This window comes from Pseudomonas sp. DF11, assembly GCF_058148565.1.
The window spans coordinates 114,337-172,007 of the sequence record NZ_JBYVYN010000005.1 but is presented as its reverse complement, the minus strand read 5'-3'; the positions used below and the strand labels follow the sequence as shown (position 1 = coordinate 172,007).

Annotated in this window: 49 protein-coding genes (1 of these 49 running past the window's edge); 15 read left to right on the top strand and 34 right to left on the bottom strand. The window is 56.4% G+C overall.

Translation table 11 applies throughout. From position 1 onward, the window contains the following. A protein-coding gene (locus tag AC30D9_RS16850) for a hypothetical protein (RefSeq protein WP_134923365.1) crosses the window boundary here: on the bottom strand, positions 1-31 show its 5' end (the start). Its footprint begins 260 nt before the window's first position; 31 of the gene's 291 nt are visible here — the first part of the coding sequence; it begins with the start codon at positions 29-31; its stop codon lies off the left edge, out of view. A gap of 207 nt (positions 32-238) precedes the next feature. Here AC30D9_RS16850 and AC30D9_RS16845 point away from each other — a divergent pair, with 207 nt between their 5' ends. Beyond that, complete coding sequence (locus AC30D9_RS16845; protein ID WP_109751426.1) at positions 239-1,276, top strand: patatin-like phospholipase family protein; 1,038 nt, start codon at positions 239-241, stop codon at positions 1,274-1,276. A gap of 194 nt (positions 1,277-1,470) precedes the next feature. Here AC30D9_RS16845 and AC30D9_RS16840 read toward each other — a convergent pair whose 3' ends face one another. From AC30D9_RS16840 to kdpF, 6 genes are all read right to left on the bottom strand, one after another. After that, positions 1,471-2,169 (bottom strand): response regulator, encoded by a 699-nt coding sequence (locus AC30D9_RS16840; protein ID WP_134923364.1) that lies wholly within the window; start codon positions 2,167-2,169, stop codon positions 1,471-1,473. Positions 2,170-2,233: 64 nt separating this feature from the next. After that, positions 2,234-4,885: a DUF4118 domain-containing protein gene (locus tag AC30D9_RS16835; protein WP_490144426.1), complete on the bottom strand. Its 2,652-nt coding sequence runs from the start codon at positions 4,883-4,885 to the stop codon at positions 2,234-2,236. Positions 4,886-5,063: 178 nt separating this feature from the next. After that, positions 5,064-5,609, bottom strand: a complete 546-nt coding sequence (kdpC, locus tag AC30D9_RS16830) for a potassium-transporting ATPase subunit KdpC (protein ID WP_134923362.1) — start codon at positions 5,607-5,609, stop codon at positions 5,064-5,066. A 43-nt stretch (positions 5,610-5,652) separates the two neighbouring features. Beyond that, the gene (gene kdpB / locus AC30D9_RS16825; RefSeq protein WP_134923361.1) at positions 5,653-7,707 is read right to left on the bottom strand and encodes a potassium-transporting ATPase subunit KdpB; all 2,055 of its coding nucleotides are present in this window, start codon (positions 7,705-7,707) and stop codon (positions 5,653-5,655) included. 10 nt (positions 7,708-7,717) lie between these two features. After that, positions 7,718-9,412 (bottom strand): potassium-transporting ATPase subunit KdpA, encoded by a 1,695-nt coding sequence (gene kdpA, locus AC30D9_RS16820; RefSeq protein WP_307571472.1) that lies wholly within the window; start codon positions 9,410-9,412, stop codon positions 7,718-7,720. An 8-nt stretch (positions 9,413-9,420) separates the two neighbouring features. After that, a complete protein-coding gene (kdpF, locus tag AC30D9_RS16815; RefSeq protein ID WP_033033323.1) occupies positions 9,421-9,510 on the bottom strand; it encodes a K(+)-transporting ATPase subunit F in 90 nt (29 codons plus the stop codon). Positions 9,511-9,929: 419 nt separating this feature from the next. Here kdpF and eat point away from each other — a divergent pair, with 419 nt between their 5' ends. Next, positions 9,930-11,294, top strand: coding sequence for an ethanolamine permease (gene eat, locus AC30D9_RS16810; protein WP_134923360.1), 1,365 nt, complete (start codon positions 9,930-9,932; stop codon positions 11,292-11,294). A gap of 120 nt (positions 11,295-11,414) precedes the next feature. Beyond that, positions 11,415-11,582: a DUF2897 family protein gene (locus AC30D9_RS16805; RefSeq protein WP_003183831.1), complete on the top strand. Its 168-nt coding sequence runs from the start codon at positions 11,415-11,417 to the stop codon at positions 11,580-11,582. A gap of 135 nt (positions 11,583-11,717) precedes the next feature. Here the strand turns inward: AC30D9_RS16805 and AC30D9_RS16800 are convergent, their stop codons facing one another. The 3 genes from AC30D9_RS16800 to AC30D9_RS16790 form a co-directional block, all read right to left on the bottom strand. After that, positions 11,718-12,569 carry an urea carboxylase-associated family protein gene (locus AC30D9_RS16800; protein ID WP_307571473.1) on the bottom strand — a complete coding sequence of 284 codons (852 nt, stop codon included), beginning with the start codon at positions 12,567-12,569 and terminating at the stop codon, positions 11,718-11,720. 15 nt (positions 12,570-12,584) lie between these two features. After that, complete coding sequence (locus tag AC30D9_RS16795) at positions 12,585-13,238, bottom strand: GntR family transcriptional regulator (RefSeq protein WP_490144425.1); 654 nt, start codon at positions 13,236-13,238, stop codon at positions 12,585-12,587. Between the two features lie 204 nt (positions 13,239-13,442). Further along, on the bottom strand, positions 13,443-15,086 hold the full coding sequence (locus tag AC30D9_RS16790) for a hypothetical protein (RefSeq protein WP_490144424.1): 1,644 nt from the start codon (positions 15,084-15,086) through the stop codon (positions 13,443-13,445). Between the two features lie 454 nt (positions 15,087-15,540). On the opposite strand from AC30D9_RS16790, the gene AC30D9_RS16785 reads away from it, so the two are divergent. From AC30D9_RS16785 to rffA, 7 genes are all read left to right on the top strand, one after another. After that, a complete protein-coding gene (locus AC30D9_RS16785; RefSeq protein WP_490144423.1) occupies positions 15,541-16,491 on the top strand; it encodes a glycosyltransferase family 2 protein in 951 nt (316 codons plus the stop codon). Positions 16,492-16,493: 2 nt separating this feature from the next. Beyond that, positions 16,494-17,390, top strand: coding sequence for a DapH/DapD/GlmU-related protein (locus AC30D9_RS16780; RefSeq protein ID WP_307571477.1), 897 nt, complete (start codon positions 16,494-16,496; stop codon positions 17,388-17,390). Then, positions 17,387-18,016, top strand: coding sequence for a hypothetical protein (locus AC30D9_RS16775; RefSeq protein WP_307571478.1), 630 nt, complete (start codon positions 17,387-17,389; stop codon positions 18,014-18,016). Before AC30D9_RS16780 ends, AC30D9_RS16775 begins: the two co-directional genes overlap by 4 nt. Before the next feature lie 177 nt (positions 18,017-18,193). Beyond that, on the top strand, positions 18,194-18,427 hold the full coding sequence (locus AC30D9_RS16770) for an acyl carrier protein (RefSeq protein WP_490144422.1): 234 nt from the start codon (positions 18,194-18,196) through the stop codon (positions 18,425-18,427). A 110-nt stretch (positions 18,428-18,537) separates the two neighbouring features. Beyond that, the gene (locus AC30D9_RS16765) at positions 18,538-19,500 is read left to right on the top strand and encodes a lysylphosphatidylglycerol synthase transmembrane domain-containing protein (protein WP_307571480.1); all 963 of its coding nucleotides are present in this window, start codon (positions 18,538-18,540) and stop codon (positions 19,498-19,500) included. 16 nt (positions 19,501-19,516) lie between these two features. After that, positions 19,517-20,269 carry a class I SAM-dependent methyltransferase gene (locus tag AC30D9_RS16760; RefSeq protein WP_307571481.1) on the top strand — a complete coding sequence of 251 codons (753 nt, stop codon included), beginning with the start codon at positions 19,517-19,519 and terminating at the stop codon, positions 20,267-20,269. Positions 20,270-20,283: 14 nt separating this feature from the next. Further along, complete coding sequence (gene rffA / locus AC30D9_RS16755; RefSeq protein WP_307571482.1) at positions 20,284-21,423, top strand: dTDP-4-amino-4,6-dideoxygalactose transaminase; 1,140 nt, start codon at positions 20,284-20,286, stop codon at positions 21,421-21,423. Between the two features lie 110 nt (positions 21,424-21,533). On the opposite strand, the gene AC30D9_RS16750 is transcribed toward rffA, so the two are convergent. The 24 genes from AC30D9_RS16750 to mtnA form a co-directional block, all read right to left on the bottom strand. Beyond that, entirely contained in the window at positions 21,534-21,866 is a 333-nt protein-coding gene (locus tag AC30D9_RS16750) for a ComEA family DNA-binding protein (protein WP_490144421.1), read from the bottom strand. Positions 21,867-21,980: 114 nt separating this feature from the next. Next, a complete protein-coding gene (locus tag AC30D9_RS16745; RefSeq protein WP_307571633.1) occupies positions 21,981-23,975 on the bottom strand; it encodes a polysaccharide biosynthesis protein in 1,995 nt (664 codons plus the stop codon). 658 nt (positions 23,976-24,633) lie between these two features. Next, a complete protein-coding gene (locus AC30D9_RS16740) occupies positions 24,634-26,643 on the bottom strand; it encodes a polysaccharide biosynthesis protein (protein ID WP_307571484.1) in 2,010 nt (669 codons plus the stop codon). Between the two features lie 97 nt (positions 26,644-26,740). After that, positions 26,741-27,757 carry an MraY family glycosyltransferase gene (locus AC30D9_RS16735; protein WP_307571485.1) on the bottom strand — a complete coding sequence of 339 codons (1,017 nt, stop codon included), beginning with the start codon at positions 27,755-27,757 and terminating at the stop codon, positions 26,741-26,743. After that, positions 27,754-28,719: a UDP-glucose 4-epimerase family protein gene (locus tag AC30D9_RS16730; RefSeq protein ID WP_490144420.1), complete on the bottom strand. Its 966-nt coding sequence runs from the start codon at positions 28,717-28,719 to the stop codon at positions 27,754-27,756. The genes AC30D9_RS16735 and AC30D9_RS16730 overlap by 4 nt, the downstream gene beginning before the upstream one ends. After that, the gene (locus tag AC30D9_RS16725; protein ID WP_307571487.1) at positions 28,719-29,972 is read right to left on the bottom strand and encodes a glycosyltransferase family 4 protein; all 1,254 of its coding nucleotides are present in this window, start codon (positions 29,970-29,972) and stop codon (positions 28,719-28,721) included. The genes AC30D9_RS16730 and AC30D9_RS16725 overlap by 1 nt, the downstream gene beginning before the upstream one ends. A 14-nt stretch (positions 29,973-29,986) precedes the next feature. Continuing rightward, positions 29,987-31,117 carry a non-hydrolyzing UDP-N-acetylglucosamine 2-epimerase gene (gene wecB / locus AC30D9_RS16720; protein WP_307571488.1) on the bottom strand — a complete coding sequence of 377 codons (1,131 nt, stop codon included), beginning with the start codon at positions 31,115-31,117 and terminating at the stop codon, positions 29,987-29,989. 163 nt (positions 31,118-31,280) lie between these two features. Beyond that, positions 31,281-32,396, bottom strand: coding sequence for a UDP-2-acetamido-2,6-beta-L-arabino-hexul-4-ose reductase (gene wbjC, locus AC30D9_RS16715; RefSeq protein WP_307571489.1), 1,116 nt, complete (start codon positions 32,394-32,396; stop codon positions 31,281-31,283). A gap of 3 nt (positions 32,397-32,399) precedes the next feature. Further along, positions 32,400-33,437 carry a polysaccharide biosynthesis protein gene (locus AC30D9_RS16710; RefSeq protein ID WP_307571490.1) on the bottom strand — a complete coding sequence of 346 codons (1,038 nt, stop codon included), beginning with the start codon at positions 33,435-33,437 and terminating at the stop codon, positions 32,400-32,402. Between the two features lie 11 nt (positions 33,438-33,448). Beyond that, on the bottom strand, positions 33,449-34,651 hold the full coding sequence (locus AC30D9_RS16705) for a glycosyltransferase family 4 protein (protein ID WP_307571491.1): 1,203 nt from the start codon (positions 34,649-34,651) through the stop codon (positions 33,449-33,451). Further along, complete coding sequence (locus tag AC30D9_RS16700; protein WP_307571492.1) at positions 34,651-35,817, bottom strand: EpsG family protein; 1,167 nt, start codon at positions 35,815-35,817, stop codon at positions 34,651-34,653. The genes AC30D9_RS16705 and AC30D9_RS16700 overlap by 1 nt, the downstream gene beginning before the upstream one ends. Beyond that, positions 35,814-37,097 (bottom strand): oligosaccharide flippase family protein, encoded by a 1,284-nt coding sequence (locus AC30D9_RS16695; RefSeq protein WP_307571493.1) that lies wholly within the window; start codon positions 37,095-37,097, stop codon positions 35,814-35,816. Before AC30D9_RS16695 ends, AC30D9_RS16700 begins: the two co-directional genes overlap by 4 nt. A 304-nt stretch (positions 37,098-37,401) precedes the next feature. After that, complete coding sequence (locus AC30D9_RS16690; protein WP_307571494.1) at positions 37,402-38,445, bottom strand: LPS O-antigen chain length determinant protein WzzB; 1,044 nt, start codon at positions 38,443-38,445, stop codon at positions 37,402-37,404. A 192-nt stretch (positions 38,446-38,637) separates the two neighbouring features. Continuing rightward, complete coding sequence (locus AC30D9_RS16685) at positions 38,638-38,862, bottom strand: lipopolysaccharide assembly protein LapA domain-containing protein (protein WP_307571495.1); 225 nt, start codon at positions 38,860-38,862, stop codon at positions 38,638-38,640. A gap of 27 nt (positions 38,863-38,889) precedes the next feature. Continuing rightward, positions 38,890-39,186: an integration host factor subunit beta gene (gene ihfB / locus AC30D9_RS16680; RefSeq protein WP_003199243.1), complete on the bottom strand. Its 297-nt coding sequence runs from the start codon at positions 39,184-39,186 to the stop codon at positions 38,890-38,892. A gap of 144 nt (positions 39,187-39,330) precedes the next feature. Beyond that, complete coding sequence (locus AC30D9_RS16675; RefSeq protein WP_307571496.1) at positions 39,331-39,609, bottom strand: hypothetical protein; 279 nt, start codon at positions 39,607-39,609, stop codon at positions 39,331-39,333. A gap of 231 nt (positions 39,610-39,840) precedes the next feature. Then, entirely contained in the window at positions 39,841-41,532 is a 1,692-nt protein-coding gene (gene rpsA, locus AC30D9_RS16670) for a 30S ribosomal protein S1 (protein ID WP_134923343.1), read from the bottom strand. Positions 41,533-41,651: 119 nt separating this feature from the next. Continuing rightward, the gene (gene cmk / locus AC30D9_RS16665) at positions 41,652-42,341 is read right to left on the bottom strand and encodes a (d)CMP kinase (RefSeq protein WP_014337227.1); all 690 of its coding nucleotides are present in this window, start codon (positions 42,339-42,341) and stop codon (positions 41,652-41,654) included. Further along, positions 42,338-44,545: a bifunctional prephenate dehydrogenase/3-phosphoshikimate 1-carboxyvinyltransferase gene (locus AC30D9_RS16660; protein WP_307571634.1), complete on the bottom strand. Its 2,208-nt coding sequence runs from the start codon at positions 44,543-44,545 to the stop codon at positions 42,338-42,340. The genes cmk and AC30D9_RS16660 overlap by 4 nt, the downstream gene beginning before the upstream one ends. A gap of 28 nt (positions 44,546-44,573) precedes the next feature. Beyond that, positions 44,574-45,686 carry a histidinol-phosphate transaminase gene (hisC, locus tag AC30D9_RS16655; protein ID WP_490144419.1) on the bottom strand — a complete coding sequence of 371 codons (1,113 nt, stop codon included), beginning with the start codon at positions 45,684-45,686 and terminating at the stop codon, positions 44,574-44,576. 13 nt (positions 45,687-45,699) lie between these two features. Next, positions 45,700-46,794: a prephenate dehydratase gene (pheA, locus tag AC30D9_RS16650; protein ID WP_033055815.1), complete on the bottom strand. Its 1,095-nt coding sequence runs from the start codon at positions 46,792-46,794 to the stop codon at positions 45,700-45,702. Then, positions 46,794-47,879, bottom strand: coding sequence for a 3-phosphoserine/phosphohydroxythreonine transaminase (gene serC / locus AC30D9_RS16645; protein WP_134923339.1), 1,086 nt, complete (start codon positions 47,877-47,879; stop codon positions 46,794-46,796). The genes pheA and serC overlap by 1 nt, the downstream gene beginning before the upstream one ends. Before the next feature lie 230 nt (positions 47,880-48,109). Continuing rightward, positions 48,110-50,773: a DNA gyrase subunit A gene (gene gyrA, locus AC30D9_RS16640; RefSeq protein ID WP_307571499.1), complete on the bottom strand. Its 2,664-nt coding sequence runs from the start codon at positions 50,771-50,773 to the stop codon at positions 48,110-48,112. Positions 50,774-51,218: 445 nt separating this feature from the next. Further along, a complete protein-coding gene (gene mtnA, locus AC30D9_RS16635; protein ID WP_134923337.1) occupies positions 51,219-52,295 on the bottom strand; it encodes an S-methyl-5-thioribose-1-phosphate isomerase in 1,077 nt (358 codons plus the stop codon). 106 nt (positions 52,296-52,401) lie between these two features. On the opposite strand from mtnA, the gene AC30D9_RS16630 reads away from it, so the two are divergent. The 5 genes from AC30D9_RS16630 to AC30D9_RS16610 all read left to right on the top strand — a co-directional run bounded on the left by AC30D9_RS16630 (position 52,402) and on the right by AC30D9_RS16610 (position 57,428). Next, positions 52,402-53,733, top strand: coding sequence for a TRZ/ATZ family hydrolase (locus AC30D9_RS16630; RefSeq protein ID WP_490144418.1), 1,332 nt, complete (start codon positions 52,402-52,404; stop codon positions 53,731-53,733). A 61-nt stretch (positions 53,734-53,794) separates the two neighbouring features. After that, positions 53,795-54,493, top strand: a complete 699-nt coding sequence (ubiG, locus tag AC30D9_RS16625; protein ID WP_307571502.1) for a bifunctional 2-polyprenyl-6-hydroxyphenol methylase/3-demethylubiquinol 3-O-methyltransferase UbiG — start codon at positions 53,795-53,797, stop codon at positions 54,491-54,493. Positions 54,494-54,497: 4 nt separating this feature from the next. Continuing rightward, entirely contained in the window at positions 54,498-55,169 is a 672-nt protein-coding gene (gene mupP / locus AC30D9_RS16620) for an N-acetylmuramic acid 6-phosphate phosphatase MupP (protein WP_307571503.1), read from the top strand. Between the two features lie 228 nt (positions 55,170-55,397). Further along, the gene (locus AC30D9_RS16615) at positions 55,398-56,138 is read left to right on the top strand and encodes a YciK family oxidoreductase (protein ID WP_109751391.1); all 741 of its coding nucleotides are present in this window, start codon (positions 55,398-55,400) and stop codon (positions 56,136-56,138) included. A gap of 363 nt (positions 56,139-56,501) precedes the next feature. Then, the gene (locus AC30D9_RS16610; protein WP_109751390.1) at positions 56,502-57,428 is read left to right on the top strand and encodes a GGDEF domain-containing protein; all 927 of its coding nucleotides are present in this window, start codon (positions 56,502-56,504) and stop codon (positions 57,426-57,428) included. The last annotated feature ends 243 nt before the right edge of the window (positions 57,429-57,671 follow it).

The window sequence follows — 57,671 nt, the reverse complement described above, 5'->3', positions numbered from 1 at the left end:
CCACCAGGGGCAGGCAGATCCGGGCTTTCATTGATTACACCTCAAGTCAGGAAAACAGTCGTGCTGGTAAGACGGTCGCGCCTGCAAAAAGTGCCAAGGCCCGACCGTGTAAATTCAGTGTGGATGAGAATACGCAAATGCCACGCCGGCGTGTCAAAAAACGACGCTTGCGCCACAACGATTGAGCCAAGCTGTCGATAAGTGCATTGTTGAAACCTGTTCGACAAGAGGCCGGGTCATGACAAAACGTGTCGCATTGGTATTGGGTTCCGGAGGCGCCCGGGGCTATGCCCATATCGGGGTGATCGAAGAAATCGAACGACGTGGCTACGACATCGCCTGCGTCGCCGGGTGTTCCATGGGGGCCGTCGTGGGCGGGATCTATGCCGCGGGCAAGCTCAAGGATTACCGCAACTGGATCGAGAGCCTCGATTACCTGGACGTGCTGCGCCTGGTGGACGTCAGCTTCCGCCTCGGAGCAATTCGTGGCGAGAAGGTCTTCGGGCAGATTCGCAAGATTGTCGGTGAGCTCAACATCGAAGATTTGCGCATCCCCTATACCGCCGTGGCCACCGACCTGACCAACCAGCAGGAAATCTGGTTCCAGGAAGGTTGCCTGCATCAGGCAATGCGCGCCTCGGCGGCGATTCCCAGCCTGTTCACGCCAGTGATGCAAGGCAACCGCATGCTGGTGGATGGCGGCCTGCTCAATCCGTTGCCGATCGTGCCGGTGGTGTCGAGCCACTGCGACCTGATCATCGCGGTCAACCTCAACGCCACCAACCAGAAACAGTACCGCTTACCGGTGATCCCGCGCCCCGCCGCATTCAGGCGCCGCTTCGACACCCTGGTCAGTTCCCTGGGTTCGCGCCTGCCGTTTCGCCGCAAGCAGGCCGAACAGTTGTTGCTGCTGGAACAGGAAGCCTTGAAGGCCGAAGCGGCGGACATCAACCCATGGATCGACTCGGCCGAGCCCGAAGGCCAACAACCGGCTGCCGCGCCAGAGAACGAAGGCGCACCAAAATCCGCTACCGGCTCGTTCATCATCGACAACGTCGGCCCGGCCTCGTTGCTGGATTTGATCAACCAGAGCTTCGAAGTGATGCAGACCTCGCTGGCCCAGTACAAGATCGCCGGTTATCCGCCGGATGTGCTGATCAACGTGCCCAAGCGGGTGTGCCGGTTCTTCGAGTTCTACAAGGCGCCGGAGTTGATCGCGTTGGGACGGGAGATTGCCAGCGATACGCTGGATCGGTATGAGAGTGACCAGAACTGAATGTGATCGCAGGCCTCCTGTGGAGAGGGGATTTAGCGAAACGTCGCACTGCCCCGCTGGGCTGCGAAGCAGCCCTAAAACCTGAACACTCGGTGCGTCAGATAAAAATCATGTCTGAAGCTTTTTTGGGGCTGCTTCGCAGCCCAGCGGGGATAAATCCCCTCGCCACAACAGTGCTTGGCTTGAAACTTTGGCTAAACAGCACCCTCCCCCAACAACCGATACCCCACCCCCGCCTCGGTCGCAATGAACCGCGGCCGGGTCGGGTCGTCGGCCAGTTTCTGGCGCAGGTGACCGATCACGATCCGCAGGTAATGACTGTCCTCGGTGTGGGTCGGGCCCCAGATATCCTTGAGCAGTTGCTGCTGGGTGATGACCCGTCCCGGGTGCCGCGCCAGTTGCGCGAGCACGGCGTACTCCTTGCGGGTCAGGGCCACTTCGGTGCCGTCCAGCAGTACCCGCCGATATGCCAGGTCCACCGTCAGCGGGCCGAACTTCAGCGCGGCTTCCTGTGACTCGCCCACCGGGGCCTGGCGCAACAAGGCACGGACGCGGGCAAGGAATTCCTGGATGCCGAACGGCTTGGTCACGTAATCATTGGCGCCGTTGTCCAGCGCCTCGACTTTCTGCGCTTCGCTGGCCCGCACCGAGAGTACCAGCACCGGCACCGCCGACCATTGACGAAACTCGCGCAACACCTGTTGGCCATCCATGTCCGGCAGCCCCAGGTCAAGTACCAGCAGATCAGGCTTGTTCAGCGCCGCCTGGGCAAGCCCTTCAGCGCCGGTGCCGGCTTCCAGCACCTTGTAGCCCTGGGAGCTCAGGCTGATGCGCAGGAATTTGCGGATCTGCGGTTCGTCATCGATGACCAAAAGGGTCGCGGTCTGGCTCATTGGGTTCGTTCGTTACAGTCAGGTGGAAAGGCAAGCAGGGCACAAAAGAGTATCGCAACCCGGCTCAAGCTTCATCGTCCATGCCCGGTTGTGCCTGCAAGGGCAGGTGCAATGTGATGCAGGTGCCACGCCCGTCGAGGCCATCGTCCACGCTGATGCGCCCGCCATGGGCACCGACCATGCCCTGGCAGATCGCCAAGCCCAACCCCGTACCCTGCCCGCCCCGATCACCGCGCGCGGCGGTATAGAACATGTCGAAGATTTTCTCCCGCTCTTGTTCAGGGATCCCAGGCCCCTCGTCGGCCACGGCAAAAAACACTTCGCTGTCTGTCGCCCCGGCGCTCAAAAGCAACCGCCCTTGGGTCGGCGAGAATCGCGCAGCATTCTCCAGCACGTTCACCAGGGCCTGCTCGATCAATGCCGCATGGACGTACAGCAAGGGCAACTCAGCGGGCACCTCGACACTGAGCGCCAGCGGTGCCAACACCGCCCGCAGGCGGTTCAGCGCGCTGCCGACGATGTCGGCCGGGGCCACCCAGTCCCGCGCCAGCTTCAGGGCACCGTGGCCCAGGCGAGTCATGTCCAGCAGGTTCTGGATGTAACGATCCAGCCGCTCGGCTTCATCGCGGGTGCCTTCGAGCAGTTCGCGACGATCGGCCAGCGGGATCGCCTCCCCCAATGCCAGCAGGCTGTCGATGCTGCCGCGCATGGCCGTCAGCGGCGTGCGCAGATCGTGGGACACTGAAGCCAGCAAGGCACTGCGCAGTTGCTCGGTTTCGCCATGCAGACGCGCGGCCTCCAGATCCTGGGCCAGTTGCGCCCGAGCCAACGCCTGGGCCAATGGTTGACTGAGGGCCGCCAGCAAACGCCGGCGCTGGCCACTCAAGGGCTTGCCTTCTTTCGGGCACACGCCCAACAAGGCCAGCGGCCCGCCCTCCGCCGACAATGGCCACCACCACCAACGCCCGGACGGCAGCGTTCCGGTACCAGCTCCGGCCGGCTGATCGTGCTGCCAGGACCAGTCGGCTGCCGCGCGCTCGGCCTCGGTGAACGTCAAGGGCTCACCGCTCTCGACTTTCCAATCGCCCTGGCCGTCGCGGTTGAGCAGGCACAGTTGCAGGTCGTGCCAACCGTTGAGGTGCTGCGCTGCGGCGCTGATCACCGCCTGGCGGTCGGTGGCGGCGGTGAGTTTGCGCGATAGGTCGAGCAATTCGCCGGTTTCCTGCTGGGTGTCACGCAGGGCCTGCAACTGGCGTCGCTGGCGCGCGGCAAGGTTGCCGGTCAGGGCTGCCATGAGCAGGAAAAACACCAGTGTCAGCACATCTTCTTCGCGCTGAATGGTGAAAGAAAAATTCGGCGGGATGAACAGAAAGTCATAAGCCAGGAACGACAGCGCCGCGCAGGCCAGCGCCGGGCCGAGGCTGCTGCGTACCGCCACCAGCAACACCGCCATCAGGAACACCAGGGAGATATTGGGCAACGCCAGCAGCCCCGAGATCCCCCAGGCCAGTGCACTGGCCGCCACGGTTGCCAGCAACGCCAGCACATAATCGAACCCGGTCTGGACAGCTGTTGAGCGTACGCGGGCGGGACGCGGTTGCTCATCGCTGTCCAACACGTTGATTTCCAGGCCCCGGGCATCGCGCAGCAGACGCGACGCGAGGCCGCCGCCAAACAGCCGTCGGCGCAGGCGTGGCCGAGACTGGCCTACCAGCACCAGCGTGGCGCGCCGTTCGCTGGCATGCTGGATCAGCGTCCTGGCCACTTCACCGGCCCGCAGCAGCACCACTTCGCCACCGAGGCGTTCGGCCAGTTGCTGGGCATTCTGCAAGCGCTGGCGCGAGGCCTCGTCACGGGCGCTGCCGTTGTCCACATGCACCAGGCTCCACGGCAGATGTCGACGCTGGGCAACGCGGCTGGCATGGCGCACCAGCCGTTCAGCCTGGACGTCACCGTCCACCCCCACCAGCAAGCGTCCGCGCACCGCCGGCGCGGCCTGGCCCAGTTGTCGATAGCCCAGGGCCAGATCGTTGTCGACCTGGGCGGCGGCGGTCTGCATGGCCAGCTCACGCAACGCGGTCAGGTTGGTCTGGGTGAAGAACGCATCGATTGCCGCCCGGGCCTGCTCTGGCACGTAGACCTTGCCATCGCGCAGGCGCTCCAGTAGCTCGCGCGGTGGCAGGTCGATCAGCAGCAGCTCATCGGCTTCCTGCAGGACCCAATCGGGCAATGTCTCGCGCACCTGCACACCGGTGATGCCGCGCACTTGGTCGTTGAGGCTTTCCAGATGCTGAACGTTGACGGTGGTATAGACATCGATGCCCGCCGCGAGCAGCTCTTGAATGTCCTGCCAGCGTTTGGCATGGCGACTGCCGGGCGCGTTGCTATGGGCCAGTTCGTCCACCAGGACCAGGGCTGGCCGGGCCGCAAGCAAACCGTCGAGGTCCATTTCCTCGAGCATCACACCGCGATATTCCGAGCGCACCAATGGCTGCTGCGCCAGGCCGCCGAGCAGCGCTTCGGTTTCACTTCGGCCATGCGTCTCCACCACCCCGGCGATGACCTTCACACCTTGACGCAGTTGGCTGTGGGCCGCTTGCAACATGGCGTAGGTCTTGCCCACGCCTGGGGCCGCGCCCAGAAAGACCTTGAGCCGGCCACGGTCGTTGCGGGGCAGATTGGCTAACAGTGCGTCGGCGCGGCCGGAGTCGCTCATGGCGTGGAAATCTCTTTCAAATATTGATCAAACACTCTGTGGGGGGCCGGGCCTGTGGGAGCAAAGCCGGCTCGCGATCAAGGCGACACGGTTCAACGGATGGACCGCGTTATCGTTCATCGCGAGCAAGCTTTGCTCCCACTGGCTTTGCTCCCACAGGCGCCACTCTCACAGGTTTTTACAGTTTTTCCAGGGCCAGGTTCAGCGCCACCACATTCACTACCGGTGGTCCCACCAAGGGTTGCTCGATGTTGTCGTCGAGCAATTGCTGCAAGGTCGAGGACGGCAGGTTGCGCGCGGCGGCGACACGCGCCAGTTGATAGGCAATCGCCGCTGGAGGCAAGTGCGGATCCAGCCCGCTGGCGGAGGTGGTCAGCAATGCCAGCGGCACCGGGCCCTGACCGGGCACCTGGAGTTTGCGGGCGTCATCGATCACCCGTGTGGCCAGGGCCGGATTGCTCGGGGAAAGATTGCTGGCGCCGCTGGCGACCGTGGCAAAGGCACCGGCCGATGGCCGTGGATGAAACCAGGCATCGCCGGTGAAATCCTGGGCGATCAGCGTCGAGCCACGAACCTTGCCGGCGGCATCGACGATCAGGCTGCCGTTGGCCTGGACGGGAAAAGCGACTTGCGCCACGCCGGTGACCACCAATGGATACGCGACACCGGTGATTAGGGTCATCAGCAATAGCAGGCTCAAGGCCGGGCGAATTAATGTGGACATCCAGAATTCCTCAGTTGAAAACACATCGGTGGCATTAACAGGCTCAAACCAAACCCAATGCCGTCAGCAACATATCGATCGCCTTGATCCCCACGAACGGCACCACGATCCCGCCCAGGCCATAGATCAACAGATTGCGCCGCAACAACGCCGCCGCGCTTGCCGCTTGCACTCGCACGCCGCGCAGGGCCAGGGGGATCAGCACGACGATGATTAAGGCATTGAAGACAATGGCCGACACGATCGCGCTCTGCGGGCTGCTCAGGTGCATCACGTTCAACACGCCGAGCTGTGGATAAATCGAGGCGAACAATGCCGGCAGGATCGCGAAGTACTTGGCGATGTCATTGGCGATGGAAAAGGTGGTCAACGCCCCACGAGTCACCAGCAACTCCTTGCCGATCTGCACCACATCCAGCAGTTTGGTCGGGTCGCTGTCGAGGTCGACCATGTTGGCCGCCTCTCGCGCCGCTTGCGTGCCGTCGTTCATCGCCATGCCAACGTCAGCCTGGGCCAGGGCCGGGGCATCGTTGGCACCGTCGCCGCACATGGCCACCAGTCGACCGTCATTTTGCTCATGACGGATGCGCGCCAGTTTTTTCTCCGGCGTGGCCTCTGCCAGTACGTCATCAACACCCGCCTCGGCGGCAATCGCAGCGGCGGTCAACGGGTTGTCACCGGTGACCATCACCGTGCGAATCCCCAACTTGCGCAGCTCGGCGAAACGCTCGCGGATGCCGGGCTTGACCACGTCCTTCAAATGAATGGCACCCAACAGCTTGCCATCGACACACACCAGCAATGGCGTGCCACCGCTCTGGGCAATCTTGTCGACTTCCCGGGCCAGCGCTGACGGCAACTCGGTTTTCGCCAGACCGATAAAGCTCAGCAGCGAATCCACGGCGCCCTTGCGATAAACGCGTCCTTGATAATCGACACCAGACAACCGGGTTTCCGCGCTGAACGGCACTGCGGTCAACACGTCGAGGCTTGGTTCGGGTTGCGCATGCAAGCCTCGCAGGTACTCGACGATAGACTTACCCTCGGCCGTGTCATCGGCCAACGAAGCGAACAGCGCGCCTTCGGCCAGCTCTTTGCTGCTCACCCCTGGAGCGGCGTAGACCGCCGTACAGCGACGGTTGCCAAAGGTGATGGTGCCGGTCTTGTCCAGCATCAGCACGTGCACGTCCCCCGCCGCTTCGACCGCTCGGCCGGATTTGGCGATTACGTTCAGGCGCACCAACCGGTCCATCCCGGCGATGCCGATGGCCGACAGCAGCCCGCCGATGGTAGTGGGAATCAAGGTAACCAGCAGCGCCACCAGAAACACCAGCGGCAGGCTGGCGTTGGCGAAATGGGCGAACGGTTGCAGCGTCACCACCACCAACAGGAAGATCAGTGTCAGGCCGATCAGCAGGATATCCAGCGCCACCTCGTTCGGGGTCTTCTGGCGCTTGGCGCCTTCGACCAAGGCGATCATGCGGTCCAGGGTGGACTCGCCGGGATTGCTGGTGATGCGCACCAGCAGCCAGTCGGAGACCAGCCGCGTATTGCCGGTGACGGCCGAGCGATCACCACCGGACTCGCGAATGACCGGCGCCGATTCGCCAGTGATCGCCGCCTCATTGACCGCGGCGATGCCTTCGATCACTTCACCGTCGCCGGGGATCATGTCGCCGGCCTCGACGCGCACCACATCGCCCTTGCGCAGACGGGTGGCGGGAATCATTTCAAACCCGTTGGCGGTCTGGCGACGAGCCTGGAGCCCTTCGCTGCCGGCCTTGAGGCTGTCGGCCCGGGCCTTGCCGCGACCTTCGGCCAACGCTTCGGCAAAGTTGGCGAACAGCACGGTGAACCACAGCCACAGGGCAATTTGCGCGGCCACGAACGTCGGCACGGCGCTGTCGGGGATCAAGCACAACACGGTGGTGAGGATCGCGGTCAGCTCCACCACCAACATCACCGGCGCGCGGTGCAACTGGCGTGGATCGAGCTTGACAAAGGCTTGCACCAACGCTGGCCGCCAGAGGGCCGACAGGTGGGTCTTCGGTTGTTCCGGTGCCTTGACGGCGACGGTTTTGCTCATCGGCATATTCATCATCAGGTCCTCAGAAGCCCATGCTCAGGTGTTCGGCAATCGGCCCCAGCGCCAGGGTCGGCAGGAAGGTCAAACCGCCCACCAGCAGAATGGTCACGGTCAACAGGGTCACGAACAGCGGGCCGTGGGTTGGAAAGCTGTTCTGGCCAATCGGCGCGGTCTTCTTCAAGGCCAGGCTACCGGCCAACGCCAGCACCGGCAGGATGTAGCCGAACCGGCCGATCAACATGCCCAGGCCCAGCATCAGGTTGTGGAACGGTGTGTTGGCGCCAAAACCACCGAATGCCGAACCGTTGTTCGCCCCCGCCGAGGTGTAGGCGTACAACAACTGGCTGAAACCGTGAGCACCCGGATTACTCACGGCAGCGGCAGGCCCGGGCAGGCTCGCGGCGACAGCCCCCAGCACCAGCACACTCACGGGCATCACCAGCAAGGTTGCCACCAACAGTTGCACTTCTCGTGCGCCGAGCTTCTTGCCCAGGTATTCCGGAGTACGTCCGATCATCAAGCCGGCCAGGAACACCGCAATCAGCACGTTCAACAGCATGCCGTAGAGCCCGGCGCCGACGCCGCCGAAGATCACCTCGCCGACCATCATGTTCACCAGCGACACCATGCCACTGAGCGGGTTGAGGCTGTCGTGCATGGCGTTGACCGAGCCATTGGATGCTGCCGTGGTGGTCACCGACCACAGGACCGTGGCGGTGGTGCCGAAGCGTGTTTCCTTGCCTTCCAGCGGTGCGGTTTGCTCGACGATCGGGTTATTCAGGGCTGGGTTGGGCTGATACTCGGCCCACAGCGATGTGGCGCCGCCGATCAAGAACAGCACGAGCATGCAAGCGATGATCGCCCGGCTCTGGCGCAGGTCCTTGACGTAATGGCCGAAGGTGAACACCAACGCGACGGGAATCAGGATGATCGAGGCGAGTTCAAACAGATTGCTCCAGGCCGTCGGGTTCTCGAACGGATGCGCCGAGTTGACGCCGAAGAAACCGCCACCGTTAGTGCCCAATTGCTTGATCGCGATCTGGCTGGCAGCCGGCCCCAGCGGGATGACCTGGTCAGCGCCCTGCATCGTGACCCCGTGCACATAGTGCGCGAAGGTTTGCGGCACGCCCTGCCACACCAGGAACAGCGCCAGCAGCAGGCACAGCGGCAACAACCCGTAGAGGGTGGCGCGGGTCATGTCGGCCCAGAAGTTACCCAGCGTCGCGGCGGACTTGCGCCCGATTCCGCGACAAAGCGCCACGAGCACCGCCAGGCCGGTGGCGGCGCTGACAAAATTCTGCACAGTCAGGCCGACCATCTGGCTCAGGTAGCTCAGGGAGGCTTCACCGCTGTAGGACTGCCAGTTGGTGTTGGTCATGAAACTCACGGCTGTGTTGAAGGCCTGGGTCCATTCCATGCCGGGCAGTTGCTCGGTATTGAGGGGCAGATATCCTTGCAACAGGAGAATCGCAAACAGCAATACAAAACCGGCCAGGTTGAACACGAGCAAGGCCAGGGTGTATTTCTGCCAACTCTGCTCAGCAGTGGGATCGACTCCCGCCAGGCGATAGCAACCGCGCTCCACCGGGCCGAGGATCGGTGAAAGCCAAGTGCGCTGGCCTTCCATCACCCGATAGTAAAAACGCCCCAGGAACGGTGCCGGAATCAGCACCAGGGCGAAAAAGGCGAGAATCAGCCCGAAGTCATAACCGTGCATAGCCGCTCCTAGTTCCGATCTGCGCGCAACAGCGCAACCAGCAGATAAATGAACAGCGCCACTGCCAGCAGCAGCGACACCCCGTCCAGAACATTCATGGGATTTCTCCGTGGTACGGCGTCGTGCCGTGTGTGGAGTGATTGTCGGCAGGGAGGCTGTAAAGGAACGAGATCGAGAGAGGGGGTGGGGGATAAAGAATCTGTAAAAAAAAGAACTTATGGCGTTGTTATGGCGGCGATCGGGAGGGCCTCTTCGCGAGCAAGCCCGCTCCCACACTGGACTTGCGGTGAGCAGTCGATTTCATGCACACCGCAAATCCAGTGTGGGAGCGGGCTTGCTCGCGAAGGCGGCATCATCAGCGCCAACGCCCTCAACTGGCGCACAATAGGGGCACATCAAGCAAGGAACATCCCCGATACGACAAGATTTCACCCATTACGACTGCTCTAGCCGCCCTGGCACGCCCACTGCACTGCCCTCCCCCAGCGCTTTTGCTATGGATCGAGGGGAGCCACCGATGAACACACAACTCAAACCCACCCTGGGCACCCTGCATTTATGGGGCATTGCCGTCGGCCTGGTGATTTCCGGCGAGTATTTCGGCTGGAGCTACGGCTGGGGCGTGGCCGGGACACTCGGGTTCCTGGTGACATCCTTCATGGTGGCGGCCATGTACACCTGCTTCATCTTCAGCTTCACCGAGCTGACCACCGCCATTCCCCATGCCGGCGGGCCGTTTGCCTATAGCCGAAGGGCCTTTGGTGAAAAAGGCGGGTTGATCGCCGGGCTGGCGACGCTGATCGAATTCGTCTTCGCGCCACCGGCCATCGCCCTGGCCATCGGCGCCTACCTGAACGTGCAGTTCCCAGCCCTGGACCCGAAACACGCGGCGGTCGGGGCCTATATCGTGTTCATGGTCCTGAACATCCTCGGGGTGAAACTGGCGGCTACCTTCGAACTGATCGTCTGCGTGCTCGCCGTCGCTGAATTGCTGGTGTTCATGGGCGTGGTCGCACCCGCGTTCAGTTTCAGCAACTTCGCCTTGAACGGCTGGGCCGGCTCCGATGCGTTCGGTGCTCCAGCGATCGCCGGGATGTTCGCCGCGATTCCCTTCGCCATCTGGTTCTTCCTGGCCATCGAAGGCGCGGCCATGGCCGCCGAAGAAGCCAAGGACCCGAAACGCACGATTCCCAAGGCCTACATCAGCGGCATCCTGACCCTGGTAGTCCTGGCCATGGGCGTGATGTTCTTCGCCGGCGGCGTCGGCGATTGGCGCACCCTGTCGAACATCAACGATCCGCTGCCCCAAGCCATGAAAACCGTGGTCGGCGAAAGCTCCGGCTGGTTGCACATGCTGGTGTGGATCGGCCTGTTCGGCCTGGTGGCGAGTTTCCACGGCATTATCCTTGGCTATTCGCGGCAATTCTTCGCCCTGGCCCGCGCCGGCTACCTGCCCGCCTCTCTCGCCAAACTGTCCCGTTTCCAGACCCCGCACCGGGCCATCATCGCCGGTGGGCTGATCGGCATCGCAGCGATCTACAGCGACGGCCTGATCAACCTCGGCGGCATGACCCTGACCGCGGCGATGATCACCATGGCCGTGTTCGGCGCCATCGTCATGTACATCATGAGCATGCTCAGCCTGTTCAAGCTGCGTAAAACCGAACCCAACCTGGAACGCACCTTCCGGGCGCCGGGTTATCCGCTTGTACCCGGCATCGCCCTGGTATTGGCCGTGATTTGCCTGGTGGCGATGGCTTGGTTCAACGCCTTGATCGGGCTGATTTTCCTCGGTTTCATGGCAGTGGGTTTCGTCTACTTCATCCTCACCGCGCAACTGCGTGCAGACGCTCCCGCCGATGCGATGCTGACCGGGCTTTGAGGTGAAGCCGACCGAACGGGCGTAGTATTGAACCACTGCGAACAACCTTCGCTCATAAGTGGTAGGTGCGATGGGGCGGCGAAATGCTCGCCCGCCCATCGCCCCTTCAAGGAGAGCCCTATGCCCTGGTATGCCTGGTTGATTCTGATTGTTGCAATCGGCTCGATCGTTGGTGGTCTGATGATGCTGCGCGACACGGCCAACAAGGTCGAACTGACGGACGAACAGCGCAAGCGTGTTGCCGAGCGCAATGCGGAAATGGATGCGAAGGAGGCCAAGGATCGTTGACTACCTGGCTTGCTCAGCACCTTTGTGGCGAGAGGATTTATCCCCGCAGGGGCGAGCAGCGCCCCCCCTTTTGGGGCTGCTGCGCAGCCCAGCGGGGATAAATCCCCTCGCCACAAAAAGCCAGCTTTGGCTACATCACTCTTCCCAGTCCGCCTTGGCAATGTGCAAGCCATGCAACCCCTTGTACGCCGCCCGCTCAGGCTGGCTCCAGCCCTGCAGCAATGAATCCTCCAACCGATAGATCTCCACACCCAACGGACGACAGACGCTGAGGGGATCCTGCGCATCCGGCCCCCACATCGCCAACGACAGATCACCACCCGGGCAGGTGGACAGGGCACACAACAGATCGATCTCGGCAAAAAACTCCAGGTGATCCCCCTTCTGCGCCGGACAGGCCTTCATGAAGTACATGTCGTCATGATTAAGCCCCGTGCACTGGAAAATATTCAGCACGTCGTGCACATCGAACTCAGTCAGGCCGTGGGGCAGCACCGCACGGGTCAGGTTCGAGTGGCAATGATGGTGGAAATCCTCACCAGTGAGCATCTTGTTCACATACGGATCGCAGCGCGTACCCAGCAGATCGTGCAGCCGACCACCATGTTCGTCGATGCCGTATCCGGCGAGGCTGTCATCGGTGATAGTCACCAATGGCCGCAGGAATGGCAGGTTCGACCACAACCGATCATGGGTACTGACGTGGGCGCCCTGAAGCTGACGCGTGCGCGCCGCCCACAGGCGTTCCCGCGGATCGTGGGCGTTCCAGACGTTAAAGTCCCCCACCTGCGGCCCCACGGGTGTGGTGACGCGGAACACATGACCGGCGGGTACGTGCCAAGCGCGGCCGGTGCGGATGGGGACCTCGAACTGTTCGATCAGCGTGCGCTTGTCCTGCTGGGTGCGAATGCGGTCGTAGAAGGGTTTGTCCACCTGCAGGGCTGAGCCTTTGCTGACCTGGTAGGCGGCTGGGTAGTCTTTGTACATGACGCGGATCCTTGATCAGTGGTGATGGGTGGAAGCCAGCAGCTGTAAAAGCAGTTGCTCGGCATCGTCGAGGTAAAGGCTCATGGCTTCATGAGCTGCAAGCTTGTCGCCCTCGGCCAGCGAATCATGGATGTTCCGGTCACGGGCCAGCCACGGTGCCTGGAAACGCGCCTCATCGGGCGCGGAACTAAATACCAGGCGCAGTTGGGCAACCACATTGATGAAAAACTCATCAAGTAACGGACTGCACATCAATCCAACGATGTGCTGATGGAAGGCCAGGCCATGGGTACCGACTGAACGCCAGTCCTCACGCTCGCGAGCCAAATCCGCAGCTTCGAGGGCTTCGAGCATCCGGTCGGATTGATACTCGCGCAATGGCTGGCTACCCAGGATGGCTTGCAGCTCCAGAGTGCGGCGGACCTTGAACAGATCTCGCACGTCATCGACACCTAACCTGCGCACCATCACTCCTTTGTTGCGCACGTAACGGGTCAACCCTTCCTGGCCCAAGCGGTGTAACGCTTCGCGAATGGTGTTGCGGGAGGCGTTGTAGGCCGAAACCAGGTTGTTCTCTACCAGCGCCATGCCTGGCAGCAGGCGGCCGCCGATGATATCGGCACGTAACTCAAGGGTGATCTGGTCGGCGAGACCAAGGCCATCGTTCATACTCGATACCCCGAATTGTTCAACAATCGATGGCTATCGAATAATCACTTTTCATGCCAGGTTCAATCACGCCTGCGTTTCGCAGAGCTTGCTCACGTTCACCCTGCCGAAGTCAAACCGGCTGGAAAGCGCGGACCGGTCATTGCGACCGGTCTCTTTTCCCACCAACGGCCTCCGGGCGACCGTAATCAAGGCCAGTATCATTCAGAGCTTGCCGAAATTGACACAGCAATAACCTTTGTCATCTTTTTCCTGCACTTCCCTGAATGGATACGGTACCCATTCGCATCGGGTGATCAGCCCCGGACTGTTCAGTCCTTTTAGAAACGGCAACAACTTGCCATTACTCAAGTCGCCGCCATAACCAATTTCAGACACATAGAGCACGTGGATCGGTTGCTTATCGCGCAGATAGGCAAAGTATGTCATGTGATCAACGACAACATTCTCTGCTGACTGCGTAGGAATATTGCATGACGCCCCCAATTTTGTAATTGAATCCAAATGAGGTTGTACACCAAGTACCGAAATCGACAGTGGTTGCCCAGGCAAGCTTGCCTGGGTAAAGGCTGCATTACCAACGATGCCTGGCGTAACGAGTGCCGATAATGTCACCAGCGACGCCATCGCCAGGATCAATAGAAGTGAATAAGCAGCTACTACAAATGCATTGTTCAGCTTCGCTGCGCGCCGGGTATGCATCAATAGCGCCGCGATGATGATGGAAATAGGCACGAATTGAATGCCTGCGTAGAAATTCTGGATATTGTAAAAGAATGCGTTGACCCCATTTGCCGCAGCCAACAACAGCGCCAACACCACCGGGGCAGTGATTCGTCGGCGAAGCACTTGCAAGAAAAACACCACAATACTTAGAACGTGAGTCGCAATGATAAATGCGTACAGGACGTACTTAATGACCAAGTTAAGAAATGGCAACGCTGCAAAGCTATCCGTCATCGGTGGCAGCCAACCGGACTGGTAAGTGTCATTAAAGGTCAGGTGCAGCAACATCCGTTCAGGAAAGCTTATTAAATTGTTATACGCAGCACTGATGAACTCATAGGGTGCACTGAACAGCATGCCCGGCAATAGGGTGTTGGCCGCTAGCAACTGTTGTATATGGGGAGCGTCCTGGCACCTTCCCAGTGCGCTGAAATACAGGAAGACTTGAACGCACAGGGCAAGGACGAATAGCAGCAGGCCATAGCGAACCACTTTATGATAGGTAGCCGTCGCCGACCAGACGGCCGCCAGCGCGAACGGCATGTAAAACAGGCTTTTGGGGTGAGCATAGAAAAAGAAAGACAGCAGGAAGGCCAGCCCTATAGCCATTGCTGCTTGGGCACGTGGAGACGTTCGTTTCTCCAAGAACAGCGCAGACAAGCAAAGCACCAGAATCGCCAGCACCAAAAGATGCTCAGGACGCGACATAACCCACAAAAAAGGCAGGGCACCCAGCGACGCGACTGCGGCTAATCCAGTAAAACGCTGGAGCCCTGATCCTGAGTCGGGTGTTTGTCGCAAGCACCAATAAGCCAGCAAACCGAACCAGATCAGTGCTAAAACAATACCGCTTACCCTCAGGCCAAGCGGTCCCAGTTGGCCGTACACAGCCGACAGCAACATCGCAGCCGGGTAAAATATCCAAGCGACCGCTCGCCCGACGGTGGCGGTGCATTGTGGATACAGGGTAACGGCGTTGCCTTCCTCAAGAAAAAGCCGCGCAATTCTGAACTTTGTTACCACCTCATCGGAATAGATCGGGAGAAATATCCCACTCAGTAATACTGCAAAAAATATTATCAGGTGAAGGATCTGGATTTTTCTTATTACCACTTCTCTCATTAATCAACATCCGGTCGAATCAAGATGGACTGTCCATCTTCGTCAATAGAGGCTTACTCGTCGGCGCCGATGATAGCCGAATCCCGACACCGAACCTATCATGTGCCCGTCGAGGCCCTACTGTTCGGCGTGATATCCATTCGAGGTAACGCATCGAACATCAACCTGGCCCGTCTCCAATTGAAGAAACATCAGGCTCCCCGTGCCGTGACACCTCCTCCTCCATGGCTTAAAATCCTCCCCTTTTTCCAAGGATCCACTGAGGCTCCATCAATGCCTGCTTGAAGTCGAGCAACGCCGGTGACAGGTCAAGCCTGACGCCCCGCCCAATCGGTTGCAACCTGGCGTGCACGGCCAAGCGGAAAGCAACGAATCTACACGCCCGTAACATCCATGCAGGACGCATCGGCAGCCTGTGTCATCGTTCAATCCAATGGTCAGGATGAAGCTCAAGGTGATCGATAAAACCGTTTCAGTTAGCTTGGTGGTACCCGTTTATAAGAGCATGAGTACGCTCCCAGAGTTTTACGCACGCGCACAAGCAGCCCTTGGGCAGATTTGCGACGACTGGGAGATCATTCTGGTGGACGATGCGAGCCCGGATCAGACGTGGTTTGCCGCCCTCGCGCTCCACGAACAGGATCCACGGGTCAAAGTCATTCGCTTCGCAAAGAACAAAGGACAACAACACGCCACCCTGTGTGGTATCAGCTACGCACGCAAACGCTATGTCGTAACGATTGACGATGACCTGCAGTGTTTTCCTGAGGACCTGTCACTCTTCATCGACCAGCTTCAGGCTGGCAAGCACGTCGTAATTGGCAAGATACCGATGGCCGAAAAACAGCACAGTGCCTGGCGTAACCTGGCCTCCTGGCTTAACCAGAAACTGGTTAGCAAGGTGTTGGGCAAACCAACCGATTTCGGCCTTTCGAGCTACAGGGCGATGAGCCAGCAAGTGGCGAAACAGCTGGCCAGGTATCAAGGGTCACATCCCCATATCGCCGCGATGTTGTTCAACTCGGTGCCCATCAGCATGATGGCGAATGTAACCATCCGTCACGCACCACGCGCCGACGGCGGTCCGAGCACCTACACCTTGGGCAAGATGTTCAAAACGCTGTCGTTCCTTATTATCAATTATTCACTTCTGCCATTGCGCTATGTGGTGATCTGGGGCTTCATGGTCAGCGCGTCGAGCATTCTCTTCGCCGGATTCGTGCTGCTACGCACCCTCCTGACTGATCATATCGTACCCGGCTGGGCGTCACTGGCTATCCTCGTGTCCTTTCTCGCCGGTAACATACTCCTGGCTTTGGGCGTGCAGGGTGAATACCTCGGCAGGTTGGTAGAAAACGCAACTCATCTTAGCCAGTTTCCAATTATCGAAGAGCACGTGGATTAATAATGGCCTCCACCTACCAAGTCACGGATTATTTTCCAGCTCAAGATATTTTGAATAGTGCTTTGTTTACGCACCTCGACGAAATTGAAGCACAGGCTCCGGGCGCGTTGGTGTATTGTCAGAACATTCATTACCTGCATAAAGCACTGGCCGCCGTCAACGTGGCCTGTATCCTTTGCCCCGACAATCTGAGAGATGAAGTACTGGACACAGAAAAGACAATTGTATTCTGTGTCGACCCCCGCACCTCTTTTTTCCGTCTCTACAATCGTTTCAACCAGGATGCGGGATGCGCAATCTTGCCTCCCCCCATCATCGGAGACAATTGCAGACTACATCCCAGCGCCGTTATCTCGCCATTGGCCAGACTGGGCAACAACGTCGAAGTTTCAGCGAATGTTGTCATTGAAGGCCCTGTCGAGATCGGAGACAACGTTTTCATCGGTTCGAATGCCGTAGTGGGCGCTGAGGGTCTCATCACCCTGCGCAACGACGACGGCACGCTGATGATGGTCAAGCATCAAGGTGGAGTACGCATCGGATCGGGCTGCCAAATACTCGCTGGCGCGGTGATCGCGCGTTCATTGTTCCAGCGCCCCACCACCATCCACGATAACTGCCAGATTGGCATCATGAGCAATATTGGTCACGGCGCGGTGATTGGCGAAAATTGCGTGGTTTCCGGTAACACCGTGATCGCCGGGCGCTCTCGTTTGGGGGCAGGCGTATGGGTCGGCGCCTCCTGCTCCATCGCCCAGGGTCTTGTGATCGGGGACGCGGTACAAATAAAAATGGGCTCGGTGGTCATCAGCGACGTCGCCCCCGGTAGCGTTGTGTCCGGAAACTTCGCGATCAATCATAGGGCTAACATGACGGCCCATCTGAGGAAACTGAAATGATGCACTCCTCCAAGCTTTCATTGGGCTTCAAGGGCGAACGGACTTACATACAGGGAGCCGACATGCTCTGTGCCACGATGCAATCCATTAGGGATCATGCGCCGGACGCACGAATTGAAAAGCTCGACTTCAAAATAGGCACAATGACCAGCCATTTGCTTAGCTGCCACTGGTGGCCAAAATCCACCCCCCAGGCTCCGATGGGCAAGGATATCGCCAGCTTCACTTTTCACCTTGATGGCGTTGAACATGAAGGCAAATTGATTCAAGCCGAAGGGCACGCCGAGTCTCGACGCGCTTATGATGAGTCGCTGATCGAAAACAACAGCCATTATTCCTCCACCAGGCGTTCGATCAGCCTGACGAACATGCCAGAAGACTTCTCCTCGATAGAAGTGCTGATATCGCTGAACAAGGCGTTGCATCTCAAAGAGCTGTGCCTGCCCAGTGGCAGCCAGTGGGTTTTCTGTCGCTGGGAAAGCCCCGAGTGGCCGCTGAGCCAGAACCTGGACGGGGTAGAGCTGACGATAGAACAAACCCTGGGCACTCGATTGAGCCGCACTCGGGTCGAACTCGGCGGTGAACGGATCAGCACTCTCTATTTCAGTGCCCTCAACGTTGATTGACTGCTGCCGCGAGCTGCACGCAGGACAGCCCCGCTACTGCCCGGATTGTGGCAAAATCCTCGATTCCGAGCTTCGTGCCCGCGACGAACTCGCTTGTCACGAATTGCGCCATTCAATCCACGTAGCTTAAGCCCTGACCGGGATAATTCCAAAAACCAGCACAAGGAAACACCAGACGTGCCAACTACAAGAGAAACAATCATCGAACTCATCAGCAATGCAAAGGTTGTAGCTGATGCTTCGTCATTGCGGGACAACATGAAGTTGATCGACCAGGGAATTGACTCCATGGATATTTTTGCCATCATGCTTGCAATTCAAGATCATTACCAGATCCAGATACCTGACAACGACATTGAAAAACTTCAGACAGTAAATGATTTGGTCAACTATATAGACGCCAAACAATAGCAAGCAATAACTGCATCACCCAAGGTGAGAGATCGTGCAATCATCCATCCCGCACCATCGCTGATTGCACGGAAAACTTCACCTATTCTTTCAAATACTGAGCAGCCTGTATGCCTGCAACTCTTTTAAAGTTTTTTTTTGCCATCTTGATTTGCGCTTTCCTGGCAAACACATTTGACATCCAGCTAATATCATTAGTCGATGACATTAAAGCATGGCATTACCTTGCGTTGGCTGCGGGCATCCCCCTGACTCTAAGCTCATTTTTTTCCATCAGTCGCTGGCAAGTATTCTTGCGAATCAACTCGATCGAGGAAACATTACCAAAGCTATGGAAGATAAGCTTGGTTTCTCAGTTTCAAGGCTTGATCTTTCCATCGTCGCAAGGAGGAGACGCTTTTCGTATGTTTCACATTGAACAGCGTCATCCAGATAAGCGGGGGATCGCAGGCAGTACCGTCATCATTGAAAGAATGATCGGCCTTTTGGTGCTATGCACGTTTACGCTTTGCGCTCTGCCTTTCCTACCTCGCTCGGACGACAATACTTCTCTCATCATTACCGTCCTCGTTATCAGCTGCCTAGCTACAGGCGCTCAACTTCTACTCAGCAGTAGAAAAATCCATGCGCTCTATAGCCATCTCACCTTCCAGAATTTTCTGCTGTCTCGCCTATTAGGGTACATAGAAAAACTTCATGCCAGCACGGTTAGTTTTCCCTATCGCCGGGCACTTAAAAGCTCTTTGCCTTATATTTTCTGCTACCAGATATCTCTGATATCGGTGGTCTATCTGGTATTTCGAGCGTATGGATACGACATCCCCTTCATCCAGCACTTCGCGTTATATCCTGTCATCGCTATCCTGACCATGGTTCCGTTAACCATTGGTGGACTCGGCGTGCGCGAAGGTTTTTTTGTATATTTTTATGGCTTGCTGGACGTACCGGCCAACATTGCCGTAGGCGCCTCCCTTGCAAATTACACGCTGATGGCTCTGGTCCCCGCCGCTTGCGGCGGGATTATTTATTTGTGGGATACCATTCGGGACAATCGCCTGAAACGTACCAGTTAAACAGAGAGCCCGGTCAATGAACCCAGATCGCACCCCGTTTCCCAAGTCCGCCTTCGAGACCCTTGCGCTGGCTGAGGCGCGCCATTGGTGGTTCCGGGCCCGTAACCGAGTAATTTTGTGGGTACTGAAATCTCGCATCGGCGACATCCGCAATTTTCTGGAAATTGGTTGCGGTACTGGCTTTGTGCTGGAAGGCATCCACCAGGAGTACCCCGAGGCAGCCCTTCATGGAACTGAGTTTTACGAAGAAGGCCTGGCGCATGCACGTCGACGGTTACCCGGGGCAAACTTTGAAAGGCTGGACGCGCGCACCATGGCCGATGTAGGACGATTCGACGTGATTGGCGCTTTTGATGTCATCGAGCATATAGAGGAAGACGAGCAGGTCCTGACGAATCTTTCACGCGCGCTGCATGAAAATGGTCATTTATTGCTGACTGTTCCCCAACACAAATGGCTTTGGTCTGCCGCCGATGAACGCGCCTGTCATGTACGCCGCTATACTCGCAGCGACCTGGTCGCCAAGGTGAAAGACGCGGGTTTTGAAATTCGATACGTGACATCTTTTGTCAGTTTTCTTGTTCCCCTGATGTGGCTGGCCAGGCAACGTCCTGGACAAAAGGATGCAGAAGTAAATAGCGAGTTCAACGTTTCTGAGCGAACCAATCGGATCCTGGAATTCGTCATGAAGATAGAGCTTGGTTTTTTGAAGGCAGGTATCACGCTCCCCTTCGGGGGCTCGCTCCTGTTATTAGCTAGAAAACAATAATCCGGAGACATGCAGTGAGCGACTTTAAAATCCCCTTTAATCGCCCTTACATGACGGGTAAAGAGCTTTACTATATCGCCGAAGCAAAATTCCTCAATAAACTCTCTGGTGACGGCCCCTTCACCCGGCGTTGCCATCAGTGGCTGGAACAGTATAGCCACAGTGAAAAAGTATTATTGACACACTCATGCACTGCGGCCTTGGAAATGTCAGCTCTACTGCTGGATATTAAACCTGGGGACGAAGTCATCATGCCGTCTTACACATTCGTCTCCACCGCTAATGCATTTGTGCTGCGCGGCGGGATACCCGTATTTGTGGATATCAGAGAAGACACCCTGAATTTGGACGAAAGGTTAATTGAAGCCGCTATTACACCTCGCACCAAGGCAATCGTTCCGGTTCACTATGCTGGCGTTGCGTGCGAAATGGACACCATAATGGAGATCGCCCGCCGGCACGGCCTCTACGTGGTCGAGGATGCTGCTCAAGGGGTCATGGCCTCTTATAAAGGAAGAGCTTTAGGCAGTATTGGGGATTTAGGTGCGTATAGCTTCCATGAAACCAAGAACGTAATCTCCGGCGAAGGCGGCGCGCTATTGGTTAACGACCCGGCAATGTCATTGCGCGCTGAAATCATTCGTGAAAAAGGCACGGACCGAAGCCGCTTCTTCAGGGGGGAAGTCGACAAATATACTTGGCAGGAAGTCGGATCTTCTTATCTGCCAGGGGAGTTGACTGCCGCGTTTCTTTGGGCGCAGCTGGAGGAAGCACAATCGATTACACAGAATCGCCTGAACAGCTGGAACCGCTATCACCAGGCGCTTGAGGGGCTGGAGTCGACAGGCGCCGTACGCCGTCCAATCGTCCCGGCAAACTGCACACATAATGCCCATATGTACTATATCTTGCTTGCTCCCGGCATCGACCGCCAACGCACGCTAGATAAACTCAAGCTCGACAATGTCTACTCGGTGTTCCACTACGTGCCGCTGCATTCTTCACCAGCGGGGCTGCGTTACGGCCATACCCATGGCGCGATGACAAATACAGATATCTTGTCGGAACGGTTGATCCGCCTGCCACTTTGGATGGGGCTGAGTGAAGACCAACTCACCCATATCGTCGACTCGCTACATCGTGCCCTTTCCTGAAAAGAAGCACGTGCGTGAGTCCGAGTGTTTCTGTGTAACACTAAAGCTATCGTGCGGAATGCAAAAGGCCGATCATCAAGACCGGCCTCTTTCGCTTATAACTTTAACCCTTATCTGACTTCCAGCTTGTCACGATTCCTATCCACGATAGCCTTGCCAATTCCCTTGACCTCCAACAACTCCTCAACCGAAGCAAACGGCCCATTACTTTCACGATAAGCGACAATCGCCTTGGCCTTGGCCTCGCCAACTCCTGACAGCTCCCGCTGCAAGGTCGCGGCATCAGCCCCATTAAGATCGACTTTTACGCTTTGCGATGCCCCCACCTCTATGGCTTGCTGCGAACCCAAGGCTTCCAATTTGGCCGCAGGTGCAGCGACAGCAGCAATTGAGGCACCGGTCAGAAGGGCAAAAACCAAGGAGTAAAAATAGCGTGTACGCATCAGTGACGCTCCATGACATCGTTAAGAAAGAAGCAGCTTTTCCGAAGCTGCCTTTCAAACTTAGGCGATGATGCATCGCTGTCAAAAATGTGTGCGTTACTGGTTGTGTAACAATCAGGGCTCAAGCCGCCGCTGCTGATAGATCCAGTCGACAATCTCTCCATCCGGGGCATAACCACTGACAGTGTCCCGAAGCAGTTGGCGGACCCTGGTATAGTCATCGCGCTCAATCGCGGCCAGCAACTCAGTAAGCTTGGTCTTGAGGATGTCCCATGGCAGGTAGTCCTCGTTGGCACTCATGATCATCGGGTGCTGGGTCGCGACGACGTTGTCACCGATCAGCAACTCTTCGTAAAGCTTCTCGCCCGGGCGCAGGCCTGTGAACTGGATTGCAATATCGCCGTGGGGATTCTTTTCCGATCGGACACTCAGGCCGGACAGATGAATCATTTTCTCTGCCAGCTCGACAATTCTCACTGGATCCCCCATGTCCAGCACAAACACATCTCCTCCCAACCCCATGGAACCCGCCTGGATCACCAACTGTGCGGCCTCGGGAATGGTCATGAAATAACGGGTAATCTTGGGATGGGTTACCGTCAACGGTCCGCCGGATTTGATCTGTTTATGGAACAAGGGAATAACCGAGCCAGACGAACCCAATACATTACCGAAACGGACCATGGTGAAACGCGTCTTGTTGACCCGCGAGACGTTGCCCTTGTCTCCGAACAACACTGGGGCCAGCTCACGACTGAGGGCTTGCAATGTCAGCTCCGCGAGCCGCTTGGTGCTGCCCATTACGTTGGTCGGGCGCACCGCTTTATCAGTGGAAATCAGGACGAAGTTCGATACCCCCGCCTGCAACGCAGCCTGTGCTGTATTCAATGTACCGATTACGTTGTTCAGGATACCTTCGGCGATGTTGTGCTCGACCATCGGGACGTGTTTATAAGCGGCGGCGTGATAGACCGTATCGACATTCCAAGTCTTCATCACGTCCAGTAATTTGTCCGGGTCTCGTACCGATCCCAGAATAGGTAATAGCCGAACCGACAACGATTCCCGGATGACTCGAGGTTCCAGTTCGGACAGAATGTTATAGAGATTGAATTCGCTATGCTCATACAGCAGCAACGTAGTCGGCTTCAATACCAGGATTTGCCGACAGAGCTCGGAACCAATCGAACCACCGGCCCCGGTGACCAGGACCGATTGCCCAGCGATGCAATGCTCAAGCAGATCAGCTTGTGCAGGTACTGAATCGCGCCCGAGAAGGTCCGCGATGTCCACCTCCTGGATGTCATCGACCTTGACCCGACCGCTGGCCAGGTCCATGAAGCCCGGGATGCTTCGCACATGCAGCGGAAAACCTTCAAGCAGCGCCAATATCTCCCGACGACGCCCACGTGATGAGGACGGCACCGCCAGCAGAACTTCTTCCGCGCCGGTGGTATCGATCATCTTTTGAATATTTCTGGGCTCGTAGACCTGCAACCCGGCGATCACGCGGTCTGCAATATTGATGTCATCATCGATAAATGCGACCGGTCGCATCACCCGCCCCATGCGTAGCGCCGCCACTAATTGATTACCAGCGGCCCCGGCCCCATAGATAGCAACCTTGGGCAGGCCATCGTCACGATTGGTGAATGGAACATGTTGAGCTGCGGCGAACCAGTCGCCCAGAAAATACTGCCGCATCACCAGGCGTAAACCGCCGATCATGATCAGGCTCAACCACCAATAATTGAAAATAATGGAGCGTGGCACCACGGTTTTATGATTGCTGTACCAATACACCACAAGGGCCAGCAACAAGGCCGAAAGGCTGACCGCCTTGCAAATCGTGATCAGCGCATCATTACCAAAATAACGCATCACAGCGCGATACATGCCAAAGCGGATGAAGATCGGGATGGCAACCAACGGGGCGGAGCCGAAAAGCCATAAATGCGTTGCAATCGGGCTGGCCAATGCTTCGACGCCCAGACGAACGACGAATGCCAGCCAGAGGGCAATCCAGACAAGGATAATGTCTGTTACCACTTGTATCGCCCGCTTGTGGCGTCGTGGTAATCCCAGCAGGGTTACTCGTAACTTATCCATAAATCCTTTATGCATCTTGATCTGCCTCTGGCGCAACTCCATTTTTACTGGACCTGTGAACGTCACGCATCACTGATAAAACAATCATCAAAAAAGATATCTGCACCAGCTTCCAAGGCCTTCTCGGCCATCCCAGCGTGAGCTGAAGCGCATGGCACCGACGGCACAAGTTAATGCCTGACTCACCGCACCGGGCTCCAGAGCACGGACCCGCCGACAGGTACAATGGGATCGAGCAGATGGCGCCCGTATGTTAATGGCTGAGGCGGGCAACCTACCATAGTCACGGTTCGTCAAGAAATTTTCACGCAAGGTCTGAAGACGCAGTGGCGTTGCGCAATCAGTCAAAATCCACATAACTCCCGGTGAATCGAAAGTACTTGAGGAACACTCAGCGCCGCCTCTTTTGCGCACTTTTGTATTGACTTGTAGCAATAGGCTATCGCGCGTCAGCAAGACCCCGCCATGAAGGGAGCATGCCCATAATGACATTCCCAGGCCAACAGGAAATTAATGAAAGTTTTTTACTGCTGATACACGATATCCACAGCCCATCCGAAAGTTGAATCCTCGACCCAAACGAACTGTTTACGGACTGCATCCGTTCGCTGACTTTGAACAGGATGCCGATTCTTCCAGCGACCGCCGAAGTCCTACCTTAGCGGTCCTTGTGTTGTGGAATCAGTCGTCGTTGCTGGAATATCCAATCGACGATCTCGCCTTCGGGCGTGTAACCACTTACGGTTTCGCGTAGCAGCATTCGGACCCGTGAATATTCATCCTTGGTAACGGCGGCCATCAACTCATCCAGTTTGACCTTGAGTTGTTCCCATGGCAGATGGTCTTCATTGGCGCTCATGATCATGGGGTGCTGAGTCGCGACCACGTTGTCACCGATCAACAGCTCCTCATAGAGCTTCTCTCCCGGGCGCAACCCCGTGAACTCAATCGCAATATCACCGTGCACATTCTTCTCGGAACGCACATTCAAGCCAGACAGGTGGACCATTTTCTCAGCCAACTCGGCGATCTTCACCGGTTCCCCCATATCCAGTACAAACACATCGCCGCCTCGCCCCATCGAACCCGCCTGAATCACCAATTGGGCTGCTTCCGGGATCGTCATGAAGTAACGGGTGATATTGGGATGCGTGACGGTGATGGGGCCGCCGGATTTGATCTGCTGCCGGAAACGCGGAATGACCGAGCCGGACGAGCCCAGCACATTACCGAAGCGCACCATGACGAAACGGGTCTTGTTGACCCGGGCAACATTACCGCTGTCTGCGAAGAGCACCGGCGCGAGTTCTTGACTCAGTGCCTGCAAGACCATTTCCGCCAGACGCTTGGTACTACCCATGACATTGGTCGGACGCACGGCCTTGTCCGTGGATATGAGCACGAAATTCTCGACCTGGGCCTTCAACGCCGCTTGCGCAGTGTTCAAAGTACCGATGACGTTGTTGAGCATACCTTCGGCGATATTGTGCTCCACGAGAGGCACATGCTTATAGGCTGCTGCGTGATACACCGTTTCGACGTTCCAGGAGGTCATGACGTCGAACAATTTAGACGCGTTACGCACCGAGCCAAGGATCGGCAGCAAGGTCACCGGGATCGATTGTCGGGCGATGGTCTCTTCCAGTTCGCTCAAGATACTATAGAGATTGAACTCGCTATGATCGAACAACAGCAAAGTGGACGGCTGCAGGGCAAGAATCTGACGGCAGAGTTCAGAACCGATCGACCCTCCCGCTCCCGTGACCAGAACGACCTTTGCCCGAATACACCGCGACAGAAGCTCGGGTTGCGCAGGCACCGCGTCGCGCCCCAACAAGTCGGCAATATCTACCTCCTGGATATCGTCAACTTTCACACGGCCGCTGGCCAGGTCCATAAAACCCGGCACACTGCGTACGTGCAGTGGATAGCCTTCCAGATACTCGAGGATTTCACGGCGTCGCGCACGACTCGCCGAGGGAACGGCCAACAGCACCTCTTGAGCGCCAGTGAGCTCAATCATCTTCTGGATATGCTTGGGCTTGAACACCTGCAAACCAGAGATCATTCGATTCGCGATACTGGTGTCGTCATCAATGAAAGCTACCGGCTGCATATCTCGACCAATACGCAAGGCCGCTACAAGCTGATTGCCGGCGGCCCCGGCTCCATAGATCGCCACTTTGGTAAGACCGGCACCACGGTTGACGAAGGGCACTTGACCAGAGGGAATGAACCAATCACCCATGAAATACTGGCGCATGAGCAATCTCAAACCGCCGATCGTCACCAAGCTGAGCCACCAGTAGTTGAAGATAACCGAACGCGGCACAGGTTCCATATAAGAAGCGCCCCAGTACACCACAAGCGCCAATAGCAACGCGCTCAGGCTCACGGCCTTGACAATTGCGATCAAGGCATCGTTACCCAGGTAACGCATGACAGCCCGGTACATACCAAAACGAATGAACAGCGGGATAGCAATTAAAGAAGCACTGACAAGGAGCCACGGATGACTGCTAAACGGGTTGATCATCTCGTCGAAGCCAAGGCGCACTGCGAACGCCAACCACAAAGCGGTCCAGACCAGCAATACATCGGTTACGACCTGAAGCAGGCGTTTCTGCCGACGTGGCAGGCCCAGCAATGCAACGCGAAGTCTATCCATGGAAGTTTCCAGCACCTTGTTGTTCGTACCATTCTCGTTATGTCCAGCCGTCCGATGACAGCCTTCCACGACCCATTTCAAATTTTTACCCGGTCTATCAGGCGACCTCCAACTGGCCGGCCTTGAACTTGAAAGCCAATAGCACCAGGGGCACGTAGGCCAGCAAAACACCTGTCAGCCCATCCAGCTTCAGGGCCACCACGCACCACGCCAGGGGGAACAACCACAGTACATTGATCGCCGCCACTGCCAAGGTGACAGGACGATGGCGCCCATAACGGCGCGAGGCGAACTGATAGGCATGACTACGATGGGCCTCGTAGACTTTATCTCCCCGCAAAAACCGCCGAATCAGGGTGACAGTCGCGTCGACGATAAACACTCCCAGCAGGATCAGCCATGCCCAGAACAAGGGTGGGGAAACCCAGGCGGCTTGCAGGGACATGATCCCAAGTGCGATACCCAGGAAGCCACTGCCTGCGTCTCCCATGAAGATTTTCGCGGGTGGAAAGTTCCAGAACAAAAAGCCCAGCACGGCAGCGGCCAAGACCAGCGGCGGCCAGATCAGGTCGGAGAAACCCGACAGTACGTAGAGAGCACTCGCCCCCAGGCAGGCCAGCACGGCCTCTATACTGGCGATCCCGTCAATACCGTCCATGAAGTTATACAGGTTGAGAATCCAGACAAGATAAAAGGCAGCCAGGGCATGTCCTATCCAGGATAGATCAACACTGACCCCAAACAGGTCCAGGGGCGCCAAGCCTTCAAGCCATGCCAATGCCCAGACAGCTGCACTGAAATGCCCAAGCAATCGCCACCGCGCCGCAATGTGTCCATGGTCATCCATGAAGCCCACGATGGCGACCAACGCACCTGCCCCACCCAACGCAATCAGGTAGTGAAGCTGTACCAAACCCAGTTGGCCCAACAAGGGCAATGTCAGCAGGAACGCCACGACGATGGCGACGCCCCCGCCCCGGGGCGTCGGGATACTGTGGGAGCTGCGTGCATTCGGAATATCAATGATGCTACGCGCCAAGGCATAGCGACGCAGCCCCGCAGTCATGAGCAGCGACACCACCGTGACAGAGGCAAATAACCAGAAATACGTCATTTAGCTTGATTCATCCTGAAATACTGTGCGGTCTTGGCCAGTGCATCATCGACGCTCACGGGAGGGGTCCAATTCAAAAGTGTACGGGTCTTCTCGATACTGACCTGCAGCGAACCACACAGCCGTTGGGACAGTGCTTTCCTGCCCAGCATGCTGGCGCCACGCTCGAGCAACCAACTGGGGACTGGAATCAACCGCGCGGGTTTACCCAGCGCATGGGCCATCCGGCTGAGCAACATCGTGGTCGACAGATCTTCTCCATCATTGACCAGGAAGGTCTGGTTCGCCGCCGCCGGGTGATCGATGCACGTCACGATGAGGTCTACCAGGTTATCGATGCTCACCAGGCTGCGCCGGTTATCGATGGCGCCGAATGGTAAAGGCACGCCTTTGTCCAGCCAACGCATCATGTTCAAGAAATTGGCCTTCACGCCAGGCCCATAAACCAGGACAGGCCGGATGATGACCACTTCCATGCCTGTCGTCTGCGCAACTTCCCGCAGGCCTTGCTCGGCCTCCTGCTTGGATACGCCATACGGGTCCGTTGGCGCAGGTACATCGTCGGCGGTGTAAGGCTGGCCGGCCGACGTACCCTCTCCGTTCACCTTGATGGAGCTGATGAAAATAAATCGACGGACGCCGGCTTCAGCTGCTTGCCTTGCAAAATTCAGCGTTCCTTCCACATTGACCTGCCGAAAAGCAGCCAGCGGATCAGCCTCCGTATCATTCATTACGTGGACGCGAGCGGCGCAATGAATGATTGTATCCACGTTAGCCAAGTGTGCGTGCCATTGGGTTTGCGCAGAAAATGAGTCGATTCGCACCGTGTTGACAGGCACTGATAAATGCCGGTCACCGCGAACCACGGCAACTACCGATCTCCCCGGGTCTGCCTGCAACCGTATGGATACCGCTCCACCCACAAATCCGCTCGCTCCGGTCACGAGAATACTTTTCTGCATCAGTGGTTCACCTTCCGTAGCGTGGCTTTTCTGAACATATCTTCCAAACGCGTCAGTAGTCGCTGCTTGGAGTAGTGTTGAAGATAATAGTCACGGCCGCTCTCCCCCATGACCTTACGCAGAGGGGGGGCGATGTCCGCCAATGCCCGAGTGATTCGTGCCAAGCCATCCGCATCGCCGGATGTACACGTAAAACCCGCACCGGACTCATCAATTACGCGTGCGGCTTCCCCATTGATCATGCCCAGCAAAGGCCTGCCCGAAGCCAGGTAAGCCTGGACTTTGCCAGGAATGGTTTTTTCAAACACATCATTGGTCTTCAGTGATACCAACAGTGCATCGGCGTTGGCAAACAAGGCAGGCATGGCATCCAATGGATGCCTGCCCAAGAGCAGAACATTGTCCAAACCTCGCGCACTTACCTGTTGGCTTAGCCACTGACTCATCCGGCCATCACCGACGATGACCCAACGCACAGCGACTTTCCCACGCAGTTGCTCAGCAGCGTCCAGAATGGCTGGGAAATCCTGGGCCTCACCCAGATTTCCGGCGAATACCACCGTGAACACCGACTCCTCACGTGCAAGTATCGAGGTCGACTGATCCGCAGTTTCAGAGAAGTCGTCTTCAGCCCAACTGGGAAAGTAAATCAAGCGCTGCGGGTCTATCGGCCGAGTACAGTAGCCTTTGACGTTCTCAAGAAAACCATTGGATTGCAGCAAAAGGTAGTCAGCACGGTTATAGATCCAGGACACCATCCGACCAACCATGGACAACAATGCCGGCTGTTTCAATACGCCAACTGCCTTTAGAGTGTCCGGCCACAAATCCAGCACCCAAATGAACACGGGGGCCTTTTTCAAACGACCGATCACCAAGGCAGGAATAGCCGCCATGATCGGGGAAACTGCGTAGACGAATACGGCATCGAAGCGGCGTCCTCGTAACGCATAGGTACCCAGGGTCGAAGCACTGGAAAAAAAACTCAGGTAGTTGAAGATCAACCGGATACTGCGTTTGCCACGCGAGAGCATAGGCACCCGGACAATAGAGGCACCCTGATATTCGGCGAACTGCGCAGGGGCTGCCTTGTAGGCTTCAAACACCTCTCCTTCCGGATAATTAGGCACCCCAGTAAGCACGGTGACCGAGTGCCCTTTTTGGGTGAAGTCACGTACCAAATCGTTGATGCGCATGTTCTCTGGCCAAAAATACTGCGTGACCACCAAAATATTCAGCTTGCTCTCTGGCATTTTCACAACTCGACTCAATACCGCTTCCAAACAACACGGTTTACGTAGTCGGTATAGCTGTGCAGGATCCTGGCAACTTTTTCGGAAACGTTAGGCATGCTGTAGTCCGCCACCAAGCGAAGGCTACGCTCACTACCTGATAGTTGTGTCTGAAGAATGTTCAGCCCTTGCAGCACTCGCTCGACTTCCAGTCCCACCATCATCACGGCAGCTTCTTCCATCCCCTCTGGTCGCTCATGAGCCTCGCGCAGGTTCAAGGCTGGGAAATTGAGAATGGAAGACTCTTCGTTGATGGTGCCGCTGTCAGACAGAACCGCACGCGACTCGAGCTGCAGCTTGTTGTAGTCCATGAATCCCAAGGGTTTGAGCAATCGGACATTTTCATGGAACACGATGCCCATGGCATCAACACGCTTTTGAGTGCGCGGATGGGTAGAGACGATAACAGGCTGGCCAAACGTACTCGCCACGGTATTGAGTACCTCGACCAATTTGAGGAAATTCTTATCCGAGTCGACGTTCTCTTCGCGGTGAGCACTGACTATAAAGAATTTACCCGCTTCCAAGCCAAGTCGCTCCAGGACATTTGAAGCCTCGATGCTGTCGCGATAATGGTTGAGCACTTCAAACATAGGACTGCCCGTTTTAATGACACGATCGGCAGGCAAACCTTCGCTTAGCAAATAATCTCGGGCGATAGTGCTATAGGTCAGGTTGATGTCTGCTGTATGGTCAACGATGCGTCGGTTTATTTCCTCAGGGACGCGCATATCAAAGCAACGGTTTCCAGCTTCCATATGGAAGGTGGGGATCTTGCGTCGCTTGGCGGGAATAACAGCCATGCAACTGTTTGTATCGCCCAGTACCAGCAAGGCTTCAGGCTCAATGGTAGCCAGCACCCGATCCACGGCGATGATTACATTGCCGATGGTTTCCGCGCCAGTGCTCCCGGCAGCATTCAAGAAGTGGTCAGGCTTTCGGATGCCTAAGTCCTGAAAGAAAATTTCGTTCAGCTCGTAGTCGTAATTCTGCCCAGTGTGAACAAGGATGTGCTCACAATACTGGTCCAGCGCGGCCATGACTCGCGACAAGCGAATAATTTCCGGACGGGTCCCGACTACAGTTACGACTTTTAGTTTTTTCATTTGCTAAGGCCACTTTTAAATAAATTAAACTTGCTTAACATATCAGCCGCAATGCCACCGGACTGCAAAGTCAACGATGGTCACTCAAGGTCTCGGCATGAGATGAAATATTCAGAGACTTCATTCGCGCGTCTATTGATGCACCTTCTCTGAACATTCGATGCTAAGCCTCCGTACCAACGGGTAGCGCATAAGTATCCGGTGCAGCTCGATCAAAAATCTCGTTCGCCCAAAGCATCACAATCATTTCATCAGTGCCAATATTCGTGATGTCATGTGTCCACCCTGGCACCGTTTCAACTATTTCCGAACGCTCACCTGTTGTGGTCAACTCATAGAATTCACCTGACACTATATGGCGGAATCGAAAACACGCAGTGCCTTTGATAACAAGAAACTTTTCCGTTTTCGAGTGGTGATAATGCCCGCCACGAGTAATGCCCGGGTGCGCCGTGAAATAAGAAAACTGGCCAGAATCCTTAGTTTTCAACATCTCAACAAAAGCGCCCCGAGGATCAACGTGCCTTGGAACTTCGTAAGTAAATTGATCTGGAGACAGGTAGCTGAGGTACGTAGAATACAATGCCCGACACAGCCCTGTTCCAACACGCTCGGAGATCATCGTATCGCGACTGTCGCGAAAGGATTCCAGCTGCTCAGCTAGCGCTCCTACAGTGGTATCGTAGTGAGGCACCTCAACATAAGGCGAGCCTTTCCTTCTTCCCTCCAGAACATCCATAAAGCATCGTACGACATCATCGATATACGTAAGCTTTAAAGATGAACTTGGATCATTTATTGTAATCGGCAATCCATGAGCAATGTTATGGCAAAATGTAGCTACAGCTGAATTGTAGTTAGGCCGCGCCCATTTACCGAACACGTTGGGCAAACGAAATATATGTACCGGAGATCCGGTTTCATTTTGCAAATCGATTAATAATTGTTCAGCCCCAAGCTTACTGCTTCCATAGGGATTATCCAAAGAAGCTTGAGTGGATGATGTATAGACCACAGGTACTGATTGACCACGTTTTCGAATCGCATCGCAGAGGATACCAGTAAGGTCAGTGTTACCCTTTTGGAAATCCTGAGGGTCTAGAGGACGATTGATCCCAGCCAAATGGAAAACAAAATCCGCTTGATCAATTAAACCTGGAAGACTCGCGATAGAATCATTACGTGTAAATGATAATACCTCAACATCGGATTTAACACTAAAATGCGATACGAGATTTCGGCCAATAAAACCGTTAGCACCTGTGATCAGAATTTTCATTAATTACTCCTCAGGTGTCGCGTGCTCGCCGCGCTGAATCGCACGCATGAAGTCCAATTTGAGCAACAGCTCCTGCATGCCTTTTACATCGAGACGCTCAGTATTATGAGAGTTATAATCTTCGGTACGGGAAATTTTTGTTTCACCTTGCTCCACAAACTTAGCATAGTTCAGATCGCGTAGATCAGGAGGCACACGGAAATAATCACCACGGTCCTCTGCACATGCCATTTCTTCGCGACTAAGCAAAGCTTCAAACAATTTCTCGCCGTGCCGTGTACCAATTACCTGAATAGGGTGATCTGGCACATCAAGCATGCGAGTCAATGCTTGTGCCAAGACTTCAACCGTAGCTGCCGGAGCTTTCTGAACGAACATGTCGCCATTCGAGCCGTGTTCAAACGCATACAATACAAGATCCACAGCATCCGCAAGCGTCATCATGAATCGAGTCATATTAGGATCAGTCAGACTCAGAGGAATGCCTGACCTAATTTGATCGATAAACAAAGGAATCACCGACCCTCTTGAGGCCATTACATTCCCATAACGCGTACCACAAATCACAGTGTTGTTATCATTTCGCGACTTGGCGACCATCACCTTTTCCATCATCGCTTTGGAGATCCCCATTGCGTTGATTGGATAAACGGCTTTATCAGTGCTGAGGCAAACGACGCGCTTCACATCATTCTGTATGGCTGCCTCAAGCACATTATCCGTGCCCAGTACGTTAGTCTTAACGGCTTCCATAGGATGGAACTCGCAAGAAGGTACTTGCTTCAAAGCGGCCGCATGAAATATGTAGTCTACTCCGCGTGTAGCATTAAGAACACTTTGAAAATCCCTAACATCACCAATATAAAACTTCAACTTACTATTGGCATATTTTTTACGCATATCATCTTGTTTTTTTTCATCTCGGCTAAATACACGAATCTCTTTGATATCGGTATCTAGAAACCGCTTGAGTACTGCATTGCCGAAGGAACCTGTTCCCCCGGTGATTAAAAGCGTAGAATCCTTGAATGAAATAGCCATGAACCACCCCTTTACAATAATGAAATAATGATACTTCTCGCGTTTTCCACGCTCAAGTTTTTTTCATAATAATGTCGACCGTTCCTGCCGAGCTCTGCGCAGAGCGCTGAATTCTCAATCAAAAAATCCAGTTTTGCCTTCAACGCCGCCGTATCGCCAGCCACGACAGCATATCCACCGCGAACGTCGTTTTCCAATATGTCGCCAAAATCCGTAACCGAATCCAGCGATGCCAGAATCGGCAGTGAAACTTTAAAGTAATCAAGAGATTTAGATGGAAAACTGGGCACCGTTAATTTTCTCGACAGCGATATCAAACCGACATCGCACGACTGGACAACGTGCTCATATTCTTCGCGGGGAATATAATCAATAAATATAACATTCTGTAACCCACGAGCCACAACTGCTTTTTGTAGACTCTCTTTTTCAGTGCCTTTACCAATAAAAACAAAAGTCACTTCATTTTTTGAATACATTGCAGCCAGATCAAGAATATTTTCCAACTCTTGCACGATTGACATGGCACCACCGTATATCGCAACAAATCCTTCCGGTGGCAAATTATACTTTTTCCGCACTTCAATTTTATCGACTGGCTCAATCTGCTTGATTTTTGCCCAAATCGGCAAAAGTGTTACTTTTTCCTTTGAAACGGATGGGAAATTATCGAAAAGAAATCGAGCATTTCCTTCAGTCATACAGCCTATTCGATCAAAACTGGTATACATCAATTGTTCCAGATGCCGAAAAAAACCGAAGAACAGCTTATTTCTGATCGCACCGAGATCTTTTAAATAAAAAGGAAAAAAATCCCACAGCACAAGAAAACTTTTTGAACCATATCGTTTTCTAAAGAACCGGGACAAGCCTAGAATCGTGACGCAAGGCGTATTCGCTATGAGCAAATCACAGCGCTTAATCTCTTTGGCAATTTTGTACCTTGCCAGAAAGGGAAATATGAAAATTTTCAAAGCCGTGCCAATGGCACCGGAATTATAAAATATGGCAGGGAGCTTGATTCGTATTACTTTAATCCCATCGATAACCTTCGTAACCGATTCTGGCTCGTTTTTTAACCAAGAGAAAACGACGACCGTAACGTCACTTCCCTCTTCGTTCATAGAATAGGCCAGCTCATTGGTGAGCCAAGCGTCTTTTTTGTCGTCAGCATACTTCGTGGTAAGCAGTACAATATCTTTACGCAAGCTCATCATTTGGACCACAGCTCGTCAAGTTGATTGAGTAAGTTATTTGTTCGCTCCTGCCCCGTTGAATTGTGCATATCATAAAATAACTGACTCTGGTAAGGAATATAAACGATAGAAAGTGGACTCGAGAGAAATCGATAAAACGGCAAGTACGCGACTATAGCCATTACAAAAACCGCAACCAGTCGGCTTGTATAATTCAAACGCAATAATATATTCATTGCCACACCGATTAAAAACACTGCAAAAAAATACTGGTACCTAGTAGACAACGTTGGGAATCCAAATATTATCAGAGGGATAAGCAGACCTACAAATGCCAGGCGGTAGAGGATTGGACGCGCCAATTGATTTGTATTGTTTTGAACACCAACATTATCCCACGCCATATAAATACTTGAAAAAATCACAATCGAAACAAGGACATAAGCTGCACGATAGGCAAAAGAAGCATTAAACACATCCCTATCCAGATAAATCATGTACTTGGGATTCACATAAACTATAAGCACTTCTACAGCGGCACGGATGACATCCAACGAAGACAAGTACAGCCCCACCGAGGCCACAAAAACGATTAAGAATGTCGTTCGACTTAAGGGGAACCAATGAATTAGCAGCAACAGCAGCACCCCACCCAACACCGAGTAGTGTATAGAGGCGGCGATGAAAAACAGCGTAAATGCAAGAAATTGTCTTCCCGACAAAAATTTGTGCACCCCAAGTAAAAATATACTAACTGCCAACCCTTGCCTAAGTAATGAAAACGTGGGAATCAAATAAAAATCCGGGACCGAGTACATTACAGCCAACACCAGCAAACAATGTCTTGGGAAAAAACTTCTCACTACTATCGATATGAATACCACCTCTATGATAGAGATCAAGGCGGAGAAATGTTCAAATGCCAGGTCAAAAAACGATGAAATACGAACGAGCCATTCATATCCAAATTCAAAATCAAGATAAAACTCTTGACCACTTCGTATCGCATCGTAATGTGATTCGTAGATGGGCCAGTCATACCCTGTCTGAAATTTCAGACCAACAAACAAGGAAAGAAGCGCCACTTGAAATGCATATATCATCTTAGACGGAGAAGCCGTCTTTTTCAGTGACAACAGGGCCAACATCCAAATCAACGCATAAATAACGTTATACTGCATCATGATGCGACCGCCCCTAAAGACGTCGTTTTATTTCGGCTGATAAAAAACCATAGCAGCACTAAAAACAGCGAAATCAAGCCTTGCAGAACGTAGCCGTACGCCATACTTTCAAGCCCATACAGCCTGTAGAAAAAGATACATGCCGCCAGATGTAAAATTGCCGTGATCACTTCATAGAGAAGGTAGGCTCGAACGCGCTGTTTGGCGAGCATCACATAAAGAAATACCCACCCCAAACATTTTAGCCCATCCCCTATGACATATATCTTCAACACTTCTGAAGAGGCTGTGAAAGCCTCACCATAAATCAGCCAGACAATAAAACTTGCTAACTGGCCAACCACAAGAACCAGAACGAATCCAAAAGCCAAGGCTATGGCCGCCATTCGCCAAACAAAACCGTCCAGAGTTCGCCCTTCCATCGCACTATACTTTGGCAATAAAAGAGTAGAAAACAGCACGCTACAGATGCCCATATAGATATCTGACAGACGCGTGGCCGCATACCACAGTCCGGACTCAGCCATTGAGCTGCTCGTTGCGATATAGTTCCTCAGGAAGATCTGCCCTCCATACACAACCACTGCGGATCCCAATGCCATGAATGAATAAGAAACTAATATCCTTAGTATCTCACCATCGATTTTTTTAAAAACACCTGATGCTCGCGGTAAACGAAATCTTTCTGGCAAAAAAAACATGCATACACCCGCAACAACCGGTGCAATTACTACAGAATAAACCGCCCCAACCTTTCCAAAATAAAATGAAATCGCGCAAATTGAAAGCGCCGTTATAAAAGCTGTAATCATTGAGTACCAAAAGTACTCATTATATTTCTGCATGCCATTAAAATAGGACACAAACAAATTATTTAGCCCTAAAAAAAAACCACCAAGCGGCAACAGTAGCAGCACTACGACCCACTCTCCCTCCAGGAAATAATTCGCTATCTCCCTACTTGAAATGAGCAAAAAAACAAAACAAATAAAACTCAAAAAAACCAACAAAAACGCAGAAGTCCGCACTATACTTTCTTTAGAGTGCTTATCTTCTGCGATTAGCTTTACCACACCAGTTGTAGTAACCGATGACACACCAGCGCTTAATATTTGAAGAAAGGATTGTACCTGTCCAACTACAGCGATCCCACTGGGCCCAACATAAAATGCCACCACCTTTAGCGAGGCGACAGAAAACATCAATTTAAATATAGCCTGAACGGCAATATTTATTATCGGCCGAAGCATTCCCTTTCTTATTGCCGTACTGGCAACCATAGCGCAACACCTAACACGAGCAACAAAAAAAACCATAACGACATTATTTTCGAAGCCAGAAACAATTATCTATGTCGCTAGGTTCGATCGGGCCTACAACCTGGGGAATCCATATCCAAAACTCCATTTCATCCAGATTGACGGACCAACATATTTATGGTTTAACACTAATGCTGTCAAAATCAGAATCTGCTGCCGATACAATTCACTAAAAGTGATTCCATCTAGAGATGCAAATCATTTGCATATCTATTACCAGCCTACCTGAAATCTATCGATACAGACCTAAAGCCATGATATCGATTTATTTTTCAACACGCGCTTGAAATACCTGCCTCATCAGCGCAGCACCTAATCCCAAAACAAGGCCCAGGATCATTCCTTTCAATAGGATCGCCAGCTTATTTGGCTTAATTGGGGTTTGTGGCACCTCTACGTTACCATCCTGCCTGTATACCGAGACCAGATCAGGTTCGACTTTAAGCATACGATAGAAATTGTACCGCATCTGTAGCGTACGCAGATCTGGAATAAATGCATCATCAGAAGCTCTGGCTTCCAAAGCGGACACCTCCGCAGCCAACGCTAAGCTTCCTCGTTGATAATCCATCTTATTGCCTGTATCGACAGTGATATCAACGGCAGCAGAGGAATTTATCACAGGCGTCTTCAAACCAATTGTTTCAGCAACTTTTAAAGCTTCGCGAAGTTGCTGAATACGGTCCTCACGAACCCGTTGAGCATTCTCTCGCAAGCTTATAATTCGCTGCTCCAAATTCCTTGCTCGAACCGAGGCCTCAGTTGTAACGTTTTTGATCAACTCTGCCTTGGATACATCACTGGCACGCCGCACGTAAACCTTGACCCACTCTGTTGCCTCTGCCGCGTCATCACTTTGGACGATGACCGAGAATCTTTCGGGAGTATCCTTACCCGGTCCTCCGACCATCAGTACACGAGAAAAATTCTCATACAAACGGTCAAGCGGCCCCTTGCGCTGAGACTCTTCAAGGGAAGGCAAATAGACATCATGGAAAAAGGTTTGGCGAAGGGTTTCACTCTGAAGATTACGAGCAAACAGATCGTAAACTTGCTTGATTGAATAAGGCTCCAGCTCAGTACTTGCGCCACGGCCGTAATTCAACTCAGCAATGCCATTTTGAGTAGGGGGGCTAATATAAAATCTAGCCTCGTAGATTGGTTTGGTAAGATAAGCAACCGCCCCAGCCCCAACTGTTACTACGAACGCAACGCCTACAATCAGCCACTTTTGAACCCAAAAATTGCGTAGCAGCGCAATCAAATCAATTTCCTGAGCGTCATGTGCATCAACACGATTATTACGCATACGGGCTCTCAATTGCGGCGGCGGAAAATTTGCCCTTCACCGTGCGGAAAGCACTAAAGGTTAACGCTGAGGAGGTCCCCAAAGAAATTTCGGTAGACCGTGAGAATTCTGACATGAAAAAAGCACACCCAAAATATATAAACAAATGCTAACGGCGATCCCCTCACCAAGGTGACTGGAAACCCTATAACCTTATTTTAACCGCAAACGTACCTTCACGAACCAAGCAAGTGACGGGCCGATAACCATCCCTGCGAGAAGCGCAAGGAGAATCAAGACCGCGACAGGAAGCTGTGGGGCTGACCAACCAACGAAGGCCAAGGATACAGGTTGTGTATTTTCAATTACAAATAGAATAATCGTCAAAGCCACCAACAACGCGGCTACGAAAAAAACTACCCGTTTAAAACCTCTCATAAATTGCTTCCTCTGCAGCCTTTTTCTTCAGAGTTCGTCCCCCTCCTCCTCATTCACCCGATCCCTGAGCTCCTTGCCCGGCTTGAAATGAGGTACAAACTTCCCATCAAGGCTGACGGACTGACCTGTCTTCGGATTGCGCCCAACCCGCGGAGCGCGGTAATGCAGGGAAAAGCTGCCAAAACCACGGATTTCAATACGATCCCCCGTCGCCAGGCACTGGGACATCTGTTCAAGCATGGTCTTGATGGCCAGCTCCACATCCTTGGATGAGAGTAGCCCTTGATGGGTGACAATTCGTTCGATCAACTCCGACTTCGTCATATTTTTCCCTTCTTTTTCAAGCAGCTAGGAAAATCGCTTGAAAAGGTTTTAGCATGACCGGAGGGATTTGAACAGCCCAAGTATTGACATTCTTCGTTGATCCCTTGCTGCTTCTTTCGATGCAGGCTGGAAGATTTTCTCAAGCTATCGACAGATGACCAGCATCGTGCGAGTCAGATAACCAGCCGGATTGAAACCAAAGGGGTACTGATCGTCATCCTTGGCGTCGTCGGATCGGGTAATCACCTTGTAGCCGGCGCCCTTGCACTCTCTTGCCGCTCTCTTATGGCACTTCTCCCAGCCAGAGCCCAACCCTGAGCAATCGACCTCGATACCGCTGACACCACGCACTGCGTGGGTCTTGGCACTCGTAGCGCACCCCGCCAATACCAAGACACTCAACACCAGAAAGAGCCTGTTCATTCAATTCCTTTAGACAGAAACCCGGATCAATCACTTATACAAGCCAGAGCCTCGCCCTGAATAGATGAGTGACCCGCTTTATAAAGAGACACCTTGATTGCAGGGTTGGTTTCGCAATGTCCCGAATAACGCTTTCATCGACAATGACTTACAGGAAGCAGAGCGTCTTGAAATATTGCGCCCACAAAAAAGGGCGACCGAAGTCGCCCTTTTTCTATGGTCTGACAGAACTCAGTTCTGCTTTTCCATTTGTGCACGCAGCAGGTCGCCCAGAGTGGTAGGACCAGTAGCAATGTCAGCAGCTGGCTTGTCGCGCAGGCTCTGGATTGCTTCTTTCTCTTCAGCATCGTCTTTCGACTTGATGGAGAGCTGGATTACGCGGCTCTTGCGGTCAACGCTGATGATCTTGGCTTCTACTTCTTCGCCTTCTTTCAGCACGTTACGCGCGTCTTCAACGCGGTCACGGCTGATTTCGGAGGCTTTCAGAGTCGCTTCGATATCGTCGGCCAGGGTGATGATGGCGCCTTTGGCGTCAACTTCTTTCACGATGCCCTTAACGATTGCGCCTTTGTCGTTCTCTTGAACGTACTCGGAGAACGGATCGCTTTCCAGTTGCTTGATGCCCAGGGAGATGCGCTCGCGCTCTGGGTCAACCGACAGGATAACGGTGTCCAGCTCGTCGCCCTTCTTGAAACGACGCACGGCTTCTTCGCCCACTTCGTTCCAGGAGATGTCGGACAGGTGAACCAGACCGTCGATGCCGCCGTCCAGACCAATGAAGATACCGAAATCGGTGATCGACTTGATGGTGCCGGAGATTTTATCGCCCTTGTTGAACTGGCCAGAGAAGTCTTCCCATGGGTTGGACTTGCACTGCTTGATGCCGAGGGAGATACGACGACGCTCTTCGTCGATGTCCAGAACCATGACTTCCACTTCGTCGCCGACTTGTACGACTTTCGAAGGATGGATGTTCTTGTTGGTCCAGTCCATTTCGGAAACGTGTACCAGGCCTTCAACGCCTTCTTCCAGCTCAGCGAAGCAGCCGTAGTCGGTCAGGTTGGTAACACGAGCGGTGACGCGGGTGCCTTCTGGGTAACGGGCTTTGATAGCAACCCATGGGTCTTCGCCCAGTTGCTTCAGGCCCAGGGAAACACGATTGCGCTCGCGATCGTACTTCAGAACCTTGACATCGATCTCGTCGCCAACGTTGACGATTTCCGAAGGATGCTTGATACGCTTCCAGGCCATGTCGGTGATGTGCAGCAGGCCATCGACGCCACCCAGATCGACGAATGCGCCGTAATCGGTGAGGTTTTTGACGATACCCTTGACCTGCTGGCCTTCCTGCAGCGATTCCAGCAGAGCTTCACGCTCGGCGGAGTTCTCGGCTTCCAGGACACTGCGACGGGAAACGACAACGTTGTTGCGCTTCTGGTCCAGCTTGATGACCTTGAATTCCAGCTCTTTGCCTTCCAGGTGCGTGGTGTCGCGCACTGGACGGACGTCAACCAGGGAACCTGGCAGGAACGCACGGATGCCGTTAACGTCGACAGTGAAGCCGCCTTTAACCTTACCGTTGATAACGCCCTTGACCACTTCCTCAGCTGCGAAGGCCGCTTCCAGAACGATCCAGCATTCAGCGCGCTTGGCTTTTTCACGGGACAGCTTGGTTTCACCGAAACCATCTTCAACCGAGTCCAGCGCAACGTGAACTTCATCACCAACATTGATGTTCAGTTCGCCAGCGTCGTTGTAGAACTGCTCAAGCGGGATGAGTGCTTCAGACTTCAGACCAGCGTGAACGGTTACCCAGCGAGCTTGGTAATCGATATCAACGATAACGCCGGTGATGATGGAGCCTGCCTGAAGGTTCAGGGTTTTCAAGCTTTCTTCAAAGAGTTCCGCAAAGCTTTCGCTCATTTTAATTCCTGTTGATTAGGGCGAAGAATACGCCCGCCTCCACACCCCAGACGGTGTGGGTTAGTTTCATATAAAAGAAGCACCGCAGGACTATGACTGGTCCCCTGCGGAGCTTCCTGTCACCCGGCGATATCGCGAATGGCGATCTCGCTCATGATGCGTTGCAGCACCTGATCGATGGACAACTCCGTGGAATCCAGCTGTATCGCGTCGGCCGCCGGTTTGAGCGGGGCTACTGCGCGCTGGGTGTCACGCTCATCGCGTGCACGGATCTCATCTAGCAGACTCGACAGACTAACATCCTCGCCTTTGCCCTTCAACTGCAAATAACGGCGACGCGCCCTCTCCTCCGCACTGGCGGTGAGAAAAATCTTCAGCGGCGCATCGGGAAACACTACCGTGCCCATGTCGCGACCGTCGGCCACCAGCCCCGGAGGCTCCTGGAAAGCGCGCTGGCGTTGCAGCAACGCTTCACGCACCGCCGGCAGCGCGGCGACCTGGGAAGCACCGGCACCGACACTTTCGGTGCGGATGACATCACTGACTTCATCGCCCTCCAGAATGATGCGCTGCAACTGACCGTCGGTCGCCGCGATGAACTGCACGTCCAGGTGAGCCGCCAGAGCCTTGAGCAGTTCTTCGTTGGTCAGGTCGACGCCATGGTTGGCGGCGGCGAATGCCAATAGACGATACAAGGCACCCGAATCGAGCAGGTTCCAGCCCAACTGCCTGGCCAGGATCCCGGCGACGGTGCCCTTGCCCGAACCGCTTGGGCCATCGATGGTGATGACCGGAGCCTTGATGTTCACGACTGTGCCTCTTGCGCTACTCGGATACCGACCTGTGCGCACAGCGCCAGGAAGTTCGGGAACGACGTCGCGACGTTGGCGCAATCATGGATGCGAATCGGCGCACTGGCGCGCAAAGACGCAACACTGAAGGCCATGGCGATACGGTGATCGCCGTGGCCATGGACTTCGCCGCCGCCGATCTGGCCGCCGTCGATGATGATGCCGTCCGGTGTTGGCTGGCACTTGACGCCCAGGGCGAGCAAGCCATCAGCCATTACCTGGATGCGATCCGATTCCTTGACCCGCAGCTCTTCGGCACCGGTCAGCACGGTGCGCCCTTCTGCGCAGGCGGCCGCGACGAACAGCACCGGGAATTCGTCGATAGCCAGTGGAACCAGCGCCTCGGGAATCTCGATACCTTTGAGTTTAGCTGCTCGTACGCGCAAGTCTGCCACTGGCTCACCGCCGACTTCACGCTGGTTTTCCAGCGTGATGTCGGCACCCATCAGGCGCAGGATGTCGATCACGCCGGTACGGGTCGGATTGATGCCGACGTGTTCGAGCACCAGGTCGGAGCCTTCGGCAATCGAAGCGGCCACCAGGAAGAACGCGGACGAGGAGATATCGCCTGGCACTTCGATGTGGGTCGCGGTCAGCTTGCTGCCAGACTCGACGGACGCCGTGGCGCCATCGACAGTGACCGGATAGCCAAAGCCGCGCAGCATGCGCTCGGTGTGGTCGCGGGTCGGAGCCGGCTCGGTGACGGTGGTCTTGCCTTCGGCATAGAGGCCGGCCAGCAGCAGACAGGATTTCACCTGGGCACTGGCCATTGGCATGGTGTAGGTCAGGCCCTTGAGCTTGTGGCCACCGCGAATGGTCATCGGCGGACGACCGTCGGCGGCCGTCTCGATGACCGCGCCCATTTCCCGCAACGGGTTGGCGACGCGATTCATCGGGCGCTTGGACAGCGAGGCGTCACCGGTCAGGGTGCTGTCGAAGTCCTGGGCGGCCAACAGGCCGGACAACAAGCGCATCGAGGTCCCGGAGTTACCCAGGTAGATCGGCCCCGGGGCAGGCTTGAGGCCATGCAGGCCGACACCATGGATGGTCACGCGGCCGTGGTGCGGGCCTTCGATGACCACGCCCATGTCGCGAAACGCTTGCAGCGTCGCCAGGGCGTCCTCGCCCTCGAGGAAGCCTTCCACCTCGGTCACGCCTTCGGCCAGGGAGCCGAGCATGATCGAACGGTGGGAAATCGATTTATCGCCCGGTACACGAATACGCCCACTCAGGGAGCCACCAGGTTGTGCCAGGAAAATCAGATCGTTGGAGTTCATAGCGTCCACATAGGCCCGACGGGCCAGGATTTTACTGAAATGCTCGCGGGCCACCCTGGCGCGTGTGAAAACGCCCAGCAATTGGTGCCCGTCCCCTGCATCGACCGCGTCGCGCAAGGCGTCGAGATCGCTGCGAAATGTATCGAGTGTGCGCAAGACAGCTTCGCGGTTGGCGAGGAAGATGTCGTGCCACATGACCGGGTCGCTTCCAGCGATTCTCGTGAAATCGCGGAAACCGCCGGCAGCGTAACGGAAGATCTCAAGATTTTCATTGCGTTTGGCCAACGAATCCACCAGGCCGAACGCCAACAGGTGCGGCAAATGGCTGGTAGCGGCCAACACTTCATCGTGACGCTCGACCTGCATGTGCTCGACATCGGCGCCCAGTTCACGCCACAAACGGTCCACCACCGCCAGCGCGGCTGGATCCGTCTGGTCCAGCGGCGTGAGGATCACTTTGTGACGACGAAACAGTTCGGCGTTGGAGGCTTCCACCCCGCTCTGCTCGGAACCGGCAATCGGATGGCCGGGCACGAAACGCGCCGGCATCCCGCCGAAAGCCTCGGTGGCCGCGCGCACGACATTGCCCTTGGCACTGCCGACGTCGGTCAGGATCGCTTGCCCCAGGTTCATGGTCGCCAGACGCGCCAGCAGCTTTTCCATGGCCAGGATCGGCACCGCCAGCTGGATCACGTCCGCGCCCTGGCAGGCGATCACCAGGTCATCCTCACAGCGATCGACCACCCCCAACTCCACGGCCAGCCTGCGCGACTGTGGATCCAGGTCGACACCGACCACCTCACGGCACAGGCCACTTTCACGCAAGCCCTTGGCAAACGAACCGCCGATCAACCCCAGGCCGACCACCACCAGGCGACCGATCATAGGGGCAGCAGGTTGCAGCGAAGTGACATCAACCACGAGCCAGAACCTTGCTCAACGCCTCGAGGAAACGGCTGTTTTCCGCTGGCAGGCCAATGGTGATGCGCAGGTGGTTCGGCATGCCGTAGTTGGCCACCGGACGCACGATCACGCCTTCGCGCAACAGCCCCTGGTACACCGGTGCGGCGACACGCCCCAGGTCGACACAGATGAAATTGCCTTTCGATGGAATCCAGCCCAGGCCCAGCTCACGCAACCCCGCTTCCAACTGCTGCATACCGGCCGCGTTCAGGCGACGACTTTCCGCCAGGTAATCCTCATCCTGCAATGCGGCACAGGCAGCGGCCAGGGCAAAGCTGTTGACGTTGAATGGCTGGCGCACGCGGTTCAACACATCAGCCACCATGGCCGTGGACAAGCCGTAGCCAACCCGCAGCGAGGCCAGGCCGTAGGCTTTGGAGAACGTGCGCGAAACCAGCAGGTTCGGGTAGGCCGCGAGGAAATCCAGGCCATCGGGCAAATCGCTGCCTTCGGCGTATTCGATATAGGCCTCGTCCAGCACCACCAGCACGTGCGCGGGCACGTCCTGCAGGAAGTCGTCCAGGGCCTGGGCATCGAACCAGGTGCCGGTTGGGTTGTTCGGGTTGGCAATGAAAACCACCCGGGTGTTGGCGTCGATGGCGGCCAGCATGGCTGGCAGGTCATGCCCCCAATCCTTGGCCGGTACCACATGGGCATCGGCACCGACGGCCTGGGTCGCAATCGGATAGACCGCAAACGCATGTTCGCTGAACACGGCGTTGAGACCTGGCGCCAGGTACGCACGGGCGACCAACTCAAGAATGTCGTTGGAACCGTTGCCCAGCGTCACCTGATTCAGCTCGACGCCACAGCGCTCGGCCAGCAGGCTCTTCAGTGCAAACCCATTGCCATCGGGGTAACGGGTCAGCTCGGCCAGTTCGTCGCGGATCGCCGCCAGTGCCTTGGGGCTCGCGCCCAGTGGATTTTCGTTGCTTGCCAACTTGACGATGCTGGCCGGATCCAGGTCCAGCTCGCGAGCCAGTTCGTCCACGGGTTTGCCCGGAACGTAAGGCGAGAGTTGTTGCACGCCTGGCTGAGCCAGAGCGAGGAAGTTGCCACTCATTTGCTATCCGCCCTTAAAGAACTGCCTTGGGGTAGGAACCCAGCACCTTGAGTGCCACTGCTTCCTGACTGATTTTTTCCAGCACACCTTTTATCAGTGGATCGCGGTGGTGGCCGACAAAATCGATGAAGAACACGTAGGTCCATTTACCGCTGCGCGACGGACGGGTCTCGATCCGCGTCAGGTCGATACCGTTGTCATGGAACGGCACCAACAATTCATGGAGCGCACCGGGCTTGTTGCTCATGGAGACGATGATCGAGGTCTTGTCGTCGCCGGTCGGCGGCACTTCCTGGCTGCCGATCATCAGGAACCGCGTGGAGTTGTCCGGGCGATCCTCGATTTTCTCGGCCAGGCGCGTCAGCCCGTAGAGGCCGGCCGCCATGTCGCCGGCAATCGCCGCCGAGTTCCACTCGCCCTTGACCCGCTTGGCCGCTTCGGCGTTGCTCGATACCGCCACGCGCTCGACGTTCGGGTAATGGGCGTCCAGCCACTTGCGGCACTGGGCCAGGGACTGGGCGTGGGAATAGATCCGGCTGATGCTGTCGGTCTTGGTGTTTTCGCCGACCAACAGGTGATGGTGGATACGCAGCTCGACTTCGCCGCAGATCACCATGTCGTGCTCGAGGAAGCTGTCCAGGGTGTGGTTGACCGCGCCTTCGGTGGAGTTTTCCACCGGTACCACGCCAAAATTCACCGCCCCGGCGGCCACTTCACGGAAGACTTCGTCGATGGCCGCCATCGGCTTGCTTATCACGGCGTGACCAAAATGCTTCATGGCCGCAGCCTGGGTGAAGGTGCCCTCCGGGCCCAGGTAGGCGACTTTCAGCGGCTGTTCGAGGGCCAGGCACGAAGACATGATTTCGCGGAACAACCGCGCCATTTCTTCGTTGCCCAGCGGCCCCTTGTTGCGTTCCATGACGCGCTTGAGCACTTGCGCTTCACGCTCGGGGCGATAGAACACCGGCACTTCACCTTCGGCCAGGGAAGCCATCTTCACCCGGGCGACTTCCTGGGCGCAGCGCGCGCGCTCGCTGATCAGCTCCAGGACCTTTTCGTCCAGGGCATCGATGCGCAGGCGCAGCGCCTTGAGTTCTTGCTCAGACATCAGCCATGTTCCTTCTCGAACTCTGCCATGTAGGCGATCAGCGCATTGACGGCGTTGATGTCGACGGCGTTGTAGATGGAGGCGCGCATGCCACCGACCGAACGGTGGCCCTTGAGGTTCAGCAGGCCACGTTCGTCGGCACCGGCCAGGAATGGCTTGTCGAGACGGTCGTCGGCCAGGCGGAACGGCACGTTCATCCATGAACGATCAGTCTTGTTGATCGGGTTGCTGTAGAGGCCGCTGGCGTCGATGAAGTCATACAACGTGCGCTGCTTCACTTCGTTGAGCTTGCCGATGGCTTCGACACCACCCTGCTCTTTCAGCCATTCGAACACCAGGCCCGACAGGTACCAGGCCAGGGTTGGCGGAGTGTTGTACATCGAGCCGTTGTCGGCCGCGACCTTGTAGTTGAGCATGGTCGGGCACAGGGAACGGGCACGACCCAGCAGGTCTTCGCGAATGATGCTGACCAGGATGCCGCTCGGGCCGATGTTCTTCTGCGCGCCGGCGTAGATCATGCCGAAACGGGAGATATCCACAGGGCGCGAGAGAATGTCAGAGGACATATCGGCGACCAGGGGCACGTCGCCGGTTTCCGGGATCCAGTTGAATTCCAGGCCACCGATGGTTTCGTTCGGCGCGTAGTGAACGTAGGCCGCATCCTTGGACAGGTTCCACTCGTTCTGGCCGGGGATGGCGAAATAGTCGTAGGGCTTGGCGGTGGCGGCCACGTTGACGTGACCGTAGCGCGAAGCCTCTTCGATGGCTTTCTGCGACCAGATACCGGTGTCGATGTAGTCGGCCTTGCCGCTTTCGGGCAGCAGGTTCAACGGAACCTGGGCGAACTGCTGGCTGGCGCCGCCCTGCAGGAACAACACCTTGTAATTGGATGGGATATTCAGCAGATCACGCAGGTCCTGCTCGGCCTTGGTGGCAATGGACACGAACTCATCGCTGCGATGGCTCATTTCCATGACGGACAGGCCCTTGCCATGCCAGTCGAGAAGTTCACCCTGGGCACGTTTCAGGACCGCTTCAGGCAACGCCGCCGGGCCGGCACAGAAGTTATAGGCTCTCTTGCTCACATCCAATCTCGCTCTGATCTGGTGGTCACATAAATCTTGTGTTCTGCGCAGGGTCCGATGTGGGAGAGAGCCTGTTCGCGATTGCAGTGTGTCAGTCAATATCAATACTGCTGACCCACCGTCATCGCGAGCAGGCTCGCTCCCACAGAGGGGGAATACGCAGTGTCGCAAATTTTCAAACGGGACAAACAACAAGGGGGCGAATCTTCATCCGCCCCCTGCTTGTCCGCTTAGTCCTGCGGTTCTTCTTCGTCTGCGGCAGCGTCGAGCGGTTGGTCGCCGGTCAGATCATCGACATCGGCACCCAGGGTACCGTTGAATGCCGTGCCTTCCTCGCTTTCCAGTTCCTCGCCCTCGACTTCCGACGGCTCCTGGACTCGTTCCAGCCCTACCAGCGTTTCGTCGCTGGCCAGCTTGATCAGCGTCACACCCTGGGTGTTACGACCCAGGCTCGACACTTCGGCGACGCGCGTACGCACCAGCGTGCCCTGGTCGGAGATCAACATGATCTCTTCGCCATCGAGCACCTGGACGGCGCCAACCAGACGGCCGTTACGCTCGTTGCTGACCATGGCGATCACGCCCTGGCCGCCACGCTTGTACTCAGGGAACTCGCTGATGGCCGTGCGCTTGCCATAACCACGTTCCGAAGCGGTAAGGATCTGGCTGCCTTCTTCAGGGATCAGCATGGAAATCAGTTTCTGACCTTCCGGCAGGCGCATGCCGCGTACGCCGCGGGCGGTACGGCCCATGGCACGTACATCGGACTCCTTGAAGCGAGTCACCTTGCCACCGTCGGAGAACAGCATCACTTCACGCTCGCCGTCGGTGATGGCAGCGGAAATCAGCACGTCGCCTTCGTCCAGTTCCAATGCGATCAGACCAACACTGCGCTGGCGGCTGAAGGATTCCAGCGGGGTCTTTTTCACGGTGCCGTTGGCGGTAGCCATGAAAATGTAGTGACCCTCGGTGTATTCCTCCACCGGCAGCATGGTGGTGATGTATTCACCATCGTCCAGCGGCAGCAGGTTGACCAGCGGACGACCACGGGCGGCACGGGACGCTTCCGGGATTTCGTAGGTCTTGAGCCAGTACACCTTGCCCTTGCTGGAGAACAGCAACAGCGTGGTGTGACTGTTGGCGACCAGCAGGTGAGCGATGTAGTCCTCGTCCTTGACGCCTGTAGCCGACTTGCCTTTGCCGCCGCGACGCTGGGCCTGGTAGGCGGCCAGCGGCTGGGTCTTGGCGTAGCCGCCGTGGGAAATGGTCACCACGCGCTCTTCTTCCGGGATCATGTCACCCAGGGTCAGGTCCAGGCGCGCATCGAGGATCTCGGTGCGGCGCACGTCGCCGTATTCGGCGCGAATCACTTCCAGCTCTTCGCGGATCACTTCCATCAGGCGCGTGGCGCTGTTGAGGATGCGGATCAGCTCGCCGATCTGGTTGAGGATTTCCTGGTACTCGGCCAGCAGCTTCTCGTGCTCCAGGCCGGTCAGGCGGTGCAGGCGCAGTTCCAGGATGGCTTGCGCCTGTTCCGGGGACAGGAAGTACTTGCCATCGCGCAGGCCGTATTGCGGATCAAGGTTCTCCGGGCGGCACGAATCGGCGCCGGCGCGCTCGACCATTGCCACCACCGCGGAGGACTCCCAAGGGGTACTGACCAGCGCTTCCTTGGCTTCCGACGGCGTTGGCGAAGCCTTGATCAAGGCGATCACCGGGTCGATGTTCGACAGGGCAACGGCCTGGCCTTCGAGAATGTGGCCACGTTCACGAGCCTTGCGCAGTTCGAACACCGTGCGACGGGTGACCACTTCGCGGCGGTGACGCACGAAGGCTTCCAGCAGGTCCTTGAGGTTCAGGATCCGCGGACGGCCGTCGATCAGCGCGACGATGTTGATACCGAACACGCTTTGCAGCTGGGTCTGGGCGTAGAGGTTGTTGAGGATCACCTCAGGCACTTCGCCACGACGCAGCTCGATCACGACGCGCATGCCGTCCTTGTCGGATTCGTCACGCAGCTCGGTGATGCCTTCGAGCTTCTTCTCTTTCACCAGCTCGGCGATCTTCTCGATCAGGCGGGCCTTGTTCAACTGGTACGGCAGCTCGGTGATGACGATCTGCTGGCGACCGCCAACCTTGTCGATGTCTTCGACGGTCGAACGGGCACGCATGTAAATGCGGCCACGACCGGTGCGGTAGGCCTCGATGATGCCGGCACGACCATTGATGATCGCGGCGGTCGGGAAATCAGGGCCCGGGATGTACTGCATCAGCTCATCGACGGTCAGCTCGGGATTGTCGATGAGGGCCAGGCAACCGTCGATGACTTCACCGAGGTTGTGCGGCGGGATGTTGGTCGCCATGCCCACGGCGATACCGCTGGAACCGTTGACCAGCAGGTTCGGGATACGGGTCGGCATGACCGCCGGGATCATTTCGGTGCCGTCGTAGTTCGGCACCCAGTCCACGGTTTCCTTGTGCAGGTCGGCCAGCAGTTCGTGGGCCAGCTTGGTCATGCGCACTTCGGTGTATCGCATGGCCGCGGCGTTGTCGCCGTCCACGGAACCGAAGTTGCCCTGGCCGTCTACCAGCAGGTAGCGCAGGGAGAATGGCTGCGCCATACGAACGATGGTGTCGTACACGGCAGTGTCGCCGTGGGGGTGATACTTACCGATCACGTCGCCGACGACACGGGCGGATTTCTTGTACGGCTTGTTGAAGTCGTTGCCCAGTTCGCTCATCGCGAACAGCACGCGCCGGTGCACGGGCTTCAAGCCATCGCGCGCATCCGGCAGCGCCCGCCCGACGATTACGCTCATTGCGTAGTCGAGGTAGGACTGTTTCAGCTCGTCTTCGATATTGACCGGGAGGATTTCTTTGGCCAGTTCGCCCATGAGAAGCCTGATTCCTTTTTCTGGTGAAACCTCGTCACATCCAGATGGGACGAACGAAGCTCGCCGCTGCAGAACAAGTGCCGTGCAGCGACTTACGACAAATCAACGAGTTATGCCATGGATCTGCGCAGTAAAGGCCACCTCGCGAGGCAGCCCTGGAAACCGCCGGATGTTATCACAAGAGCCGCCACGCACCTATCCCCCAGATGCGCATGGTGCGTAGTTAGTTGACCGATGACAGGCTGATATGGGACCAGAGGGGCTCAGAAGCGCTGCCGATGAAGAATTGAAGGATAAATGCGAGGCATTTGTTGACTTTTGGGACGCTATCGCGAGCAGGTCGCCACCACGGTGAGTTTTGGTATGCCCGGGATTCAGGACACAACACCGACCCAATGTGGGAGTGAGCCTGCTTGCGATAGCGCTATGCCTGACGACAACCGGCTCAGTGCAAGCGCTTGCGACACATCAACTGCGCCAGCTTGGCGGAGTCCGGGCGCTCGATGACGCCCTTTTCCGTGACGATGACATCAATCAGGTCCGCCGGGGTGACATCGAATACCGGATTGAAGGCATCCACATCCGCGCCAAGCCACTTGCCACCGATTTCCAGCAGTTCGCGCCCGTCGCGCTCCTCGATCGGGATGTCATCCCCGCTGGCCAGACTCATGTCGATGGTCGAGCTCGGCGCCACTACCATGAAGCGTACGCCATGATGCATGGCACAGACCGCCAGCTGATAAGTGCCGATCTTGTTCGCTACGTCACCATTGGCGGCGATGCAATCGGCACCGACAATCACCCAGGTCACACCCTTGGTCTTCATGATGTGGGCGGCGGCGGAATCGGCGTTGAGGGTCACCGGGATGCCCTCGCGGGCCAGCTCCCATGCCGTCAGGCGCGAGCCTTGCAGCCATGGACGGGTTTCGTCGGCATAGACCCGCTCGACCATGCCTTCGATATACGCACCACGGATGACCCCCAAGGCCGTGCCGAAGCCGCCGGTCGCCAGGGCGCCGGTGTTGGAATGGGTCAGGATGGCCTGGGCATTGCCCTGATGCTTGCGGATCAGGTCGACACCGAGCTGGGCCATGGTCAGGTTGGCTTCACGGTCACTCTCGTGTATCGCGATGGCTTCGGCCTCAAGCACCGCCAGCGGCTCGGCTTGCTCTCTCAAGCGCCCCAGCCGATCGCGCATCCGGTCCAGCGCCCAGAAGAGGTTCGCCGCCGTCGGCCGAGCCTCGGCCAGCAAGGCAAAATCAGCCTCCAGCGCCGCTTGCCAGTCACCGCCCTCAGCCATCCTGGCCCGTGCTGCCAGCACGACCCCATAGGCCGCACTGATGCCGATGACCGGCGCACCGCGCACCACCCTCGAGCCAATGGCCTCGGCCACATCGGCGGCACAGGTGCAGGCGATCCAGTTTTCCTCGAACGGCAAGCTACGCTGATCCAGCAGGTACAGGACGCCATCGCGCCAATCGATGGCTTTCACCTTCTCCGCAGCCAATAGTCGATCGCGCATCCTTCACCCCGCACTCATGAACAAAAGCCGCCGATTATAGCGATCCCTCCGCGAAGACGCTCGGGTATACTTCGCCATCCTTTATACCCCATGGAACCGTTCCACGATGCCCAAGCCTGCCGTTGCGCTCGACTTATTATTGCTGCCGACCTGGTTGGTGCCTGTCGAACCCGCCGGTGTAGTGCTCAAGGACCATGGCCTGGGCATTCGCGACGGTTGCATCGTGTTCATCGGCCCCCGAGCCGAAGCCCTGAAGTGCAACGCCGCCCAGGTCCGCGAACTGCCCGGCATGCTGCTCAGCCCCGGCCTGATCAATGCCCACGGCCACGCGGCCATGACCCTGTTTCGCGGCCTGGCCGATGACTTGCCCTTGATGACCTGGCTCGAACAGCACATCTGGCCGGCTGAAGCCAAATGGGTCGATGAAGATTTCGTCCGCGATGGCACCGACCTGGCAATCGCCGAGCAGATCAAGGGCGGCATCACCTGCTTCTCCGACATGTATTTCTACCCCAAGGTCGCCAGCGAGTGCGTCCACGACAGTGGCATTCGTGCGCAAATCGCCATTCCGATCCTCGACTTCCCAATCCCCGGCGCCGCCAGCGCCGACGAAGCCATTCGTCAGGGCATCGAATTGTTTGGCGACCTCAAGCACCATCCACGGATCAAAGTCGCATTCGGCCCGCACGCGCCCTACACGGTGGGCGACGAGAACCTGGAGAAAATCCGCGTGATCGCCGAGGAACTGGACGCGGCCATTCATATGCATGTTCACGAAACCGCCTTCGAAGTGCAGCAGGCTGTGGATAACACCGCCGAGCGGCCGATGGCGCGCCTGGGGCGACTGGGCCTGCTGGGACCGCGCTTTCAGGCCGTGCACATGACTCAGATCAGCGATGAAGACCAGGCCTTGCTGGTAGAAAGCAATTGCAGCGTGATTCATTGCCCCGAATCGAACCTGAAGCTGGCCAGCGGCTTCTGCCCGGTGGAGCGCCTGTGGCAGGCAGGCGTCAATGTCGCCCTCGGTACCGACGGCGCGGCGAGCAACAACGACCTGGATCTGCTCGGCGAAACCCGCACCGCCGCCCTGCTGGCCAAGGCCGTCGCCGGCTCGGCCACCGCTCTGGATGCCCATCGGGCACTGCGCATGGCCACGCTCAATGGCGCCAGGGCGCTGGGCATCGAGGCGACAGTCGGCTCGCTGGAAGTGGGCAAGGCCGCCGACCTGGTGGCCTTCGATCTGTCGGGACTGGCCCAGCAGCCGATCTACGACCCGGTGTCGCAGTTGATCTATGCCACCGGTCGCGATTGCGTCAAACACTTGTGGGTGGGCGGCAAGCCGTTACTGGAGGATGGCCGGCTGACTCGCATGGACGAATCAAGCCTGATCGCCACGGCCCAGGCCTGGGGTCGCCGCATCAGCGGTCACAACGAATAACCACGCCCCTTGAGCCGCGGCTCGGGGCACCTGATTTTCCAAGCTTTTCGAGGATCTGCACATGAGCAACGTCGACCACGCCGAAATCGCCAAATTCGAAGCCCTGGCCCATCGCTGGTGGGACCGTGAAAGCGAATTCAAACCGCTGCATGACATCAACCCGCTGCGGGTCAACTGGATTGACGAACGGGTCAACCTGGCCGGCAAGAAGGTCCTCGACGTCGGTTGCGGCGGCGGCATCCTCAGCGAGGCCATGGCCCAGCGCGGGGCCACGGTAATGGGCATCGACATGGGCGAAGCGCCGCTGGCGGTTGCGCAACTGCACCAGCTGGAATCCGGCGTCAACGTGGAATACCGGCAGATCACCGCCGAAGCCCTGGCCGAAGAAATGCCCGGTCAATTCGACGTGGTCACCTGCCTGGAAATGCTCGAGCACGTCCCGGACCCGTCATCGGTCATCCGCGCCTGCTTCCGCATGGTCAAGCCCGGCGGCCAAGTGTTCTTCTCCACGATCAACCGCAACCCGAAAGCCTACTTGTTCGCCATCATCGGCGCCGAATACATCATGAAGCTGCTGCCACGCGGCACCCACGACTTCAAGAAATTCATCCGCCCTTCCGAGCTGGGCGCCTGGAGCCGCATGGCCGGGCTGACCGTCAAGGACATCATTGGCCTGACCTACAACCCGCTGACCAAGCACTACAAACTGGCCGCCGATGTTGACGTCAACTACATGATCCAGACCCTGCGCGAGGAATAAGTCGATGCGTCTCAAAGCGGTTCTCTTCGACATGGACGGCACGCTGCTCGACACCGCGCCGGATTTCATCGCCATCTGCCAGGCCATGCGCGCCGACCGTGGCTTGCCACCGATGAACACGCAGCACATTCGCGACGAGATTTCCGGCGGCGCCCGGGCGATGGTCGCGGTGACCTTTTCCATGGACCCGGAATCACCAGGGTTCGAGGAGCTGCGCCAGGAATTCCTCGAGCGCTACCTCAAGGGGTGCGCGGTCCACAGCCACTTGTTCGACGGCATGGCCCAGGTGCTGGCCGATATCGAAGCGGCCAACTTGATCTGGGGCGTGGTCACCAACAAACCGGTGCGTTTCGCCGAGCCGATCATGCAGCAACTGGGCCTGGCCGAACGTTCGAAAGTGCTGATCTGCCCCGACCACGTGAAAAACAGCAAGCCGGACCCCGAACCGCTGACCCTGGCGTGCAAGATGCTCGACCTGGACCCGGCCAGCGTACTGTTCGTGGGCGACGACCTGCGGGACATCGAGTCCGGGCGCAGCGCCGGCACCAAGACCTGTGCAGTGACCTACGGCTACATCCACCCGGACGACAACCCCCGGCACTGGGGCGCGGATGTAGTGATCGATCACCCGCTGGCGCTGCGCGAGGTGCTGGACAACGCGTTGTGCAGTTGCTGATCTGAGCCAGACACCGCTCTTTGCAGCAGGGGAGCTTGTTGTGGCGAGGGGATTTATCCCCGCTGGGTCGCGAAGCGGCCCCTCTTCGCCTTACTTGATACACCGCGGTGGTAGAGAGCTTGTGGAGGCGCTTCGCGCCTCAGCGGGGATAAATCCCCTCGCCACAAATCAAGCCCCGTTGCCACACAGTGCATCACCACGCATCGTTATGTTTCGTGAGGTTCTTTTATGTTTGATTATTCCGCCCGTCCCGACCTGCTCAATGGCCGGGTGATTCTGGTCACCGGCGCCGGTCGCGGGATCGGTGCCGCTGCAGCGAAAGCCTACGCCGCCCATGGCGCCACCGTGCTGTTGCTGGGCAAGACCGAAGCCAACCTGACCCAGGTCTACGATGAAATCGAGGCGGCCGGTCATCCGCAGCCGGCGGTAATCCCGTTCAACCTCGAAACGGCGTTGCCTCATCAGTACGATGAACTGGCGGCGATGATCGAAACCGAGTTCGGTCATCTGGACGGCCTGCTGCACAACGCTTCGATCATCGGCCCGCGCACACCGCTGGAACAGTTGTCCGGCGAGAACTTCATGCGCGTGATGCATGTGAACGTCAACGCCATGTTCATGCTCACCAGCACCTTGCTGCCCCTGCTCAAGCTGTCCAAGGATGCGTCCGTGGTGTTCACCTCCAGCAGCGTCGGGCGCAAGGGCCGGGCGTACTGGGGCGCCTATGGGGTGTCCAAGTTCGCCACCGAAGGGCTGATGCAGACCCTGGCCGACGAAGTCGATACCGTCGCCGCAGTGCGCGCCAACAGCATCAACCCCGGCGCTACCCGCACCAGCATGCGTGCCCAGGCCTATCCGGGGGAAAACCCGCTCAACAATCCGACGCCTGAAGAGATCATGCCGGTCTATCTGTACCTCATGGGCCCGGACAGTACCGGTATCAACGGCCAAGCCTTCAACGCGCAATAACTGCCTTTCTCCGCGTCGCGACGATTTACCGTCGCGACGCGCGCTCCTTCAATCGCCTACCAGGCGAAACGCCAAGCCCACGCCGCCCAAATGCTGACGCGGCGTTCGCCCCTGATCATCAATTCATTGATTTCTATCGGTTTTTATTCTAGTGAACTGAATGGCACGACTTTCGCTCTAAATATCCTCAAACACGCCATGTTCGGCGGGGAACGGACGTTGAGACGAGTCTTACGCCTGACAGGGAAAGCGGTCTAAACTCAAATCAGATGTCCTACGGGACTGAAGGATCAGTACGACACGCTACCTTAAGCGGCATCACCCAGCCCGGCAGGACAGATTTAGCTTAGGGGCTAACGCCAAATGAAAACGCCCACCCAGATCAACGCGATAGACTTCGACAGCGCCAAGTTGCAGCGCCTGGGCTTCGGCCAGCCGTCGCCGCTCGTGCCACGCTCGGTCAGCCTTTCGCAATTGCGCAAGCAACTGGGCCAACAATTGCAGACCAGCCTGGAACCACAACGCATCCTGGGCCTGTTTTTCCGGGAAGTTCAGCGATTGGTGCCCCTGGATGCATTGGCCTATCAACACAAGCCCAGCGATCTGCGTCTCGAACTCGGGCAGCGGGGCCATCACACCCTCAGCTACAACCTCAGCCATGAAGGCGAACACTTGGGCGAGTTGGTATTCCGGCGCAACCAACGTTTCTCTGAGGCGGAACAGGCCGACTTGGAATCGGTGCTCTCGACACTGCTGTATCCATTGCGCAACGCCCTGCTTTATCGAGCCGCCACTCAAAGCGCGCTACGCGATCCGCTGACCGGCACCGGTAACCGCATCGCCATGGACCAGACCCTGGTTCGTGAAATCGACATGGCCCGGCGGCATCTACAACCCTTGTCGCTGCTGATGCTCGACATCGATCATTTCAAGCGTATCAACGACAGCCATGGGCATGGCGTCGGCGACGAAGTACTCAAGGCCGTGGCCGAGTCGATCAAGAGCCAACTGCGCAACGTGGACATGGTGTTCAGGTTCGGCGGTGAAGAGTTTCTGATCCTGCTGGCCAATACCAGCCGCGACGCTGCGGCCATGGTCGGTGAACGGCTGCGTTATGCCGCCCAGGCCCAGGATTATTTCGCCGCTGGCACACGGATCGAACTGACGGTGAGCCTGGGTTGCGCGACGTTGCTACCGGGGGAGTCCTCGGAAAGCCTGCTGCGCAGGGCCGACAGCGCGCTGTATGTAGCCAAGCGCGAAGGACGCAATCGACTGGCGATGGCAGGCTGAAACAACGAGAGAATGTAAAAACACCGACATCTTTGTGGGAGCGGGCTTGCTCGCGAAAGCGGTGGGCCAGCCTATGGATATGTTGAATGCACCGAAGTCTTCGCGAGCAAGCCCGCTCCCACAAAGTCTTGCGGCAACCACCGGCCAGCCACTCATCCAAAACAACTGTGGGAGCGAGCTTGCTCGCGATAATGGTCTAGCCGTCAACCTCCCCGTCGACTGTCAGACCTCTTCGCGAGCAGG

Excerpts from the sequence above, each read along its gene's own strand:
- AC30D9_RS16730 (WP_490144420.1), bottom strand. The coding sequence starts at position 28,719 with ATGCAGAAAAGTATTCTCGTGACCGGAGCGAGCGGATTTGTGGGTGGA.
- AC30D9_RS16790 (WP_490144424.1), bottom strand. The coding sequence starts at position 15,086 with ATGAGAGAAGTGGTAATAAGAAAAATCCAGATCCTTCACCTGATAATA.
- AC30D9_RS16610 (WP_109751390.1), top strand. The coding sequence starts at position 56,502 with ATGAAAACGCCCACCCAGATCAACGCGATAGACTTCGACAGCGCCAAG.
- wecB (WP_307571488.1), bottom strand. The coding sequence starts at position 31,117 with ATGAAAAAACTAAAAGTCGTAACTGTAGTCGGGACCCGTCCGGAAATT.
- AC30D9_RS16775 (WP_307571478.1), top strand. The coding sequence starts at position 17,387 with ATGATGCACTCCTCCAAGCTTTCATTGGGCTTCAAGGGCGAACGGACT.
- AC30D9_RS16835 (WP_490144426.1), bottom strand. The coding sequence starts at position 4,885 with ATGAGCGACTCCGGCCGCGCCGACGCACTGTTAGCCAATCTGCCCCGC.
- AC30D9_RS16660 (WP_307571634.1), bottom strand. The coding sequence starts at position 44,545 with ATGATCGGTCGCCTGGTGGTGGTCGGCCTGGGGTTGATCGGCGGTTCG.
- mtnA (WP_134923337.1), bottom strand. The coding sequence starts at position 52,295 with ATGCGCGATCGACTATTGGCTGCGGAGAAGGTGAAAGCCATCGATTGG.
- AC30D9_RS16750 (WP_490144421.1), bottom strand. The coding sequence starts at position 21,866 with ATGCGTACACGCTATTTTTACTCCTTGGTTTTTGCCCTTCTGACCGGT.
- AC30D9_RS16765 (WP_307571480.1), top strand. The coding sequence starts at position 18,538 with ATGCCTGCAACTCTTTTAAAGTTTTTTTTTGCCATCTTGATTTGCGCT.
- mupP (WP_307571503.1), top strand. The coding sequence starts at position 54,498 with ATGCGTCTCAAAGCGGTTCTCTTCGACATGGACGGCACGCTGCTCGAC.
- AC30D9_RS16735 (WP_307571485.1), bottom strand. The coding sequence starts at position 27,757 with ATGACGTATTTCTGGTTATTTGCCTCTGTCACGGTGGTGTCGCTGCTC.
- kdpA (WP_307571472.1), bottom strand. The coding sequence starts at position 9,412 with ATGCACGGTTATGACTTCGGGCTGATTCTCGCCTTTTTCGCCCTGGTG.
- AC30D9_RS16690 (WP_307571494.1), bottom strand. The coding sequence starts at position 38,445 with ATGCGTAATAATCGTGTTGATGCACATGACGCTCAGGAAATTGATTTG.
- AC30D9_RS16800 (WP_307571473.1), bottom strand. The coding sequence starts at position 12,569 with ATGTACAAAGACTACCCAGCCGCCTACCAGGTCAGCAAAGGCTCAGCC.
- AC30D9_RS16840 (WP_134923364.1), bottom strand. The coding sequence starts at position 2,169 with ATGAGCCAGACCGCGACCCTTTTGGTCATCGATGACGAACCGCAGATC.
- wbjC (WP_307571489.1), bottom strand. The coding sequence starts at position 32,396 with ATGAAAATTCTGATCACAGGTGCTAACGGTTTTATTGGCCGAAATCTC.
- pheA (WP_033055815.1), bottom strand. The coding sequence starts at position 46,794 with ATGTCTGAGCAAGAACTCAAGGCGCTGCGCCTGCGCATCGATGCCCTG.
- AC30D9_RS16805 (WP_003183831.1), top strand. The coding sequence starts at position 11,415 with ATGCCCTGGTATGCCTGGTTGATTCTGATTGTTGCAATCGGCTCGATC.
- AC30D9_RS16725 (WP_307571487.1), bottom strand. The coding sequence starts at position 29,972 with ATGCCAGAGAGCAAGCTGAATATTTTGGTGGTCACGCAGTATTTTTGG.
- AC30D9_RS16615 (WP_109751391.1), top strand. The coding sequence starts at position 55,398 with ATGTTTGATTATTCCGCCCGTCCCGACCTGCTCAATGGCCGGGTGATT.
- AC30D9_RS16695 (WP_307571493.1), bottom strand. The coding sequence starts at position 37,097 with ATGGTTGCCAGTACGGCAATAAGAAAGGGAATGCTTCGGCCGATAATA.
- kdpB (WP_134923361.1), bottom strand. The coding sequence starts at position 7,707 with ATGAATATGCCGATGAGCAAAACCGTCGCCGTCAAGGCACCGGAACAA.
- eat (WP_134923360.1), top strand. The coding sequence starts at position 9,930 with ATGAACACACAACTCAAACCCACCCTGGGCACCCTGCATTTATGGGGC.
- AC30D9_RS16845 (WP_109751426.1), top strand. The coding sequence starts at position 239 with ATGACAAAACGTGTCGCATTGGTATTGGGTTCCGGAGGCGCCCGGGGC.
- AC30D9_RS16630 (WP_490144418.1), top strand. The coding sequence starts at position 52,402 with ATGCCCAAGCCTGCCGTTGCGCTCGACTTATTATTGCTGCCGACCTGG.
- gyrA (WP_307571499.1), bottom strand. The coding sequence starts at position 50,773 with ATGGGCGAACTGGCCAAAGAAATCCTCCCGGTCAATATCGAAGACGAG.
- AC30D9_RS16760 (WP_307571481.1), top strand. The coding sequence starts at position 19,517 with ATGAACCCAGATCGCACCCCGTTTCCCAAGTCCGCCTTCGAGACCCTT.
- AC30D9_RS16700 (WP_307571492.1), bottom strand. The coding sequence starts at position 35,817 with ATGATGCAGTATAACGTTATTTATGCGTTGATTTGGATGTTGGCCCTG.
- ubiG (WP_307571502.1), top strand. The coding sequence starts at position 53,795 with ATGAGCAACGTCGACCACGCCGAAATCGCCAAATTCGAAGCCCTGGCC.
- AC30D9_RS16710 (WP_307571490.1), bottom strand. The coding sequence starts at position 33,437 with ATGGCTATTTCATTCAAGGATTCTACGCTTTTAATCACCGGGGGAACA.
- AC30D9_RS16675 (WP_307571496.1), bottom strand. The coding sequence starts at position 39,609 with ATGAACAGGCTCTTTCTGGTGTTGAGTGTCTTGGTATTGGCGGGGTGC.
- AC30D9_RS16745 (WP_307571633.1), bottom strand. The coding sequence starts at position 23,975 with ATGGATAAGTTACGAGTAACCCTGCTGGGATTACCACGACGCCACAAG.
- ihfB (WP_003199243.1), bottom strand. The coding sequence starts at position 39,186 with ATGACGAAGTCGGAGTTGATCGAACGAATTGTCACCCATCAAGGGCTA.
- kdpC (WP_134923362.1), bottom strand. The coding sequence starts at position 5,609 with ATGTCCACATTAATTCGCCCGGCCTTGAGCCTGCTATTGCTGATGACC.
- hisC (WP_490144419.1), bottom strand. The coding sequence starts at position 45,686 with ATGAGTGGCAACTTCCTCGCTCTGGCTCAGCCAGGCGTGCAACAACTC.
- AC30D9_RS16705 (WP_307571491.1), bottom strand. The coding sequence starts at position 34,651 with ATGAGCTTGCGTAAAGATATTGTACTGCTTACCACGAAGTATGCTGAC.
- rpsA (WP_134923343.1), bottom strand. The coding sequence starts at position 41,532 with ATGAGCGAAAGCTTTGCGGAACTCTTTGAAGAAAGCTTGAAAACCCTG.
- kdpF (WP_033033323.1), bottom strand. The coding sequence starts at position 9,510 with ATGAATGTTCTGGACGGGGTGTCGCTGCTGCTGGCAGTGGCGCTGTTC.
- AC30D9_RS16685 (WP_307571495.1), bottom strand. The coding sequence starts at position 38,862 with ATGAGAGGTTTTAAACGGGTAGTTTTTTTCGTAGCCGCGTTGTTGGTG.
- AC30D9_RS16780 (WP_307571477.1), top strand. The coding sequence starts at position 16,494 with ATGGCCTCCACCTACCAAGTCACGGATTATTTTCCAGCTCAAGATATT.
- AC30D9_RS16740 (WP_307571484.1), bottom strand. The coding sequence starts at position 26,643 with ATGGATAGACTTCGCGTTGCATTGCTGGGCCTGCCACGTCGGCAGAAA.
- AC30D9_RS16795 (WP_490144425.1), bottom strand. The coding sequence starts at position 13,238 with ATGAACGATGGCCTTGGTCTCGCCGACCAGATCACCCTTGAGTTACGT.